Origin of the sequence: Cupriavidus sp. 2TAF22, from assembly GCF_052115045.1 — a bacterium.
In the GTDB taxonomy this organism is placed as follows: Bacteria; Pseudomonadota; Gammaproteobacteria; order Burkholderiales; family Burkholderiaceae; genus Cupriavidus.
The window spans coordinates 57,672-114,969 of the sequence record NZ_JBFRFX010000003.1 but is presented as its reverse complement, the minus strand read 5'-3'; the positions used below and the strand labels follow the sequence as shown (position 1 = coordinate 114,969).

The 57,298-nt window shown below is 68.5% G+C and carries 46 protein-coding genes (1 of these 46 running past the window's edge); 22 read left to right on the top strand and 24 right to left on the bottom strand.

Annotated elements, in window-relative coordinates:
- From AB4Z48_RS05225 to AB4Z48_RS05190, 8 genes are all read left to right on the top strand, one after another.
- A protein-coding gene (locus AB4Z48_RS05225; RefSeq protein ID WP_441612821.1) for an MFS transporter crosses the window boundary here: on the top strand, positions 1-873 show its 3' portion. 303 nt of this gene lie to the left of the window's left edge; 873 of the gene's 1,176 nt are visible here — the last part of the coding sequence; the start codon falls outside the window, past its left edge; it ends in the stop codon at positions 871-873.
- A gap of 312 nt (positions 874-1,185) precedes the next feature.
- Positions 1,186-2,421, top strand: a complete 1,236-nt coding sequence (locus tag AB4Z48_RS05220) for an efflux RND transporter periplasmic adaptor subunit (RefSeq protein WP_441612820.1) — start codon at positions 1,186-1,188, stop codon at positions 2,419-2,421.
- A 19-nt stretch (positions 2,422-2,440) separates the two neighbouring features.
- Positions 2,441-5,647 carry an efflux RND transporter permease subunit gene (locus AB4Z48_RS05215; protein WP_441612819.1) on the top strand — a complete coding sequence of 1,069 codons (3,207 nt, stop codon included), beginning with the start codon at positions 2,441-2,443 and terminating at the stop codon, positions 5,645-5,647.
- Positions 5,648-5,922: 275 nt separating this feature from the next.
- Entirely contained in the window at positions 5,923-8,199 is a 2,277-nt protein-coding gene (locus AB4Z48_RS05210) for a TonB-dependent hemoglobin/transferrin/lactoferrin family receptor (RefSeq protein ID WP_441612818.1), read from the top strand.
- Between the two features lie 21 nt (positions 8,200-8,220).
- Positions 8,221-12,300: a cobaltochelatase subunit CobN gene (gene cobN / locus AB4Z48_RS05205; protein WP_441612817.1), complete on the top strand. Its 4,080-nt coding sequence runs from the start codon at positions 8,221-8,223 to the stop codon at positions 12,298-12,300.
- 5 nt (positions 12,301-12,305) lie between these two features.
- Positions 12,306-12,815 (top strand): MotA/TolQ/ExbB proton channel family protein, encoded by a 510-nt coding sequence (locus AB4Z48_RS05200; protein ID WP_441612816.1) that lies wholly within the window; start codon positions 12,306-12,308, stop codon positions 12,813-12,815.
- A complete protein-coding gene (locus AB4Z48_RS05195; RefSeq protein ID WP_441612814.1) occupies positions 12,812-13,132 on the top strand; it encodes a DUF2149 domain-containing protein in 321 nt (106 codons plus the stop codon). Before AB4Z48_RS05200 ends, AB4Z48_RS05195 begins: the two co-directional genes overlap by 4 nt.
- Before the next feature lie 114 nt (positions 13,133-13,246).
- Positions 13,247-14,137 carry a ChaN family lipoprotein gene (locus AB4Z48_RS05190; protein ID WP_441612813.1) on the top strand — a complete coding sequence of 297 codons (891 nt, stop codon included), beginning with the start codon at positions 13,247-13,249 and terminating at the stop codon, positions 14,135-14,137.
- A gap of 130 nt (positions 14,138-14,267) precedes the next feature.
- Here AB4Z48_RS05190 and AB4Z48_RS05185 read toward each other — a convergent pair whose 3' ends face one another.
- The 9 genes from AB4Z48_RS05185 to AB4Z48_RS05145 form a co-directional block, all read right to left on the bottom strand.
- The gene (locus tag AB4Z48_RS05185) at positions 14,268-15,755 is read right to left on the bottom strand and encodes an FAD-dependent oxidoreductase (protein ID WP_441612812.1); all 1,488 of its coding nucleotides are present in this window, start codon (positions 15,753-15,755) and stop codon (positions 14,268-14,270) included.
- A gap of 80 nt (positions 15,756-15,835) precedes the next feature.
- Positions 15,836-16,756, bottom strand: coding sequence for a patatin-like phospholipase family protein (locus AB4Z48_RS05180; protein WP_441612811.1), 921 nt, complete (start codon positions 16,754-16,756; stop codon positions 15,836-15,838).
- Positions 16,757-16,818: 62 nt separating this feature from the next.
- On the bottom strand, positions 16,819-17,235 hold the full coding sequence (locus tag AB4Z48_RS05175) for a PaaI family thioesterase (RefSeq protein ID WP_441613046.1): 417 nt from the start codon (positions 17,233-17,235) through the stop codon (positions 16,819-16,821).
- Positions 17,236-17,286: 51 nt separating this feature from the next.
- Positions 17,287-18,345 (bottom strand): AbrB family transcriptional regulator, encoded by a 1,059-nt coding sequence (locus AB4Z48_RS05170; protein WP_441612810.1) that lies wholly within the window; start codon positions 18,343-18,345, stop codon positions 17,287-17,289.
- A 169-nt stretch (positions 18,346-18,514) separates the two neighbouring features.
- Positions 18,515-20,032, bottom strand: a complete 1,518-nt coding sequence (locus AB4Z48_RS05165) for a tripartite tricarboxylate transporter permease (protein WP_441612809.1) — start codon at positions 20,030-20,032, stop codon at positions 18,515-18,517.
- 13 nt (positions 20,033-20,045) lie between these two features.
- Positions 20,046-20,519 carry a tripartite tricarboxylate transporter TctB family protein gene (locus tag AB4Z48_RS05160; RefSeq protein ID WP_441612808.1) on the bottom strand — a complete coding sequence of 158 codons (474 nt, stop codon included), beginning with the start codon at positions 20,517-20,519 and terminating at the stop codon, positions 20,046-20,048.
- Between the two features lie 255 nt (positions 20,520-20,774).
- A complete protein-coding gene (locus AB4Z48_RS05155) occupies positions 20,775-21,743 on the bottom strand; it encodes a Bug family tripartite tricarboxylate transporter substrate binding protein (RefSeq protein ID WP_441612807.1) in 969 nt (322 codons plus the stop codon).
- A gap of 385 nt (positions 21,744-22,128) precedes the next feature.
- Entirely contained in the window at positions 22,129-23,601 is a 1,473-nt protein-coding gene (locus AB4Z48_RS05150; RefSeq protein WP_441612806.1) for a sensor histidine kinase, read from the bottom strand.
- Positions 23,601-24,275 (bottom strand): response regulator, encoded by a 675-nt coding sequence (locus tag AB4Z48_RS05145; protein ID WP_441612805.1) that lies wholly within the window; start codon positions 24,273-24,275, stop codon positions 23,601-23,603. Before AB4Z48_RS05145 ends, AB4Z48_RS05150 begins: the two co-directional genes overlap by 1 nt.
- Before the next feature lie 278 nt (positions 24,276-24,553).
- On the opposite strand from AB4Z48_RS05145, the gene AB4Z48_RS05140 reads away from it, so the two are divergent.
- A complete protein-coding gene (locus AB4Z48_RS05140; protein WP_441613045.1) occupies positions 24,554-25,678 on the top strand; it encodes an ABC transporter substrate-binding protein in 1,125 nt (374 codons plus the stop codon).
- A 12-nt stretch (positions 25,679-25,690) separates the two neighbouring features.
- Here the strand turns inward: AB4Z48_RS05140 and AB4Z48_RS05135 are convergent, their stop codons facing one another.
- On the bottom strand, positions 25,691-26,455 hold the full coding sequence (locus AB4Z48_RS05135; RefSeq protein ID WP_441612804.1) for a TetR family transcriptional regulator: 765 nt from the start codon (positions 26,453-26,455) through the stop codon (positions 25,691-25,693).
- A gap of 467 nt (positions 26,456-26,922) precedes the next feature.
- Here AB4Z48_RS05135 and AB4Z48_RS05130 point away from each other — a divergent pair, with 467 nt between their 5' ends.
- From AB4Z48_RS05130 to AB4Z48_RS05115, 4 genes are all read left to right on the top strand, one after another.
- Entirely contained in the window at positions 26,923-28,167 is a 1,245-nt protein-coding gene (locus AB4Z48_RS05130; RefSeq protein WP_441612803.1) for an efflux RND transporter periplasmic adaptor subunit, read from the top strand.
- A 30-nt stretch (positions 28,168-28,197) separates the two neighbouring features.
- Complete coding sequence (locus tag AB4Z48_RS05125) at positions 28,198-31,362, top strand: efflux RND transporter permease subunit (RefSeq protein WP_441612802.1); 3,165 nt, start codon at positions 28,198-28,200, stop codon at positions 31,360-31,362.
- A gap of 1 nt (position 31,363) precedes the next feature.
- On the top strand, positions 31,364-32,845 hold the full coding sequence (locus AB4Z48_RS05120; RefSeq protein WP_441612801.1) for an efflux transporter outer membrane subunit: 1,482 nt from the start codon (positions 31,364-31,366) through the stop codon (positions 32,843-32,845).
- Between the two features lie 184 nt (positions 32,846-33,029).
- Positions 33,030-33,494 (top strand): GNAT family N-acetyltransferase, encoded by a 465-nt coding sequence (locus AB4Z48_RS05115; protein ID WP_441612800.1) that lies wholly within the window; start codon positions 33,030-33,032, stop codon positions 33,492-33,494.
- Between the two features lie 50 nt (positions 33,495-33,544).
- Here AB4Z48_RS05115 and AB4Z48_RS05110 read toward each other — a convergent pair whose 3' ends face one another.
- On the bottom strand, positions 33,545-34,483 hold the full coding sequence (locus tag AB4Z48_RS05110; RefSeq protein WP_441612799.1) for a TetR/AcrR family transcriptional regulator: 939 nt from the start codon (positions 34,481-34,483) through the stop codon (positions 33,545-33,547).
- Between the two features lie 336 nt (positions 34,484-34,819).
- Between AB4Z48_RS05110 and AB4Z48_RS05105 the strand changes: the two genes are divergently transcribed.
- The 3 genes from AB4Z48_RS05105 (at position 34,820) to AB4Z48_RS05095 (ending at position 37,965) form a co-directional block, all read left to right on the top strand.
- Positions 34,820-35,752: a LysR family transcriptional regulator gene (locus AB4Z48_RS05105; protein ID WP_441612798.1), complete on the top strand. Its 933-nt coding sequence runs from the start codon at positions 34,820-34,822 to the stop codon at positions 35,750-35,752.
- 136 nt (positions 35,753-35,888) lie between these two features.
- Positions 35,889-36,866, top strand: coding sequence for a Bug family tripartite tricarboxylate transporter substrate binding protein (locus tag AB4Z48_RS05100; RefSeq protein ID WP_441612797.1), 978 nt, complete (start codon positions 35,889-35,891; stop codon positions 36,864-36,866).
- A gap of 127 nt (positions 36,867-36,993) precedes the next feature.
- Positions 36,994-37,965, top strand: a complete 972-nt coding sequence (locus tag AB4Z48_RS05095) for a M14 family metallopeptidase (protein WP_441612796.1) — start codon at positions 36,994-36,996, stop codon at positions 37,963-37,965.
- Positions 37,966-38,064: 99 nt separating this feature from the next.
- On the opposite strand, the gene AB4Z48_RS05090 is transcribed toward AB4Z48_RS05095, so the two are convergent.
- From AB4Z48_RS05090 to AB4Z48_RS05065, 6 genes are all read right to left on the bottom strand, one after another.
- Entirely contained in the window at positions 38,065-38,571 is a 507-nt protein-coding gene (locus tag AB4Z48_RS05090; protein ID WP_441612795.1) for an Sbal_3080 family lipoprotein, read from the bottom strand.
- A 187-nt stretch (positions 38,572-38,758) separates the two neighbouring features.
- Complete coding sequence (locus tag AB4Z48_RS05085; protein ID WP_441612794.1) at positions 38,759-39,079, bottom strand: hypothetical protein; 321 nt, start codon at positions 39,077-39,079, stop codon at positions 38,759-38,761.
- Between the two features lie 296 nt (positions 39,080-39,375).
- The gene (locus AB4Z48_RS05080) at positions 39,376-39,576 is read right to left on the bottom strand and encodes a hypothetical protein (protein ID WP_441612793.1); all 201 of its coding nucleotides are present in this window, start codon (positions 39,574-39,576) and stop codon (positions 39,376-39,378) included.
- A gap of 63 nt (positions 39,577-39,639) precedes the next feature.
- Positions 39,640-40,236, bottom strand: coding sequence for an OB-fold protein (locus AB4Z48_RS05075; RefSeq protein WP_441612792.1), 597 nt, complete (start codon positions 40,234-40,236; stop codon positions 39,640-39,642).
- Positions 40,237-40,475: 239 nt separating this feature from the next.
- Positions 40,476-40,901: a hypothetical protein gene (locus tag AB4Z48_RS05070; protein WP_441612791.1), complete on the bottom strand. Its 426-nt coding sequence runs from the start codon at positions 40,899-40,901 to the stop codon at positions 40,476-40,478.
- A gap of 115 nt (positions 40,902-41,016) precedes the next feature.
- Positions 41,017-42,231: an acyltransferase family protein gene (locus tag AB4Z48_RS05065; protein ID WP_441612790.1), complete on the bottom strand. Its 1,215-nt coding sequence runs from the start codon at positions 42,229-42,231 to the stop codon at positions 41,017-41,019.
- Between the two features lie 294 nt (positions 42,232-42,525).
- Between AB4Z48_RS05065 and AB4Z48_RS05060 the strand changes: the two genes are divergently transcribed.
- Positions 42,526-43,203, top strand: a complete 678-nt coding sequence (locus AB4Z48_RS05060) for a methyltransferase family protein (protein ID WP_441612789.1) — start codon at positions 42,526-42,528, stop codon at positions 43,201-43,203.
- A gap of 54 nt (positions 43,204-43,257) precedes the next feature.
- Here the strand turns inward: AB4Z48_RS05060 and AB4Z48_RS05055 are convergent, their stop codons facing one another.
- The 3 genes from AB4Z48_RS05055 to AB4Z48_RS05045 form a co-directional block, all read right to left on the bottom strand.
- Positions 43,258-43,710: a PA2169 family four-helix-bundle protein gene (locus AB4Z48_RS05055; RefSeq protein ID WP_441612787.1), complete on the bottom strand. Its 453-nt coding sequence runs from the start codon at positions 43,708-43,710 to the stop codon at positions 43,258-43,260.
- Positions 43,711-43,836: 126 nt separating this feature from the next.
- On the bottom strand, positions 43,837-45,288 hold the full coding sequence (mnmE, locus tag AB4Z48_RS05050) for a tRNA uridine-5-carboxymethylaminomethyl(34) synthesis GTPase MnmE (protein WP_441612786.1): 1,452 nt from the start codon (positions 45,286-45,288) through the stop codon (positions 43,837-43,839).
- Complete coding sequence (locus tag AB4Z48_RS05045) at positions 45,285-46,133, bottom strand: CHAD domain-containing protein (protein ID WP_441612785.1); 849 nt, start codon at positions 46,131-46,133, stop codon at positions 45,285-45,287. The genes mnmE and AB4Z48_RS05045 overlap by 4 nt, the downstream gene beginning before the upstream one ends.
- A 241-nt stretch (positions 46,134-46,374) precedes the next feature.
- Between AB4Z48_RS05045 and AB4Z48_RS05040 the strand changes: the two genes are divergently transcribed.
- Together AB4Z48_RS05040 and AB4Z48_RS05035 are read left to right on the top strand one after the other, a co-directional pair.
- Complete coding sequence (locus AB4Z48_RS05040; RefSeq protein ID WP_441612784.1) at positions 46,375-46,812, top strand: PaaI family thioesterase; 438 nt, start codon at positions 46,375-46,377, stop codon at positions 46,810-46,812.
- Positions 46,813-46,841: 29 nt separating this feature from the next.
- Positions 46,842-47,228, top strand: a complete 387-nt coding sequence (locus tag AB4Z48_RS05035; RefSeq protein ID WP_441612783.1) for a VOC family protein — start codon at positions 46,842-46,844, stop codon at positions 47,226-47,228.
- A gap of 201 nt (positions 47,229-47,429) precedes the next feature.
- Here AB4Z48_RS05035 and yidC read toward each other — a convergent pair whose 3' ends face one another.
- The 4 genes from yidC to rpmH form a co-directional block, all read right to left on the bottom strand.
- Positions 47,430-49,097 carry a membrane protein insertase YidC gene (gene yidC, locus AB4Z48_RS05030; protein WP_441612782.1) on the bottom strand — a complete coding sequence of 556 codons (1,668 nt, stop codon included), beginning with the start codon at positions 49,095-49,097 and terminating at the stop codon, positions 47,430-47,432.
- Positions 49,098-49,119: 22 nt separating this feature from the next.
- A complete protein-coding gene (yidD, locus tag AB4Z48_RS05025; RefSeq protein WP_441612781.1) occupies positions 49,120-49,413 on the bottom strand; it encodes a membrane protein insertion efficiency factor YidD in 294 nt (97 codons plus the stop codon).
- A 13-nt stretch (positions 49,414-49,426) separates the two neighbouring features.
- Positions 49,427-49,864 carry a ribonuclease P protein component gene (gene rnpA, locus AB4Z48_RS05020; protein ID WP_441613044.1) on the bottom strand — a complete coding sequence of 146 codons (438 nt, stop codon included), beginning with the start codon at positions 49,862-49,864 and terminating at the stop codon, positions 49,427-49,429.
- Positions 49,865-49,979: 115 nt separating this feature from the next.
- The gene (gene rpmH, locus AB4Z48_RS05015; RefSeq protein ID WP_017229861.1) at positions 49,980-50,114 is read right to left on the bottom strand and encodes a 50S ribosomal protein L34; all 135 of its coding nucleotides are present in this window, start codon (positions 50,112-50,114) and stop codon (positions 49,980-49,982) included.
- A 1,029-nt stretch (positions 50,115-51,143) separates the two neighbouring features.
- Between rpmH and dnaA the strand changes: the two genes are divergently transcribed.
- The 3 genes from dnaA to gyrB all read left to right on the top strand — a co-directional run bounded on the left by dnaA (position 51,144) and on the right by gyrB (position 57,296).
- Positions 51,144-52,919 carry a chromosomal replication initiator protein DnaA gene (dnaA, locus tag AB4Z48_RS05010; protein WP_441612779.1) on the top strand — a complete coding sequence of 592 codons (1,776 nt, stop codon included), beginning with the start codon at positions 51,144-51,146 and terminating at the stop codon, positions 52,917-52,919.
- Positions 52,920-53,424: 505 nt separating this feature from the next.
- Entirely contained in the window at positions 53,425-54,540 is a 1,116-nt protein-coding gene (gene dnaN / locus AB4Z48_RS05005) for a DNA polymerase III subunit beta (RefSeq protein ID WP_441612778.1), read from the top strand.
- A gap of 224 nt (positions 54,541-54,764) precedes the next feature.
- Entirely contained in the window at positions 54,765-57,296 is a 2,532-nt protein-coding gene (gene gyrB, locus AB4Z48_RS05000; RefSeq protein WP_441612777.1) for a DNA topoisomerase (ATP-hydrolyzing) subunit B, read from the top strand.
- Positions 57,297-57,298 lie beyond the last annotated feature (2 nt).

Below are 57,298 nucleotides of genomic sequence, written 5' to 3'. Positions count from 1 at the left end.
GCCATCGGCGCGGCCATCTATACGCCGCAGACCGCCGCCACGCTGCCGCTGCTGGTCAACGCGCAGACGCGCGGGCGCGCCATCAGCTTCGTCTTTCTCGGCTGGAGCGTGGCCAGCGTGGTCGGCGTGCCGCTGGGCACGTGGATCTCCAGCACGCTGGGCTGGCGCTTCAGCATGGCGCTGGTGGGCGTGATGGCGCTGGCCGCGGCGCTGGCCGTGTGGCGGGCGCTGCCGCCGCGGCTGTACGTGGAGCCGGTCGGCCGCGCCGCCTGGGGCGCGGTGCTGCGCCATACGCCGATGGTGCTGGTGGTGGCCACCACCATGATCCAGTCCGCCGGCATGTTCACGCTGTTTACCTACATCGCCCCGCTGTTGCGCGATGTGCACGGCATCAGCGGCGCCACGCTGAGCCTGATGTTCCTGGCCTACGGCGCCTGCGGCGTGACCGGCAATGTGCTGGCTGCCGCGCGCATGGACCGGGCTACGCCAGCGCGCATCGTCCAGGTCGCCATGCTGACCTCGCTGGCGGCGATGCTGCTGTGGCCGCTGGCCACCGTCGGGCCGGTGGCGCTGGTGCTGATCTTCATGCTGTGGGGCGTGGGCGGCTTCGCCACCAACAGCGCGCAGCAGGCGCGGCTGGTGGCGCTGGCGCCGGAGCGCGCCTCGGCCTCGATCTCGCTCAACTCTTCCTCGATCTACCTCGGCCAGGCCCTCGGCGCCATGGGTGGCGCGGCGATCTACGCCACCGCCGGCGCCGGCGCCCTGCACTGGGGCGCCGCCGTGCTGATGCTGCTGGCGCTGGGCGTGTCCCGGCGCGCGCGCGTGCTGGGCTGCCGCTGGAGCCAGCGCGAGGCACCCGCGCCACAGGCCTGAGCGCGCGTACCCGGGTCTGCGCTCAGGCCGGCATGCGCTCCGCCGCCAGCGCCGCGATGTGTCGATAGAAAGCATCAGCGCCCGCCCGCGGGATGGCCGACACGGCTGGCTTTCTGCTAATGTTTGGCTCTTGATACAAGCAGGTACCCCCCGTGCTGTAATAGTTTGTAATGGGGTGGATGGCGCCGCCACTAGCCGCCGGCGGTCCCGATCCTGTACTAGTAGCGGTTTTGTCGCGAGTCGGCACTGGTTCCCAGAAACCGGGCCGTCGGGGAGCGGCGCCTGATGCGCGCACTGTAAGAGAGTCCTCACATGAAAACGAACGGCATCGACCAGGCCAAGGGCTTCGTCGACGGTAAGTGGAGTCCAGGCATGGGCACGGGAAAGGGACGCGTCTCCCCATGGGTGCTGGCCGTGGTCCTGGCCGCGCTGGCAGCGGGCGGATGGTACGGCTGGCGCGCGTGGCTGGCGCCCAAGCCCGCCGCAAAGGCGCCTGTCACGGTGGTGGTGAGCACGGCCGTGGTCCAGCAGGGGGACGTTCCGCTGAAAGTAAGCGCTAACGGGACGGTCAGTGCGCTGTCCACGGTCGAGGTCCGCCCGCAGGTCTCGAGCACGGTGCGCGCCGTGCACATCAAGGAAGGCCAGACCGTCAAGCCGGGTGACCTGCTGTTCACACTGGACACCCGCATGGACGAGGCCAACCTTGCCCGCGCGCAGGCCCAGCTGATGCGCGACCAGGCCGACCTGTCCGACGCCCGCCGCACCCTGGCGCGCAGCAACGAGTTGCTCCAGCGCAACTTCATCTCCAAGAGCGCGGTCGATACCGCCCAGGCCAAGGTCGACGGCTTCGAAGCCACCATCCGCGCCGACCAGGCCGCGATCGAGGCCGGCCGCGTGGCGGTCAGCTACGGCGCCATCCGCGCCACCATCGCCGGGCGCACCGGCGTGATCAATATGTTCCCCGGCTCGCTGGTGATGCCCAACAGCGCGCTGCCGATGGTCACCATCGCCCAGATCCAGCCCATCGCCGTCACCTTCACGCTGCCCGAGCGCCAGCTCGCGGCGCTGCGCGAGGCGATGCACGCCGGCCCGGTCACCGTCACCGCGCTGCCCAACGACGGCAGCAAGAGCCCGGTCACCGGCAAGATCAGCTTCGTGGATAACACGGTCGACCCGCAGTACGGCAGCATCCGCATCAAGGCCCAGTTCGGCAACGAGGAGCAGCGCCTGTGGCCGGGCACCTATGCCAACGTCGATGTCGTGGTGCAGACCCTCAAGGGTGCGTTGTCGGTGCCGCCGCAGGCCGTGGTGACCGGCCCCGAGGGCCGCTTCGTCTACGTCGTGCAGCCCGACAACCGCGTCAAGCCGGTGCCGGTGAAGGTGCAGGTCTCGACCGCCGGCGCCGCCGTCATCGAAGGCGTGCCCCCGGGCACGCGCGTGGTGGTGGAGGGCGCGCAGAACCTGCGCGCGGGCAGCCTGGTGCGCGAAGGCGCGCCGGCGGCCAAGGCCGTCGCGGCCAGCGCCGCAGCCGCCGACGCCAAGCATTGAATTCCAGAGCCCCAACGCCATGACCCTGTCCGAGCTCTGTATCCGCCGTCCGGTGATGACGGTGCTGCTGTGCCTTGCGGTGATCGTCACCGGCATCGCGCTTTACCCCACCATCCCGATCGCGGCGCTGCCCTCGTTCAACTCGCCGGTGATCCAGGTCACGGCGACGCTGCCCGGGGCCAGCCCCGAGACCATGGCGGCCTCGGTGGCGACGCAGCTGGAAAAGCAGTTCGCCACCATTCCGGGCGTGTCGGTGATCAGCTCGTCGAACACGCTGGGCAACTCGAGCATCACCATCGAGTTCAACAACGACCGCGACATCGATGCCGCGGCCGTGGACGTGCAGGCGGCGCTGTTCCGCGCGCAGCGTTCGCTGCCGATCGAGATGACGGTGCCGCCGTCGTACCGCAAGGTCAACCCGGCCGATGCGCCGGTGCTGCTGCTGGCGATCAACTCGCCGGCCATGAGCCTGGCCGAGCTCAACGCGTTCGGCGACAACCTGATCTCGCCCACGCTGGCTACCCTTCCGGGCGTGGCGCAGGTCCAGATCTTCGGCCAGAAGCGCTTCGCGGTGCGCGTGCGCGCCCATCCGGATGCGCTTGCCGCGCGCGGCCTGACGCTCGACGAGCTGGCCACCGCGCTGAACCGCGCCAACGCCAACACCCCGGTCGGCACGCTCGACGGCGCGCGCCAGACGCTCACCATCCAGGCCAACCGCCAGCTCGCCAGCGCCGACGCCTTCCGCAACATCATCGTGGCCAGCCAGCCCAGCGGCGCGCTGGTGCGGCTGTCCGACGTGGCCGAGGTGGAGGACAGCGTCGAGACCATCAAGACCGGCAGCTGGCTCAACAACGAGCGCTCCATCGTGCTGGCCGTGCTGCGCCAGCCCGACGCCAACACGGTGGCGGTGGTCGACGCCATCAAGAACGCCCTGCCCCGCCTGATCCAGCAGATGCCGGCCTCGGTGAGCGTCAACGTGGTCAATGACCGCTCGCAGTCGATCCGCGAGTCGATCCACGATGTGCAGTTCACACTGGCCCTGACCGTGGCGCTGGTGGTGCTGGTGATCTTCCTGTTCCTGCGCCGCGCCGCGGCCACGCTGATCCCCACCGTCTCGCTGCCGATCTCGCTGATCGGCACGGTGGCGCTGATGAAGGCCTTCGGCTACAGCCTGGACAACGTCTCGCTGCTGGCCATCACGCTCGCCGTGGGCCTGGTGGTGGACGATGCCATCGTGATGCTGGAAAACATCGTGCGCCATATCGAGGAAGGCGTGCCGCCGCTCAAGGCCGCGCTGGTCGGCTCGCGCGAGATGGGCTTCACCATCCTCTCGATCTCGATCTCGCTGATCGCGGTGTTTATCCCGATCTTCTTCATGCCGGGCGTGATCGGCCTGCTGTTCCACGAGTTCGCCGCGGTGGTGTCGCTGTCGATCCTGGTGTCGGCGCTGGTATCGCTGACCCTGATCCCGATGCTGTGCGCGCGCTTCCTCTCGGCCGAGAACGTGCCCATCGACGAGTCCCAGCACGCGTATGGCGACCACGCCGGCGGCGCGCACGCACCGGCCGTGGCGCAGAAGCAGACCATCGGGATGCGCTCCACGCAGTGGTTCGAGGACCTGTTCGAGTTCACGCTGCACCGCTATGCGCGCGGGCTCGACTGGTGCCTGGCCCACCGCAAGTCGGTGCTGGCGGTGGCCGGGCTGACCTTCGTGCTGACCGCGGTGCTGTTCGCCACCATTCCCAAGGGCTTTTTCCCGGAAGAAGACATCGGCCAGATCCAGGTCAACGCCGAAGGCCCGCAGGACATCTCCTTCGACGCCATGGCCGACCGCCTGCGCGACGCCGCGGAGCGCATGCGCAAGAATCCCGCGGTGCGCAGCATCGTGGTGTCGATCGGCGGCGGCAACTCGCCCGCCATCAACACCGGCCGCATGTTCGTCGAGCTCAAGCCGCTGGGCGAGCGTCCGCGCATGGCCAAGGTGGTGGAATCGCTGCGCCGCGACGTGGCCGGCATCCCGGGCCTGGCGGTCTACTTCTCGCCGGTGCAGAACCTGCGCCTGGGCGGGCGCCAGAGCAAGAGCCGCTACCAGTACACGCTGCAGAGCGTGAAGGCCGGCCAGCTGCAGGAGTTTTCCGACAAGCTGATGGTCAAGATGCGCGCCGACCCGGTGTTCCGCGACGTCACCAGCGACTCGCAGCAATCCGGCCTGGAGGCGCAGCTCTCCATCGACCGGGACAAGGCCAACGCGCTCGGCGTGCAGATCCAGGACGTGCGCCAGGCACTGTATTCCGCCTTCGGCGAGCGGCAGGTCTCCACCATCTACACGCCGATCGACAACTACTACGTGATCCTGCAGGCGGCCGACATCGACCGCGCCGACGAGACCGCGTTCTCCAAGCTCTACGTGCGCAGCAAGACCGGGCAGATGGTGCCGATCTCGGCCTTCTCCACCACCGAGCGCCGGGTCGGGCCGATTGCCGTGAACCACCAGGGCCAGCTGCCTTCGGTGACGGTGTCGTTCAATCTCGCGCCGGGCGCGGCGCTGGGCGACGCGTCGTCGAAGATCGATGCCTACCGGCAGGAGATCGCCATGCCGACCTCGATCTTCACCAGCTGGGGCGGCGACGCGGCGGTGTTCCAGTCTTCGCAGGCGACCCAGGTGCTGTTGCTGGTGGCGGCCATCGCCGTCATCTACACGCTGCTGGGCGTGCTGTACGAAAGCTACATCCACCCGCTGACCATCCTGGCCGGCCTGCCCTCGGCGGCGGTGGGCGCGCTGCTCACGCTGTTCATCTTCAATATCGAGCTGTCGCTGATCGCCACCATCGGCGTGCTGATGCTGATCGGCATCGTGAAGAAGAACGCCATCATGATGATCGACTTCGCGCTGGCGGCGCAGCGCGAGCAGGGCATGGCCCCGGCGCGCGCGATCCGGCAGGCCTGCCTGCTGCGCTTCCGCCCGATCCTGATGACCACCTTCGCCGCCGTGATGGGCGCGCTGCCACTGGCGCTCGGCCTGGGCGCCGGCGCCGAGCTGCGCCAGCCGCTCGGCCTGGCGGTGGTGGGCGGCCTGCTGTTCTCGCAGGTGATCACGCTGTTCATCACGCCGGTGATCTATCTCGCACTGGACCGCTTCTCGGGCACCGGACCGCTGCAGATCGATGCCGAAGACAATCGCATGCCGGTGCTGGTGGGAGGCGAGGCGGCCGTCGAGCGGCACTGAGCGCACTCGCCGCAGTTGCGTCCACGCCAGGGGGCGGTGCCGGTCAGCCGGCACCGCCCTTTTGCCTTGCGGCCGGCCCCGCAGGCCACATCGGTGTGGCATGGGCGGCACAAGGCCTCTGCATGTCTGCTTTACAAATCGTTACCAATTGATAATAATTCGCATTCTCAATAGAGCGTAGCCGGCTGTGCCGAGCTGCGCCTGACCACGCCAGCCAGCCACCCGCACCATCGCTCCAGCCAGCCAGCGTTTCGTTTTCATATGGGGGAAAATCCATGAAACGCCGCTGTCTGGCGCGCCTGCGCGCCTCCGTCCGAGTCACGCCCATCGCCGTCTGCGCCACGCTGGCCTGCCCTGCCTTCGCCGCCGGACCGGCCGAGGAGCCGGTCCGCCCGCTGAGCGAGGTGGTGGTCACCGCCACCCGCACCGAGGAGCGCGCCGATGCGGTCGCCTCGACCATCACCGCCATCGAGGCGCGCCAGATCGAGCGCACCCAGCCGGTCGACGAAGCCGGCCTGTTCGCCGACGAACCCGATGTCGACGTGCCGCGCGACCGGCGCCGCTTCGGCACCGGCAGCATCAATATCCGCGGCATCGAGGACAACCGCGTGCTGCTGATGGTGGACGGCGTGCGCCTGCCCGACTACTACAACGGCGGCGGTCCCTCCAACCTGTCCAGCGCCACCCGCGACGCGCCGGAGTTCTCCTTCCTCAAGCGCGTCGAAGTGCTGCGCGGGCCGGCTTCCAGCCTGTACGGCTCGGACGCCATCGGCGGCGTGGTGTCCTATGTCACCAAGGATCCCGAGGACCTGATGCGCGGCAATGCCGCGGGCGGCGAAGCGGGCCTGTCGTGGAACGGCATCGACAGCGGTTTCGGCCAGACCGCGGGCGTGGCCGGCGGCAACGAAACCATCAAGGGCCTGTTCATGTACGCGCACCGCAAGGCGCACGCGGTGCAAAGCATGGGCGGCGACGATTCCACCTCCACCGGCCGCTCCGTGGCCAACCCGCAGAACAGCGAGACCAATGCCTGGCTGGGCAAGCTGGTGTTCGATCCCGCCGCCGGCCATCGCTTCAGGCTGACCTACGAGCACCGCGAGGGCGATACCTTCACCGATATCCGCCGCCTGTCGCCGTCACTGCCGCGCGTGACCTCCGCCAGCGGCACCGAGGACGTCTCGCGCAACCGCGTCAGCCTGGACTACGAATGGAAGCCGGCCAGCCGCGTGCTCGACCGACTCGGCGCCACCGTGTTCTACCAGGAGAGCGAGAACCGCACCGTGACCGACCAGGTGCGCAGCCGCACCAGCGCCGGCTGCTCCGGCTCGACGGCCGGCACCAGCCTGTGCGACGTGCACCTGCTGTTCGGCTTCCGCCAGCAGCAGACCGGCTTCAACCTGCAGGCGGACAAATCGTTCGCCACCGGCCCGGTCGGCCACCTGTTTACCGGCGGCGTGGATTTCATCCGCGTGCGCTCGAGCGAGAACCGCGACGGCACCGCGTACAACCGCACCACGGGTACGGTATCGAAGTCGCTGGCCGGCGACAACTTCCCGATCCACGATTTCCCCAGCGGCGAGACGCGCCAGACCGGCGTGTTCGTGCAGGACGCGCTGCAGTTCGCCGGCGGCCGCTTCACGCTCACGCCGGGCCTGCGCTTCGACCACTACTCGCTTGGCCCGGACGACGACAAGCTCTACAACAGCGTGGCCTCCAAGCCCGCCATCAGCAAGAGCGACTCCGCGCTCTCGCCCAAGCTGTCCGCGCTGTGGCAGGCCACCGACCGGATCAACCTGTGGGCGCAATACGTGTTCGGCTTCCGCGCGCCCAACTACCAGGAAGTCAACGGCAGCTTCCGCAATACCATCCAGGGCTACGGCGCCGCGCCCAACGGCGACCTCAACTCCGAGAAGAGCCGCTCCTTCGAGATCGGCGCGCGCTACTCCGACGAACGCGTGCAGAGCAGCGTGGCGCTGTTCGACAACCGCTACAAGGACTTCATCGAGCAGGTGCAGCTGAACTGCCCTTCCGACCCGGCCTGCCTGGCGGGGCTGCGCGCCACCTACCAGTATCGCAACCAGAGCAGCGTGCGCATCTATGGCGCCGAGTGGCGCGGTAGCTATCGCTTGCTGCCGCAATGGCGCGTCGATGGCGCGGTGGCCTATGCGCACGGCACCAACGAGCAGACCGACCGCCCGCTCAACAGCGTCTCGCCGCTGCGCGCCAGCGCCGCGCTGACGTGGGAGCGCGGCAGCAACAGCCAGGGCCAGGGCGCCAGCCTGCGCTGGCGCGGCGCGCGTCCCGTCACGCGCACCGACGACAGCAGCTTCACCTACTTCAAGCCGGGCGGCTATGGCGTGACCGACGTGCAGGCATGGTGGCGCTTCAACCGCTACGCCAGCATCGTGCTGTCGGTAAACAACCTGTTCGACAAGAAGTACTGGCTGTGGGGCGACGTGCGCCAGTCCGGCGTGGCCGCCAGCGAACCGGGCCTGGATTTCTACACGCAGCCGGGCCGCACCTTTGCCGCCAGCGTGAAGCTGTCGTTCTGACCGAAAGGCGTAGAACAAACCATGTCCCCACAAAGAAACGACTGCCTGCGTCTGCTGCGCGCGCTCGGCCTGCTATGGCTGGCTTTGCTGGCCTTGCTGGCGTTCGGTGCCCAGCACGCCGGTGCGGCGCCGCCGCGCATCGCCGTGCTCACCACCTCGCCGGTGCCGGCCGGCAAGTTCGAGCCGCTGCAGGCGATGGCGCGCGCGCATGGCATGACGCTCGGCGCGCGCTATCTCGAACGCATGAGCGCGCAGGATGTGGCGCCGTTCATCGACGGCGCCGCACTGCTGATCCTGGATGCGCCACGCGATCACATCGTGACCGACATGCTCGCCAGGCTCGGGCCGCTGTGGACGAACGCGCGCGTGCCGCGACTGCTGATCGCCACCGACCGCTTCGAAGCGCACGGCGTCGACGCCGCGCTCGGCAAGCGCGTGCACGCGTACTACGTCAACGGCGGCCGCGCCAACTTCGACGCCATGATGCGCACGCTGGCCGCGCAGCAATTCCGGCTGCGCGCCGCCATGGGCGAAGACAGCACCATCCCCGCGCCGGTGATCTTCCCCAAGGCCGCCTACTATCACCCGCGCCTGGCGAGCGTGGTCACCGAATCGCCGGATGCCGCGCTCGCCGTCTCCGGCCATGCGGGCGAGCCGGTGATCGGCGTGGCGATCCACCAGGCCTATGTGTCGGGACTCGACAGCGCTTTCGTCGATGACCTGGTCGCGCGCATCGAGGCGCGCGGCGCCCGCGCCCTGGTGTTCTACAGCCCCGTGATGGATGCCGACGGCGTGCTGCGCATGGCCGCGCCCGGCGGCAAGCGCATCACCGACGTGCTGGTCAACGGGCAGATCATGCTCAACGCCGCGGGCCGCAAGGCCGAGTTCGAAACGCTCGGCATTCCGGTGTTGCAGGTCATGCCCTATCGCCGTGGCGACGCGCAGGACTGGGCGCGCGACCCGCAAGGCATCAGCCTCACCGACACGCCCTTCTACCTCGTGCAGCCGGAACTGGCCGGCGTCAGCGATCCCATGCTGGCGGCCGCCACTTCGCAGAAGGACGGCAGCATCGTCAGCCTGCCGGCGCAGCTCGATGCCGTCGCCGACAAGGCGCTCGCGCTCGCGCGCCTGCAGCGCACGCCGAATGCCGACAAGCGCGTGGCGGTGCTGTTCTACAACTATCCGGCGGGCGAGAAAAACCTGTCGGCATCGTTCCTCAACCTGCCGCGCAGCCTTTCGTCCACGCTTGCTTCGCTGCATGCCGCGGGCTACCGCACCGAAGCCGCGAACGAAGCCCTGCTGCAGCGCGAGCTCGGCGCGCTGCTCGCGCCCTTCTATCGCGAAGGCCAGCTCGGCCGCCTGCTCGACGCAGGCCGCGCGGCATGGATGCCGATGGCGCAATACCGCCGCTGGTACGACGCGCAGCCGGCCGGATTCCGCGCCGAGGTCAAGGCGCGCTGGGGCGAACCCGAATCATCGGCCATGGCGACCCGCCGCAACGGCGAGGCGGGTTTTGCCATCCCGCGCCTGCAGCTCGGCAATGTGGCGCTGATGCCGGTACCGCCGCGCGGCGAGCGCGACGAAGCCGCCGAGAAAGCGCTCTACCACTCCACCAGGACGCCGCTCAACCATTTCTACATGGCCGCCTACCTGTGGGCCCGCGAAGGGCGCGACGCGCTGGTCCACTACGGCACCCACGGCACGCAGGAATGGACGCCCGGCAAGGAGCGCGGCCTGTCCGTGACCGACCAGCCCTACCTGGTGCTGGGCAGCGTGCCGGTGATCTATCCCTACATCGTCGACGACGTGGGCGAAGCGCTGCAGGCCAAGCGCCGCGGCCGCGCCACCATCGTCAGCCACCAGACCCCGCCGTTCAAGCCGGCGGGCCTGCATACGGATCTCTCCACGCTGCATGACCAGCTGCACAACTACCTGCAGCAGGACGAAGGCGCGGTGAAGGACACGCTGCGCGACGACATCCTCGCGCGCAGCGATCGCCTGCACCTGCTCGACGACATGGGCTGGCCGCGGGCACGCGCCAGCGCGCAGTTCACGGGATTCCTGGATGCGCTGCACACGCATCTGCACGAACTCGCCGGCGCGCTGCAGCCTTACGGACTGCACACCTTCGGCGAATCGCAGCAGCCCGAGCTGCGTCTCTACACGGTGATGGCCATGCTCGGCCCGGCATGGCTCAAGCGTGTGTTTCCGCAGGAGCCGGAGGAACTGTTCGCGCTCGACTACAGGCAGCTCGCGCAGACCGCGCCCTACGCCATGCTGCGCCGTTACGTAAGCGACGGCGCGCCGCTGGCCAGCCTGGCCGATGTGCGCCAGCGCGAAGACATGCAACGCGCCCGCACGCTCTACGCCAGCCTCGACGCAGCGCCCGAGGGCGAAGCGGTGCTCACCGCGCTGGCCGGCCGCTATGTGCTTGCCGGCACCGGCGGCGATCCCGTGCGCAATCCCGATGCGTTGCCGACCGGGCGCAACCTGTACGGCTTCGATCCGTCCAAGGTGCCGAGCCGCGAGGCATGGCAGGCGGGGCAGGCTGCCGCTGAAGCGATGATCGCGGACTGGCGCGCGCGCCACGGCAGATGGCCCGCCAAGCTCGCCTTCTCGCTGTGGAGCGTGGAAACCATGCGGCACCAGGGCATGCTCGAGGCACAGGCGCTGGCTGCCATGGGCATCCGCCCGCAGTGGGACGGCGGCGGCCGCGTGATCGGCGTGGAAGCGATCCCGGCGGCGGAACTCAAGCGTCCGCGCGTGGATGTGGTGCTGTCCGCCACCGGCCTCTACCGGGATCACTTTCCCAACCTGATGAAGTGGCTGGCCGAAGCCGTCAGGCTGGCCGCGGCGCAGCCCGAGCCCGACAACGCGGTGGCCGCCGGCACGCGCCTGGCGCGCGAGCGCCTGGCGCAACTCAAGGCGCAGGACATGAGCGCGGAGCGCATCGAGGCGCTGGCGCTCACGCGCATCTTCGCCAGCGAATCCGGCAACTACGGCACGGGCCTCAACGACGCCACCCTCGCCAGCGACAGCTTCGGCAGCGGCAAGGCGGCGGATGCGAAGCTTGCCGGCCTCTATCTCGCGCGCATGCAATACGCCTACGGCCCCGATGAAAAGACCTGGGGCGAAAAGCTGCCGCAGCTCAATCTCTATGCGGAGAATCTCAAGGGCGTGGAGGGCGCGCTGCTGGCGCGCAGCTCCAACCTGTATGGCATGCTCACCACCGACGATCCGTTCCAGTATCTCGGCGGCATCGGGCTGGCGGTGCGGCACCTCACCGGCAAGGCGCCGGAGCTGCTGATCTCCAACCTGCGCGACGCGAACCATGCGCGCACCGAAACGGCCGCGTCCTTTCTCGCCACCGAACTGCGCACGCGTTACTTCCATCCCGGCTGGATCGAGGGCATGAAGGCCGAAGGCTACAGCGGCGCGCTCAATATGCTCGACACCGTCAACAACTTCTGGGGCTGGACCGCGGTGGCGCCGGAGATCGTGCGCGACGACCAGTGGACCGAGTTCGCCGAGGTCTACGTCAAGGACAAGCACAAGCTCGGCCTCGACGAATGGTTCGAGCGCAACGCGCCGCGGGCCCAGGCGCAGGTCATCGAGCGCATGATGGAGGCCGCGCGCAAAGGCTACTGGAAGGCCGATCCCGAACTGCTCAAGACGCTGGCCGAGCGCTGGCAGACGCTGGCGCAGCGGCACGATATCCGCAGCGACAACCGCAGCTTCAACCGTTACGTGCAGCAGCAGGCTGACGCGGCCGGCGCGCCGGGCTACGGCATGCAGGCGCCCGCGGCGCCGCCGTCCGGCGCACCGAAGCCCGCAACGCCACAAGCCGCGACGCCGCCGAAACCGCGGCAGCAGGCCGAGCCGCAGCCACGGCCACGGCCGCCCGCGCCGCCTGCGCAGACGCAAGCGGTGCAAGGCATGCAGCTGGTCGAGCGCAAGCCGCCCGCCGCGGCCATCGTGCCGGTGCTGTCCTGGCTCGCCGCGGGCATCGCGCTGGGCGGGGCGCTGCTTGGCGGCGCCATCAGCGCGCGCCGCCGCGGCGGCGTCGCGCTTCTCCCCGAAAAACACACCAAGACCCACTGAACATCATGACCCCTACCCTGCTTGAAACCCTGATGTATGACGTCGGCCAGTTGTTCCTGTACCCGACGCTCGCCTTGATCGGCCTGCTCTTTCTCTACGCCTTCTGGGCGCTCGGCGAGTTCGCCATGCAGGCCTGGCAGCGCCGGCGCAACGCCATCGAGAGCGGGCGCGGCTACGCACTGGTGACATTCGCGCTGCGCCATCGCGTGCAGGACCCCGACGCGCTCGACGTCGCCGCGCACCGCCTGCTGGAATGGCCGCGCATCGCCACGCGCGTGGCGCCCATGCTGGGACTGGTGGCGACCATGATCCCGATGGGCCCCGCGCTCAAGGGCTTGTCCGGCGGCAATCTCGCCAATGTGGGCGAGAACCTCACCATTGCCTTCTCCGCCGTGATCCTGGCGCTGATCGCGGCCAGCATCACGTTCTACGTGGTCAACGTGCGCCGGCGCTGGCTGGCCGAGGAACTGGTCTGGCTCGGCAAGCACCAGCCGCAATGGGAGGTGGACGCATGAAATTCCTCGAAGAGAGCGAAGCCGACGATCCCATCCTGTCGGTGGTGAATCTCATCGACGTGTTCCTGGTGGTGATCGCCGCACTGCTGGTGGCGATCGCGCAGAACCCGATGAACCCGTTCACGCATGCCGACGTCACCGTCATCACCAATCCGGGCAAGCCCAATATGGAAATCGTGTCCAGGCAGGGCGAGAAGGTCGTGCGCTACCAGGCCAGCGGCCAGGTCGGCAGCGGCGACGGCACCAAGGCCGGCGTGGCGTATCGCCTGAAGGATGGCTCGATGGTGTATGTGCCGGAAGGCGCAACTGGACAATAATAGTCACGACGCGCCGCCCGTGCCGATGGCGCGCGTGGCACGCTTCGTGCAGCGCGAATGCCCGTACAAGCGCCGCGAGCAACAACCGTAGCATTGAAACAGGACCACCCCGCCATGCCCACACTTACCCGCCTTGCTCCTCGCCGCGCCGCCGGAATGGTGATCGCGGCCGCCGCGTCCGCCATCCTGGCGGGACTGGCCGGTTGCGCCGGCACGCCGCCCGCCGCCGTCGCGGGGGATGTCGCGCACCAGTTCACCGGTAAGACTTACGTGCTGCTGGGCGAGGTGCACGACAATGCCGACGGCCAGAAACGGCGCCTGCTGGCGCTGTCGAGCGCGCTCGAGGCAGGCTGGCGGCCCGCCATCGCCATGGAACAGTTCGACCGCGAACGCCAGGCCGATATCGACCGCGCGCGCCGCGAGCGTCCCGGCGATGCGGCCTACGTGGTCGCGCAGGCCGGCGGCACGGGCTGGCAATGGGAGCTGTACACGCCGGTGGTGGCGCTCGCGCTGCGCTACGACCTGCCGCTGGTGGCGGCCAACCTCTCGCGCGCCGATGCGGGCAAGATCGTGCGCGGCGGGCTCGACGGCCTGTTCGATACGGCCGAGCGCAAGCGCCTCGGTCTCGCCGCGCCGCTGCCCGCCGACGTGGCCAGCGAACAGACCGCCGTGCTCGAGCGCGGCCACTGCGGCAATTTCCCCAAGGCCATGCTGCCCGGCATGCTCGACGCCCAGGCCGCGCGCGACGCCGTGATGGCCGCCGCCATGCGTGCCTACGCCGACCGCGGCGCCGTGCTGATCGCCGGCAACGGCCACGTGCGCCGCGACGTCGGCGCGCCGCGCTGGCTCGCCACCGAGCAGGGCAAGATCTACAGCGTGGGCTATCTCGAACAAGCCGGCGCCGGCGAAGTGGGCGCCTATGACCGCGTGGTGCTGGTGCCCGCGCACAAGCGGCCGGACCCGTGCAAGGATGCGAAACCCGGCGCGGAGGCCGCGCCGGCCTGAGTGGCCAGACCGGCTTGCGCTGCGCCAACTGCGCGGCGCATGCCCTGCCCGCGCACTCGGCCAGCGCCAGCCGGACTCAAGCCGGCTATCGGCCGGCTATCAACCGGCCATCAACCGTATCAGCCGCCTATCAGCCGAACAGCTCCTCCGCCACCGTCGGATGCAGTTGCACCGTGGTGTGCAGGTGCGACAGCTTCACGCCAAGGCGCAGCGCTACCGCGAAGGCCTGGATGATTTCCGGCGCGGCGTTGTCCATCATGTGCGCGCCCAGCACGCGGCCGCTGCGCGCGTTGACCACCAGCTTCACCATCGATGCCTGCTCGCTGCCGCCGAAGCGGCTTTCCAGCGAGACGAAGCGGCGCACCACGCTCTGCACGCGCTCGGCCTTGCCGGCGTCTTCGATGGCCTGCCGCTCGCTCAGGCCGACGCTGCCGATGGCGGGTTCGCAGAAGACGGCCGTGGGCACCATGTCGAAATCCGCGCGGTCGCCGCGCCGCCCGAACAGGCGGTCGGCCAGCCAGCGTCCCTGGGCGCTGGCCACGGGGGTAAGGTGCAGGCCGTCGATGACGTCGCCGACGGCGTGGATCGAGCGTACCTTGCTGCGGAAGGAGCGGTCGACCTGGATGCCGCCCTTCTCGGCCCGTTCCACGCCGAGCGCTTCGAGGCCGAGACCGTCCCAGACCGGTTCGCGGCCGATGGCGGCGAGCGCGGCCTGCGCGCGCACGGTGTGGATGCGCTCCTTGCCGCCATTTCCGCCATTTCCGCCATTGCCGCCGTTGCCCGCTTGCCGGTAGCACACGTCGATGGCGCCGTTGGCCTGGTTGAGCAGCGTGACCTCGGCATTGAAATGCAGGCGCACGCCCTTGGCGGCGAGTGCTTCGGCCAGCGCCGCGGCGATCTCGTGGTCGAAGCGCTGCAGCAGGCGGTCTTCGCGCACCAGCAGTTCGACCTTGACGCCGTAGCGCGACAGGATCGAGGCCTGCTCCACCGCGATATAGCCGCCGCCGATCACCACGATCGAGGCAGGCAGGCTCTGCCAGGTGAAGATGTCGTCGGAGCTGCTGGCCAGCTCGCCGCCGGGCACCGGCAGCGTGCGCGGGCGCGCGCCGGTGGCGATCAGGATGCGGCGTGCGCGGATGGTCTCGGCGCCGACCAGTACCTGGTCGGGGGCGGTGACGGTGGCCTCGCCGTGCAGCAGTTCCACGCCGGCGTTCTGCAGGTTGTGCGTATAGGCCACGTGCAGGCGCGCCATCTCGGCGTTGACGCGCACGATGGCGTCGCTCCAGTCCTCGCGCCCGCCGGTGTGCGAGAGGCAGCCGGAGAGGATGGCGGCCAGGGTGCCGCCGTAGGAGAGCATCTTCTTGGGCACGCAGCCGCGGTTGACGCAGGTGCCGCCGATGGCGTCGCGCTCGACGAGCACCACGCGCGCGCCGTGCGATGCGGCGCGCCGTGCCGCGGCCACGCCGCCGGAGCCGGCGCCGATCACCACGAAATCCGCTTCGCGCTGCGCGCCGGACTTGCGCTTGCCGCGGCGCGGCACGCGCTCGACGGCCTGCTCGGTTGTCGCCCTGCGTGCGCTCTGGCGCTCGCTTGCCGGTCTTGCCTGGCGTTTTGTCATCAATGCCTCCTGTGGCGGCCTTGGCCGCATTGCACATCGTGATGACAGAGCCGGGCGCCGGACCGGCGCGTTGTTGCCCGCTACGCGCCGGCGCCCAGCTCCGTCTTCATGACAGACGGCCAGTCGCGCAGGAAGGTTTCCGCGTCGCGCTGGCCGAGTTCGTAGGCACCGATCATCGCGCCGGGCTGGGTGTAGTCCCAGCTCGAGATCGGTACCCGTTGCGAAGGTTGCAGATAGAGCCGCCGCTGCCCGCCCTGCTGCAGCACGAAGCGCTGCGGGCGCGGATAGAGCCTTGTCACCAGTACCAGGACGTTGCCCGGCGTCGGGTCGAGCGCGTCGACCGGCACGTTGTCCACCATGCCGCCGTCCAGCACCGGGCGCCCGTTGCGCCGCAGCACCGGCGTGAACGGCGGCGTGGACGCCGATTGCAGCAGCAGGTCGGCCAGTTGCTCGGGCGAGGCGCAATCCTGCGCGCGCACGAATTCCGGATGGAAGCCGAGCTTGCGCCCAAGCCGCGGATGCAGCGTCTTGAACCAGTGCTTCTCGATGTTGTACGCCAGCAGCCCGGCCATCACCGCCGTGCGCGGCCCGCTCCAGCGCGGGATATGCGCCACGCCGATGCGGATCTCGGGCGCGTCCTGCAACTGCGCCAGGCGGCCGTCGGCGAAGATATTCAGCAGCGCGGTGCGGTAGATGCCGTAGTGCGGAAACACGCGCTGCCTGGTCAGCAGGTTGCTCCAGTAGACATTGCGGCGGTTGCTGGCCAGCACGTCCTGGTAGTACGCCATCACCTGGCGCGCATCGTGCGTGTAGATCATGCACGCGGTGGCGGCGCCGGCCGAGATCCCGGCGATCACGCGGGGGCGCAGGCCCAGCTCAGGCGCCACCTTGTCCCACCAGCCGGCCTGCCACCAGCAGCGGTTGCCGCCGCCGGCGAACACGACCTGGTCGAAGGGGGAGGCGCAAGGCGAAGCGCCGGGCCGGAGGGTTGCAGGGCTCATGCGGTGAGGGTCATGCGCCGGATGGCGCGCAATGTCGGTGGGCAAGCCGGGCGAAGCGCCGCTCACAGCAGCGCGTAGGTTGTGGTGGCCTGCACGGCCAGCTTGCCGTCCGTGCCGGTCAGTTCGATCTCGCCGAACACCACGGTCTTGCCCAGGCGCAGCACGCGGGCGTGCACCAGCACGTCGCCCTCGATCACGGGGCGCATGAAGTTGGTGGTCAGCGTGACGGTGGTCATGGGGCGGAAGCTGCCCAGCGCGCTGGCGATGGCCACGATCATGGCGGTATCGGCAGCGGACATCAGCACCTGGCCGCACACCACGCCACCTGCGTGGCGAAACGATTCGTCGAACGGAAGCCGCAGTGTTACGCCTTGCGCATCAACGGCTTCGGCGCGCAGGCCGAGCTGGCGCACCCAGGGTGCCAGCACGCGCTGCAGCATGCCGTCGATATCGGCGGGCGTGAGAGTGGATTCCGGCATTGGCTCTGGCATGGCAGTCCCGTCTGTCCTGGGTGGCGGCCGGCCAGGCTGCTACTCGGTCTCCTCCGGCGCGGCGCGATGTTTGAGCCAATGATACAGGGGGCCGGTGCACAGCACCACGAAGGCCATCCGGATCACATGGAAGGCGGTGACCAGCGGCACGCCCAGCTCGAGCACCTTGGCGGTGATGCACATCTCGGCGATGCCGCCCGGCGTGGTGGCGAGGATGACGGTGGCCGGATGCACGCCCGACAGCGCCGACAGGAGCCAGCCGAACAGCGCGGACAGCACCAGCGCCACCAGCGTGTAGAGTGCCACGCCGGTCAGGAAGCGCGGCGCGGTGTGCAGGAAATCACGCGAGAAGCGTGCGCCCAGCGAAACACCGATCAGCAGCTGGCCCGCGCGGCTCATCCAGGTGGGAATGGCCGACAGCTCGATGCCCGATGCCGTCAGCACCGCCGCGGCCAGCAGCGTGCCGATCACGAAGGGGTTGGGCAGGTTCGCGCGCCGCGCGAGCAGCGCCACGCTGACGGTGATGGCGATCAGCACCAGCAGCCCGGCGTAGTTCACCGTGCGCGGGCCCGGGATATAGGGATCGAGCCCGTGGATGCCGCCGTACTGGAACAGCGCCGGCACCGCCACCACCACCATCAGCACGCGCAGCGAATGCGCGGCGGCGACCTGGTCGATGCGCGCGCCGTTGCGCTCGGCCAGGTTGGCCATCTCGGATGCGCCGCCGATGGCGGTGGAGAAGTACGCCGTCTTGAACGCCACGCCGGTGCTCCCGCGCAGCAGGAACGCGCCGCCGCAGCCCAGCGCCAGGGCGAACAGCGAACCGGCCACGATATAGGGGAGGAACTCCAGCAGTCGCGCCACCACGTCGGCGGTGAAGTAGAGCCCGAGCGAGGTGCCGATGGCCCACTGCCCGGCGTTGCGGGCCTGCGTCGGCGCGCGCAGGTCGGCCCCGCGCATGCGCGCGATGGCCACGGCCAGCAGCGGCCCGATCATCCAGGGCAGCGGCGTGTGCAGCAGCGTGCAGAGCAGCGCGGCCGTCAGGCCGAGCAGCAGCGTCAGCACGACCGGACGCCAGCGGTGATAGAGAGTGGACATGTGGCGGCGGCCTGGCGAATGCGCCAGGACCGTCTGGAATGACGGCGGTGCTTGCTCCCGCGCCCCCCAGGGGCGGAGGGGAGAATGCATGCGCGAGATCATGTTGGTCAGCAACAAAAAAAAGCCCGGCACCGCGAAGTGCCGGGCCTTGCCCGCATTTTGCCCCGGATCAGCCGGCGGCGTCGGCTACCTCGCCGCGCCGCGCCGAGCGCCGCGCGAGCCAGCCCAGCACGCGCGGGATCACCACCACCGCCACGGTCATGGCGAGGATGGTGGCCGAGATCGGCTGCGTCACGAAGATCGACCAGTCGCCCTGGCTGATGGACAGCGCGTTGCGCAGCTGCTTCTCCGCGATGGGACCGAGGATCATGCCCACGATCACCGGCGCGGTGGGGAAGTCGAAGCGGCGCATGGCCATGCCCAGCACGCCGATCACGAACAGCAGCAGCAGGTCGAACCACGACTGGCGGATGCCGTAGGCGCCCAGGCCCGCGAAGATCAGGATGCCGCCGTACAGCAGCGGCGTGGGGATGCGCAGCATGCGCACCCACAGGCCGATGGCCGGCAGGTTCAGCACCAGCAGCATCACGTTGCCGATGTACAGCGAAGCCAGCAGGCCCCACACCAGGTCGCCCGAGGTCTGGAACAGCATCGGGCCCGGCTGCAGGTTGTAGTTCTGGAACGCCGCCAGCAGGATCGCGGTGGTGTTCGAGGTGGGGATGCCCAGCGTCAGCAGCGGCGCCAGCGTGGCGGTGACCGCGGCGTTGTTGGCGGCTTCGGGGCCGGCCACGCCTTCGATCGCGCCGACCGTGCCGAACTCGCCCTTGTGCTTGGACAGCTTTTTCTCGGTGGCGTAGGACAGGAAGGTCGGGATTTCCGCGCCGCCGGCCGGGATCAGGCCGAACGGGAAGCCGATGATGGTGCCGCGGATCCAGGCCGGCACCGAGCGCTTCCAGTCCGACTTGGTCATCATGATGCTGCTGAGCTTGTTGAAGCTGCCGCCGGGCTGCGGGAAGAAGGCGTTGAACAGCGCCTCGCCCACCGCGAACAGGCCCACCGCCACCACCACGATATCGACGCCGTCGTACAGTTCCTGCACGTTCATCGAGTAGCGCGTCTGGCCCGACAGCGAGTCCATGCCGATCAGGCCGATGCCAAGGCCCAGGAACAGGCTGGTCATGCCGCGCAGCAGCGACGAGCCCAGCACCGCCGACACGGTGGTGAAGGCCAGCAGCATGATCATGAAGTACTCGCCGGGGCCGAACTGCAGCGCCACGTCCGCCGCCACCGGCGCGAACATCGACAGCAGCACGGTGGCGATGGTGCCCGCCGCGAACGAGCCGATCGCCGCGGTGGCCAGCGCCGGGCCGGCGCGGCCGCTCTTGGCCATCAGGTTGCCTTCCATGGCGGTGACCATGGTGGACGATTCGCCCGGCGTGTTCATCAGGATGGAGGTGGTGGAGCCGCCGTACATGGCGCCGTAGTAGATGCCGGCGAACATGATCAGGGCGGCGGTCGGTTCCACCTTGGTGGTCAGCGGCAGCAGCATCGCCACCGTCAGCGCCGGGCCGATGCCGGGCAGCACGCCGATGGCGGTGCCGAGGAAGCAGCCCACCAGCGCCCACATCAGGTTGATCGGGGTGATGGCGACGGCAAAGCCGTGCATCAGCAGATTGAGAGTGTCCATGGATCAGCTCCGGTCAGAACCCGGCGACGGGCAGCAGCGGCAGGTTGATGCCGAGCAGGAATTCGAACAGCGCCCACATCGGCACCGTGATGCACAGGCCGATGAAGCCGTCGCGCAGGAAACGCTTGCTGCCGTAGCCGCGCGCCACGCAGATCATCAGCAGCGTCGAGGCCAGCACGAAGCCCAGCGTGCCGATCAGGGCCATATTGGCCACCAGGCCGGCCGCGACCCACAGGAAGCCGCGGAAGTTGTGCGGGGCCGAGGGCAGCTCGGCATCTTCCTCGGGCATGTTGCGAAAGCCGCCGCGGATGCCTTGCCAGGTCAGCGCGGCGCCGCACACGGCCAGGCCGATGGCGACCAGCGTGGGCATGAAGCGCGGCGACAGCCCGGCATAGCCTTCGTCGCCGGAGATGCCCGGCAGGCCCACGAAGTAGAACAGGGAGAGCAGCAATACGGCAATGCCGATCGCCAGGTGCGAGGGTTTCATCAAGGACTCCTTCGGGCGGCCGTGCGTGGCGCGCCGCGGTTTGTCGCCCCGCACGCGGCGGGGGCCCGGCGACTTATGGTTTGGTTATTGGGTATCGCAGGTGGACACCAGGCCCCCGACCGCCGCGCACGCACCGGGCATTCCGGTGCGCCGCAGGCAGGGCCGACAGGTGAAGCGATGAAGCAATGAAGCGGTGATGCGGTGATGCGGTGAATCCATGATGCTGCTGGCCGGCGCCGCGCGCCGGCGCATCGCTTACTTGGCCACGCCCAGTTCGCGCAGCGTGCTGCCCAGGCGGGTCGACTCGCTGTCCACGAACTTGCCGAACTCGTCGCCGGTCAGCAGGAACGGCGTCCAGTCGTTCTTGGTCAGCGTTTCCTTCCACACCGGCGTCTCGGTCGCCTTGACCACCGCGTCCACCAGCGCCTTGCGCTGTTCGGCGGAGATGCCGGGCGCGCCGTACACGCCGCGCCAGTTGTAGATTTCCACGTTCACGCCCTGCTCCTTGAGCGTCGGGATGTCCGCGGTGCGCTCCTTCGAGGTCACGGCCAGCGCGCGCATCTTGCCGCTCTTGATGAAGGGCAGGAACTCGGACACGCCGGCGATGCCGACGGTCACGTGGCCGCCCAGGATCGAGGCCGACGCTTCACCGCCGCCCTGGAAGGGCACGTAGTTGATCTTCTTCGGATCCACGCCGACGTCCTTGGCGATCAGGCCGGCCAGGATGTGGTCGATCGAACCTTTGGAGCCGCCGCCCCAGCTCACGCTGCCCGGGTTGGCCTTGAGCTGCGTGGTCAGGTCCTTGACCGACTTCAGCGGCGAATTCGCCGGCACCGTGATCACCATGGTGTCCGCGAACAGGCGCGCCACCGGCGTCGCGTTCTTCAGCGTGACCGGCGGCTTGTTGGTCTCGATCGCGCCCACCATGACCGCGCCGGTGACGACCAGCGCGTTGGGGTTGCCCTTGTCGGTGTTGACGAACTGCGTCAGGCCGATGGTGCCGCCCGCGCCGCCCTTGTTATCGTACGAAGCCGTCTTGGCCACGCCGGCGGACACCAGCGCGGCGCCCAGCGAACGGCCGGTCTGGTCATAGCCGCCGCCCGGGTTGGCGCCGATCATGAACTTGACGTTGTCGAGGGCGAATGCGGGCGCGGCAGCCACGGTGGCGGTGATTGCGGCCGAGGCCATGACGACATGGGCGAAGCGATGAATCGAACGGCGCATTGCGGTCTCCTGCTTGTTTTAGGGTTGCCGGTGATCGGAGCACGGAGTTTGTGGCGCCTGGCGCGCGCCGACCCGGGGAGCATCCGGCTGGCATTCCAACGGGCTTGCGGGGGGCGGGGGGGCATTCCGGCGCGCCGGGCAGGACCCGGTGGCGAAGTGTTGTCTCCCGTCCGCTGCTCAGCGTGCATGCCGGACTTGTTCTTTGATTTTTGCCAGGCGGTATTTTGCCCGGATGGCCGCTATGCAGGCCATGGGGGGCATTCTAGGTGGGGGAAACTGTCAAAAGGCTGTCAAATTGACAGGTATTAGGCTGGGGTTTACGTGGGGGTGGATGTATGGAACATTTGCATTCCGGCCTTGGCAATGCCCTGGCGCGGCGACGCGCTCAGCCCGCTGCCGGCAACCCCAGCACCGCCCTCACCCCCTTGCCCTGCACCGCCTCGCCCAGTTCCACCGTGCCTCCGAAGCGCGCCGCCATCTCGCGCGAAATGGCCAGTCCCAGCCCGGAGCCGGGCTCGGTATTGCCGACCCGCCGGTAGAACCGCGCGAACACCTTCTCGCGCTCCTCGGGGGGAATCCCCGGCCCGTCGTCTTCCACCACGAGGCAGGCCGTGTTTCCGGCGCGGGCAGCAAAGAGCGTGATGCGGCTGCCCCTCGGCGAATACTGGATGGCGTTGTGGACCAGGTTGGCGAAGGCCTCGCGCAGCAGCGCCGCATCCGCGCGCACCGGCAGCACCAGCCCGGCAGGCCGCTCCCAGCCGAAGTCCTGCTGCTTGCCGCGCGCCAGCGGCAGGTAGTCCAGCGCGACCTGCTCGGCCACCGCCACGGCGTCGGTCAGGGGCGCCGGTTCGGCGGCGTCGCCGGGGTTGTCGGTGCCGGCTTGCTGGCGCACGCGCGCCAGCGCCAGCAGCTGGTTGGTGAGGCGCGCGGCTTGCTCGAGCTGGGTGACGATGCCCCCCACGGCTTCGCGGGCGGCCTGGGGCGCGTGCGCGGGATCCGCGCCGGCGCTCAGCTGGCGCTGGGCGAATTCGGCCTGCGTCTTGAGGATGGCCAGCGGGGTGCGCAACTGGTGCGCGGCGTCGGCGATGAACTGGGCCTGGGCCTGGGTCATCGCGTTGGAGCGCGAGACGTGCAGGTTGACGGCGTCGACCAGCGGGCGCACTTCGAGCGGCACGTGGTCGAAGGCCAGCGGCGTGAGGTCTTCCGCCGGGCGCGCCTGCACGTCGTCGCGCACGCGGGCGAGCGGGCGCAGCACGTAGGTGATGCCGGCAACCAGGATGGCCGCGCTGACCAGGATCAGCAGCACGTCGCGCGCCAGCGCGCCGCGCCATACGGTGGCGATCAGCTCCAGGCGCGGCTCGGCGCTTTCGGCTACCTGCACGATCACGCGCATGTGCGCATTGGGCCGGTACACGGGATGCGCCAGCACGGCGATGCGGACCGGGTCGCCGCGGTAGTCGGCGTCGTAGAAGCGCGACTGGTTGCTGGGCAGCGCACCGGCTGGCAGGGGCAGGTCGTCGTAGCCGGTGACGGTCTCGATGCGGCCGTCGCGCTCGAGCGAGACGCGGTAGAACACGTGGGTCTGCGTGGCCGTCTCGAACATCTCCATGGCGGCGTCGGGCAGCGCGATCTGCACGCTCTCGCCGGCCATGCCGATGGCGTTGTCGATGGCACGCACCGAGCCGTACAGCGAGCGGTCGTAGGCGGCATTGGCGGCGTCGCGCAAGGTGCCGTAGGTCAGCCAGGTATCGAGCGCCATCATCGCCGCCAGCGCGGGCACCAGCAGCAGCAGCAGCTGGCGGCGCAGGCTGCCTTGCAGCCAGTGCCGCAGCCAGTGCCGGGGCAGGCGGCGCAGCATCAGGCCTGCCCTTCCGGTTCCAGCAGGTAGCCGAAGCCGCGCAGCGTGACGATGGTCACGCCGTGGCCCGACAGTTTCTTGCGCAGGCGGTAGACCAGCACTTCGATGGCGTCGGGGCTGACGTCGGCATCGAGCGAGAACACCTTGTCGAGCAGTTGCGCCTTGGTCAGCGGCTGGCCGCTCCTGGCCAGCAGCGCGCCCAGCAGCGTCGATTCGCGCGGCGTCAGCGCCAGCGGCGCACCACCCAGGGTGAAGCTGCGGGTCTCGCCGTCGAACACCAGCGAGCCGCATTGCAGGCGCGGATGGGCGCGCCCGCGGCTGCGGCGGATCAGCGCCAGGATGCGCGCCTCCAGCTCGGCGATGGCGAAGGGCTTGGGCAGGTAGTCGTCGGCGCCCAGGTTGAGGCCGCGCACGCGCTCGTCGAGCGTGTCCTGCGCGGTGAGGATCAGCACCGGGGTGCGGTCGTCGCGCCCGCGCATGGACTTGAGCACGGCCAGGCCGTCCTTGCCGGGCAGGCGCAGGTCCAGCACCACGGCGTCGTACTCCTCGGCCATCAGCCGCGCCTCGGCCTGCAGGCCGTCGGCCACGTGCTCGATCACGAAGCCGCCCTGCTCCAGCGCGCGCGCCACCCAGCGCGCCAGTTCGATTTCGTCTTCCACCAGCAGCAAGCGCACGCCGGTCCTCCCATGCTCGATAAACGTCCGTTGTTCACAATGCGGCACCGCCGCCGCCGCGGGGGACTGGCCGCGGGCGCCTATAATAACCCCGCCCCGGGCCGGGCGCGGCGAGCGCGCCAGGGCCCTCCCAGCCACCGATGTCAGCACCGATGGTTCCAGCCTTGCGCAAGTTGCTCCCCGTCTCCGCTCCGCCCGCAGCCTCTTTACCGCCCCTGTCGCCGTCTGCCGCGCCGCGCACCGCCGGCCTGCCGCCGAGCCCGCAACGCCGCCGCGTGCTGGCCGGCGCCGCCGCGCTTGGCGCCGGGCTGGGCACGGGATGGAGCGGGGCACTGCGCGCGCAATCCGTGCCGGCGTTGCCGGCGGGCTATCCGCAGAGCTACGCGGAGATCATCGCGCGCGCGCTGCAGGAAGGCGTGGTCAGTGTGCATGCCTCCACCGACACCGAGGTCGCGCAGCCCCTGGTGAGCGCCTTCGAGGCGCGCTATCCGGGCATCAAGGTGCGCTACCGCGATCTCAACACGCTGGAGCTCAACGACCGCTTCCTGGCCGACAGCGCGCGCCTTGCCGCCGGCCAGCCGCCTGGCGCCGACACCGCCGACGTGCTGTGGAGCACGGCGATGGACCTGCAGATCAAGCTGGTCAACGACGGCCATGCGCTGCGCTACGCCTCGCCCGAGCGCGCCGGGCTGCCGTCGTGGGCGGCGTGGCGCGACGAGGCCTGGGGAACCACCTTCGAGCCGGCCGTGATCGTCTACAACCGCCGCCATTTCGCCGGCATGCAGGCGCCGCGCAGCCGCACCGGCCTGGCGCGGCTGCTGCAGGACAACACGCCGCGCTGGCGCCAGCGCGTGGTGACCTATGACGTGGAGAAATCCGGGGTGGGCTACCTGCTGGCGCAGCAGGACGCGCGCATGGGCGACGAGTTCTGGTACCTGGCGCAGGCGCTGGGCCGCTGCGGCGTGCAACTGTCGGCGTCGACGGCCAGCATGATCGAGCGCATCGCCTCTGGCGAGTTCGTCATGGGCTACAACCTGCTGGGCTCGTATGCGCTGTCACTGATGGAGCGGGGCGCGGAGATCGATGTGATCGCGCCGCGCGACTACACCCTGGTGATGTCGCGCGTGGCCTTTATCGCGCGCCGCGCGGCCCATCCCAATGCGGCGCGGCTGTGGCTGGACTTCCTGCTGTCGCGCGCGGGCCAGACCGTGCTGGGGCAGAGCGCCTCGCAGCTCTATACGATCCGCTCCGATACCGACAGCGTGCACACCGCGGCGGCGCTGGCCGAGCGCCTGGGCTACGCGCTCAAGCCGATCAGCGTGGGTCCCGGCCTGCTGGCGGCGCAGGACACGCTGCGCAAGCGCGCCTTCTTCGCGCGCTGGCGCGACGCCACGCGCGGCTGAGCGGGCGGCGCCTCAGCCAGGCTGCGTGGCGCGCGCGGCCTTCTGTGCCGCCTTCTGCGCGGCCTGCCCGGCTTCCTTGGCCTGGGCCTCCTGGCACATCGAATCGATTTCCTCGTTCAGCGCGGCCACCGGGCGCGCCACGTAGCCCTGGCGCAAGGCGGGCGACAGCCTGAGCGTGTCGATGAAGGCGTCCGCCACGCGCGCGGCGTTGGTCTCGAGATCGAAGTCCTCCGGCGCGAACAGCCAGTGCGACAGCATGCCGCCAATGGAGGCATGGAAGACGTTGACGGCCAGGTCGAGGTCGAGGTCCGCCGGCAGCTGGCCGCGCTCCACCGCCAGGCGCAGGTGCTCGCGCATCTTGACCGTGCCTTCGTGGTGCGACTGGCGCTGGCGCTGGAAGATGGCGCCGTTCTCTTCGACCATCTCGCACTTGTGGAAGACGATCTCGAACACGCGCCGCCACTGGGGGTTCTCCACGGTCTGGCGCAGCGCGAAGGCGCAGATGTCGCGGATGCTGCCCAGCGGGTCTTCCTGGCTGGCGATGCGCTCGGGCTCGCACAGCGCCTCGAGTGGCAAGTGCACGCGATCCGACATGGCGGCAAACACATCGCTCTTGTTCTTGAAGTGCCAGTAGATGGCGCCGCGCGTCACGCCGGCGGCCTCCGCAATGTCGGCGAGTGACGGGCGGGCCACGCCGCGGGCGTGGAACACGGCCTCGGCCGCGTCGAGAATGCGGTGGCGCGTCTCAAGCGCCTCTTCCTTGGTGCGTCTGACCATGATGTTCTCAGCTGCCGGCCACGCGGGCCGGTCTGGTTGTCTCTCCCGGGGTGCCGGCGGTGGGGCCGCCGCGCACGAGGGTGCGCTCCACGAGCGCGCCAGGCCATCGCCGGGCCGCCGATATATGGGGCAAGTATCGACGCATTGCAACAGGCACTTACATACATGCGCGGATGTATATATAATACGCGTTCGCCTGACTTTCGGCCAGCCAAACGGTCCGGAGTGGCGCCGCGATCTCCTTCGTCTCCGGCGGCTGTTCGCCGGCTTGTTCGCGGTGCCCGGTCGGCATGTCGTTACCGGCTTTTCGCCATTCGTCGCTTTGGCCCTGCCAGGGCAGCCCGAAGTGGCTAACGTCCATCTTTTTTGCCTGCCGCCGGCGTTGCCGGCTGGCAGGCCGCGCCGTATCCGGACACGACACCGGGAGCGCATGCGGCCGATTTCAAATTGCCATCATGGGGTTATCGATGAGTAAGTCCCAACGTATCACCTGCGTTGCCGCTGCCGTACTGTCGGCGCTTGCGCTCACCGCCTGCGGCGACAAGAAGCCGCAAGCCGGCGCCATGCCGCCGCCCGAGGTGGGTGTGGTCACCGTGACGCCGACCACGGTGTCGGTCATCAATGAACTGCCGGGCCGCCTCGAAGGCGTGCGCACCGCCGAAGTGCGGGCGCGCGTCGCCGGCATCGTGCTGTCGCGCAACTATCGCGAGGGCGGCGAGGTCAAGGCCGGCCAGCTGCTGTTCAAGATCGACCCGGCGCCATACCAGGCGCAGGCCGAGTCTGCCAAGGCCAGCCTTGCGCGCGCCGAGGCCAATGCCGTGGCGGCGCGCCAGAAGGCCGAGCGCTACAAGCCGCTGGTGGCCGTGAACGCCGTCAGCAAGCAGGAATACGACGAAGCCGTGGCCGCCGCCGGCCAGGCCAGCGCCGACATCGCCGCGGCCAAGGCCGCGGTCACCACCGCCCAGATCAACCTCGGCTACACCGCCGTGACCGCGCCCATCAGCGGCCGCGTGGGCCGCGCGCTGGTGACCGAAGGCGCGCTGGTCGGCAGCGGCGAAGCCACCAAGCTGACCATGGTCGAGCAGGTCGACCCGATCTGGGTCACCTTCACCCAGCCAGCCAGCGAAGTGATGAAGCTGCAGCGCGCCATCGAGAGCGGCAAGGTCAAGGGCGTCGACGGCGGCGCGCGCGTGCACCTGTTCATCGAGGACGGCCGCGAGTACGCCGAGACCGGCAAGCTGCTGTTCTCCGACATGACGGTGGACCCGACCACGGGCGCCATCACGCTGCGCGCGCAGTTCCCCAACGCCAAGCGGGAGCTGCTGTCGGGCACCTTCGTGCGCGTGAAGATCGAGCAGGGCGTCGACGAGAACGCGCTGACCGTGCCGCAGCGCGCGCTGATCCGCACGGCGCAGGGCGCGTCGGTGCTGGTGGTGGGCGGCGACGGCAAGGTCGCCTCGCTGCCGGTCAAGGCGCCCCAGGCCATCGGCGACAACTGGATCGTCACCGAAGGGCTCAAGGGCGGCGAGAAGGTGATCGTCGAGGGCTTGCAGAAGGTCAAGGTCGGCGCGCCCGCCAGGGCGGTGCCGTTCGCCGCGCCGGTCACCGCCGCCTCCGAGCCTGCCGCGCAGCAGGCCGCCGGCGGCGCCTCGGCACCGGCCGCGGTCGCCACGGAAAAGGCCGACAAGAAGGCCGACGCCAAGCAAGGCTAATCACAGCGCAATACCAAGGGAGCCAGTTTTATGGCCAAGTTTTTCATTGACCGGCCGGTCTTCGCGTGGGTTCTCGCGCTGATCATCGTGCTGGCCGGGGTGTTGTCGATCCAGCAGTTGCCGATCGCCCAGTACCCCAACATCGCACCGCCGACGATCTCGGTCACGGCGACGTACCCGGGCGCCTCGGCCAAGACGCTGGAGGATTCGGTCACCTCGGTGATCGAGCAGGAACTCAACGGCGCGCCTGGCCTGCTGTACTACCAGTCCACCAGCGAAGCCACCGGCCTGGCGTCGATCACCATCGCCTTCGAGCCGGGCTCCAACATCGACCTGAACTCGGTCGAGGTGCAGAACCGCCTCAAGCGCGTGGAAGCGCGCCTGCCGGCGGAAGTGCGCCAGCAGGGCGTGCGCGTGGACAAGGCCGGGAACAACTACATGATGTTCCTGACGGTCTCGTCCAAGTCTGGACAGGCTGACGCCATCCAGCTCGGCAACTATGTCTCGGCCAGCGTGATCGACTCGATCCGCCGCGTGCCGGGCGTGGGCCAGGCCGACCTGTTCGGCACCGAGTACGCCATGCGCATCTGGGTGGACCCGTCCAAGCTGACGGGTTTCAACCTGACGCCGCAGGATGTCACCGCCGCCATCGCCGAGCAGAACGTGCAGGTCGCCGTGGGCGAACTGGGCGGCACGCCGTCGCCCAAGGGCACCGAGCTCAACGCCACCGTCACCACCGAAAGCCGCCTCACCACGCCGGAGCAGTTCGCCAACATCCTGCTGCGCGTGAACCCGGACGGCTCCTCGGTGCGCATCAAGGACGTCGGCCGCGTCGAGCTCGGCGGCGCCGACTACTCCACGCTGGCACGCACCAACGGCAAGCCGTCGGCGGCCATCGCCATCAAGCTCGCGCCGACCGGCAACGCGCTGGCCACGGCCACCGCCGTGCGCGCGAAGATGGAAGAGCTCTCGAAGTTCTTCCCGGGCGACTACGAGTACAGCGTGCCCTACGACACGTCGGCCTTCGTGAAGATCTCGATCGAGGAAGTGATCAAGACCCTGCTCGAAGCCGTGGTGCTCGTGTTCCTGGTGATGTACCTGTTCCTGCAGAACTTCCGCGCCACGCTGATCCCCACGCTGGTGGTGCCGGTGGCCCTGATGGGTACCTTCGGCATGCTGCTGGCGTTCGGCTTCTCCATCAACGTGCTGACGATGTTCGGCATGGTGCTGGCGATCGGTATCCTGGTGGACGATGCGATCGTGGTGGTGGAAAACGTCGAGCGGATCATGAGCGAGGAAGGTCTCTCGCCCCGCCAGGCCACGCGCAAGGCGATGGGCCAGATCACCGGCGCCATCGTCGGCATCACGCTGGTGCTGACCGCGGTGTTCATCCCGATGGCGTTCTTCGCCGGCTCGGTGGGTAACATCTACCGCCAGTTCTCGCTCTCGCTGATCTCGTCGATGGCGTTCTCGGCGCTGCTCGCGCTGACGCTGACGCCGGCACTGTGCGCCACATTGCTCAAGCCGGTCGAGGCCGGGCACCACCACGAGAAGCGCGGCTTCTTCGGCTGGTTCAACCGCACGTTCGCGCGCGCGGCCACCGGCTACCAGAGCATGGTGGGCCGCATCCTGGGCCGCGCCGGCCGCTACCTGATCATCTACGCCGTCATCCTGGTCGGCGTGGTGGTGCTGTACAAGCGCCTGCCCTCCTCCTTCCTCCCCGAGGAAGACCAGGGCTACATGATCACCGTGGTGCAGCTGCCCAACGGCGCCACCCAGGAGCGTACCCTGGGCGTGCTCAAGCAGATCGAGGACTACTACCTGGAGAAGGAAAAGAAGGTGGTGGACCAGATGATCACGGTGGCCGGCTTCTCGTTCTTCGGTCGTGGCCAGAACGGCGGCATCGCGTTCGTGAAGCTCAAGGACTGGAAGGAGCGCACCGGCGCCAACGAGACCGCGCAGGCACTGGTGGGCCGCGCGTTCGGCGCGCTGTCCTTCATCAAGGACGCCATCATCTTCCCGCTCAACCCGCCGGCGATTTCCGAGCTGGGCAACTCCTCGGGCTTCGACTTCCGCCTGCAGGACCGCTCCGGCCAGGGCCACGCCAAGCTGATGGAAGCGCGCAACATGATGCTGGGCATGGCGGCCAAGAGCCCCGAGCTGGCCGGCGTGCGTCCTGAAGGCCAGGAAGACGCGGCGCAGTTGCAGATCGACATCGACCGCGAGAAGGCACGCGCGCTCGGCGTCTCGGTGGCCAGCATCAACCAGACCCTGGGCATCGCGTTCGGCTCGTCCTACGTGAACGACTTCATCTACGAAGGCCGCGTGCGCAAGGTGATCGCGCAGGCCGAAGGCGGCGACCGCAAGCTGCCCGACGACCTGACCAAGCTGCGCGTGAAGAACGCCAGCGGCGAGATGGTCGCGTTCGCCGCGTTCGCCACGTCGAAGTGGATCATGGGCTCGCCGCGCCTGGAGCGCTACAACGGGCTGCCGGCGGTGAAGATCGCCGGCCAGGCCGCGCCCGGCCGCAGTACCGGCGAGGCCATGAAGATCATGGAAGCGAACTTCGCCAAGCTGCCGCCGGGCTTCGGCTTCGAGTGGTCTGGCCAGTCCTATGAAGAACGCCTGGCCGGCTCGCAGGAGCCGATGCTGTACACGCTGTCGCTGATCATCGTGTTCCTGTGCCTGGCCGCGCTCTACGAGAGCTGGTCGATCCCGGTGTCGGTGCTGCTGGTGGTGCCGCTGGGCGTGCTCGGCGCGCTGCTCGGCGTGACGCTGCGCGGCATGCCCAACGACGTGTACTTCAAGGTCGGCCTGATCGCCACGATCGGCTTGTCCGCGAAGAACGCCATCCTGATCGTGGAATTCGCCAAGGACCTGCAGGCGCAGGGCCGCAGCGTGATCGACGCCACGCTCGAGGCGGTGCACCTGCGCTTCCGCCCGATCCTGATGACCTCGATGGCCTTTATCCTGGGCGTGCTGCCGCTGGCGATCGCCAGTGGCGCGGGGTCCGGTGGCCAGCGCGCCATCGGCACCGGCGTGATCGGCGGCATGGTCACCGCCACGGTGCTGGCGATCTTCCTGGTCCCGGTGTTCTTCGTGGTGATCCGCAGCCGCTTCAAGGGCCGCAAGCCCGAGGCCGACCACGAGCAAGAGCAAGAGCAGAAGTGGCTCGAACCCAAACAGGAACTTTGACATGACAAAGACACTGACCACGCTGTTGCTGGTGGCGGGCGTCCTCTCGGGCTGCACGCTGGCGCCGACCTATGAGCGTCCCGCCCCGCCGGTGGCCACGCAGTATCCGGGCGCGCCGGAAGGCTACGCCGCGGCCGAGGTGAAGAGCGGCGAGACCCGCCCGGCCAGCGCGATCGGCTGGCGCGAGTTCTTCCACGACCCGCGCCTGCAGGTGCTGATCGCCACCTCGCTCGAGAACAACCGCGACCTGCGCACCGCCGCGCTGCGCATCGAGGAAGCGCGTGCGCAGTACCAGGTGCAGCGCGCGGACCTGCTGCCCACGGTCAACGCCACCGGCGGCTACACGCGCCAGCGCCTCTCGGGCGCGCAGTTCGGCGGCCAGGCCGCCACCGCGGTCTCGGAGTTCTACCAGGTTGGCGCCGGCATCACGTCGTACGAGCTGGATTTCTTCGGCCGCGTGCGCAGCCTGTCGAACGCCGCGCTGTCGCAGTACTTCTCCACCGAGGAAGCGCGCCGCTCGGCGCAGATCTCGCTGGTCTCGGAAGTGGCCAAGGCCTACCTGTCCGAGCGCTCCTTCGCCGAGCAGTACGAGCTGGCGCAGAACACGCTGAAGACGCGCGAGTACACGCTGAGCCTGTCGCGCCAGCGCTTCAACGCCGGCGCCACGTCGGCGCTGGACCTGCGCGACAACGAGTCGCTGGTGGCGCAGGCGCGCGTCTCCGCCGCGCAGCTCGCGCGCCAGCGCGCGCAGGCCCAGAACGCGCTCGAAGTGCTGGTGGGCAAGCCGCTGGGCAGCATCGGGAACCTGCCGCAGGCCATGCACCTGTCGGATGAGCGCATCATCAGCGACATCCCGGCCGGGCTGCCGTCGGACCTGCTCGAGCAGCGCCCCGACATCCGCCAGGCCGAGCAGCAGTTGCTGTCGGCCAATGCCAATATCGGCGCGGCGCGCGCGGCCTTCTTCCCGCGCATCACGCTCACCGCCAACGCCGGCTCGATCAGCCCGTCGTTCTCGGGCCTGTTCGATGCCGGCACCGGCGTGTGGTCGTTCGCGCCGCAGCTGGTGCTGCCGATCTTCGACTACGGCCGCAACCTGTCCAACCTGGATCTGGCCAACGTGCGCAAGAACATCCAGATCGCCAACTACGAGAAGACCATCCAGACGGCCTTCGCGGAAGTGGCGGACGCGCTGGTGGCGCGCGGCACGCTGGAAGATCAGGTGCAGAGCCAGGAGCAGGTGCGCAATGCCGAACTGGCGCGCTTCGAGCTGTCCACCGTGCGTTTTCGCAGCGGCATATCGAGCCAGCTCGACCAGCTCGACGCGCAGCGCGAGCTGTTCAACGCCGACCAGGCGCTGATCCAGGCGCGGCAGCTGCGCCTGAACAACGCCATCGACCTGTACCGCGCGCTCGGCGGCGGCCTGATCGAGACCGGTGCGGTGGCCTCGGCCGACAGCGTCAAGCCGGTGGTGAACACGCAGTAAGACAGCCGTCTTTTGTCCTGCCTTGCCGGCATGCCGGGGAAGGCCTGAAGCGAAGCGCTCCGGCGCTTCGCTTTTTTTGTGCCTGCGCGCACCGGCCCGGCGTGCGGAACGACGTTTGCGAATCGTCCTGCCTGCGTTAGGATGGCGATTCACAGATCTCCAGCCAGCCGCAAGGAAGCCAGCCATGGAAGTGCGCGAACTTGGTCCCGACGATATCGATCTCGTTTGCAGGCACCGGGAGGAGATGTTCCGCGAGGCCGGCCGCAGCGACGACGTGCTGCGCACCATGACCGGGCGCTTTCGCCCGTGGCTGGCGCCGCGCCTGGGCGACGGCAGCTACTTCGGCTTCGTGCTGATGGATCACGGGCAGGCGGTGGCGGGCATCGGCCTGATGGCCATCGACTGGCCGCCCCACCCTGCCCACCCCACCCAGGACAAGCGCGGCTACGTGCTCAATGTGTACGTGGAGAAGTCACACCGCAAGCAGGGCCTGGGACGCAGGTTGATGCAGCTGGCGGAGGACGAATTCGCGCGGCGCGATGTCCAGTACGCCATCCTGCACGCCACCGAGATGGGCCGCTCGCTCTACGTTGCGCTGGGCTGGCATGCCACCACCGAGATGGCGAAAGGCGTCAGGCAGGCCGCGTAGTCCAGGCGCACGCCGGCGGTTGGCTGGCACGCGCCTGTGCGGGAGCCGCGCTAGGTCCTGGAGCGGGTACGCATCCAGTCGTCGAGCGGATTGCTCGGGAAGACGATGGGGGGATGCTCGCGCGCCTCGCGCACCGCCATGCTGGCGACGGCGGCGCGCGTGGCGCCCTCGTTGCGTGCCGCGCGGCGCGTCTTGCGCGCGGCCGCCGCTTGCGTCTCGGCGCGTTGCGCCTGTTCGGCCATCAGTGCATTCAGCGTGTCCTGCTCGGCGCGCGCTTCGGCATGCTGGGTCTCGCCGATCAGGAACACGTCCTGCAGTGCGCACAGTTGCTGGCTGGCGGGCACCGGCGTCTTGAGCGCGGCGATCACCATCGCGCTCAGCTGGGCCAGCACGTGCGCGTCGCTCATGTCCCTGCCCTGCGTGAAGGCCGGCAGCAGCTTGCCCAGCTCGTCGCCGGCCAGCACGCCGGCCAGCGCCTTGAGCGCGAAGTTCAGGCGCCAGCCCAGTTCCTGCGGCGGAATTTCCGGCAGCGCGCGGGCGAACGCGTCGGAGAAGCGGCCGAACACCGGCGCGTAGTGGCCGAGCAGGTAGGACTGGATGAACGGCGAGGTGTCGGAATACACGCGCCCCAGCAGCCGCATGAAGGATGGCCCGCCGGTCTCGGGCTCGCGCGCCATCTGCAGCGCGGGCACGAACAGCGCGCCCATGACGTGCTCGCAGCGGATCTGCTTGCCCGGCCAGCGCGCCTCGCAGGCATCCAGCACGGCAAGGCGCCGTGCGTTGAGCGGATCCAGCCGGCGCCCCAGCACCGCCTGCATCATGATTTCCTTGCTGCGGAAGTGGTAGTTGACGGCAGCCAGGTTGACGATCGCGCGCGATGTCACTTGCCGCAGCGACGTGGCTTCATAGCCGACCTCGATGAACAGGCGCTCGGTGGCATCGAGAATGCGGGCCTTGGTGTCTCCTGCGGTCCTTTTTCCTGTCTCCATGGGGGGCGTCTCTCTTATCGTCATGCGTATGACCCCTGCGAAATTCAAGGCTGTGCCCGCCCGGCGCCCTGCCGGCAAACGGATGCTTGAAACGGTTGTACGGAGCCTATCGAGTGCCGCGCGCGTTTCACAAGCGCGAAATTGGAGCGTTGGTTCTAATTCCGCGCCGCGCCGCGCCGCGCCGCGCTGAGGCTGGTCGCGCATGCCGCGGCCGCGCACCGCGCCCATGCCGCTACAATGTCCGCGGCGCCGCTGCCCCGCATGGCCCGCGCGGCGCCGCCCCCTGCAACTCTGCCGCGGTTCGCCGCGCCCCACCGCGCCTCGCGCGCAACGCCCATGCATATCCGCTGGCTCGAGGATTTCGTGTGCCTGGCCCAGGCCGGCAGCCTCGCGCGCGCGGCCGAGCTGCGCAATGTCACGCCGCCCGCGTTCGGGCGCCGCATGCAGGCGCTCGAGGTATGGGCCGGCGCGCCGCTGATCGACCGCAGCGTCTTCCCGGTGCGGCTGACCGACGAAGGACGGCAGTTCCTCGAAGCTGCGCAGAGCGCGCTGCGCACGCTGGACGAGGCGCGCCTGTCGCTGCGGGCGGCGCATCGCGCCGATGCCAGCACGGTGGTGATCGCCACCGGCAAGACGCTGGCGCGTTCGATGGTGCCGGCCTGGCTCGCCGGCCTGCGCCAGGCGCTGCGCAACGATCCGGTGGCGGCGGGTTTCCGCACGCGCCTGTCCACCTTCTCCACGCATGACGCGCTGGCCATGTTCACCGAAGGCGACGCCGATTTCCTGCTCTGCTACAACTCGCCCGCGCAACCCGTGACGCTGGACGACACACGCTACCTGTGCCACCTGGCGGGTGAGGAGCGGCTGGTCTGCGTGAGCGCCGCGGCGGACGGCGGCGGGCCGCAATTCAGGCTGCTCGCGCGCGGCCAGCGCGCGCCGGTGCCGATGATCGCGTACGCCGAGACGCTCACGCTGGGGCGCATGGTCAACGGCGAGATCGCGCGGCGCCGGCTGGCCGGGCGGCTCGAGGTGATCGCCGTGAGCGACTTCGCCGAATCGGTGCACGAGATGGTGCGCCAGCGCATGGGGCTGGCCTGGCTGCCGGCGCGGCTGATCGCCGACGATCTCCACGCCGGGCGCCTGGTGCGTGTCGGGCTCGAGCCCGGCGGCGAGGCCGACCTGGCGATGCAGATCCTGCTCTACCGCACGCGCGCCGCCATGCGGCCGCTGGCGGAGTCGTTCTGGCGCGCTGCCGTGGCTGCCGCCTAGCGCTTGCCCGCGCCTTGCCGAAACGGCAAGCCGCGTTGCCAAAGCCGCACGTTGCTGCGCCCGCACGCTCTCTAAGATCGCCGCATATCCACAGATGTCCGCGATTGCGCGAATCCACAAAAGGGAAGAGAGAGCCATGAACAAACTGCTGCGTGCGGCCGCCACCGCATCCTTCTGCCTGCTCGCCGGGGCTGCCGGCGCCACCGGCACCGCAAGCTGGCCCGCCAAGCCGATTTCGCTGGTGGTGGGCTACACCGCCGGCGGCAGCGTCGACCTGGTGGCGCGCACCATCGCGCCGGAACTGGGCAAGCGCCTGGGCCAGAGCGTGGTGATCGAAAACCTGGGCGGCGCCGGCGGCACCATCGGCGCGTCCAAGGTGGTCAAGGCCGACGCCGACGGCTACACGCTGCTGCTGGGCTCGGGCAGCGAGGTCTCGATCGCGCGCCTGACCAACCCCGCCGTGCGCTACGACGGCGAGCGCGACCTGGCGCCCATCACCTTCGTCGGCACGCAGCCGATGGTGCTGGTGGGCAAGTCCGCGCTGCCGGCGAAGAACGCCGACGAACTGATGGCGCTGGCCCGCGCGCAGCCGGGCAAGCTGGCCTACGCCTCGTCCGGCGTGGGCACGCCGCTGAACCTGGCGGGCGAGCTGATCAAGCAGCAAGGCAAGGTCAACATCACGCACGTGCCCTACAAGGGCGCATCGGCCATGTCCACCGACCTGCTCGGCGGGCAGATCGATCTCGCCGTGATGGTGCTGTCGTCCGCCCTGCCGCATATCCAGGCCGGGCGCGTCAAGGCGTACGGCGTGACCGAGTCGCGCCGCGCCCAGGTGGCGCCCAATGTGCCCGCGCTGGCCGAAAGCAGCGCGCTCAAGGGCGTGGACATGGGCGTGTGGTTCGGCCTGATGGCGCCGGCGGGCACGCCGCGCGCGGTGAGCGAGCGCCTGAACACCGAGATGCAGGCCGTGCTGGCCATGCCCGACGTGAAGAAGAAGCTGGCCGAGGCCGGCGTGGAAGTGGCGCCCCGCGGCCCGGCGCAGTTCGGCGCCTTCATCAAGCGCGAGACCGTGAAGTACAAGACCATCGTGCAGACCGCGGGAATTCACGAATAACGCCACCACCAACGGCGCACGCAGGAAGCGCAGCAGGCGTACCATTTGCCTGCTGCCGGCGGTGGCCGCACGGGCCGCCGCGCTTCCCGATCCCCCCGCTATCACAGGCAAGCTGCCAACCACACACATGACCACCCCAGCCCCCACCTTCGACGCCTATCCGGTCGAAGTCGAGTTCCCCGATATCCGCCCCTACGCCGCCGGCAACGCGGGCGTGCCCTATGTGCACACCTTCGACAGCGGCGTGCCCGGCCCGCACGTGATGGTCAACGCGCTCACGCACGGCAACGAGGTGTGCGGCGCCATCACCGTCAAGGCGCTGCTGGATGCGGGCCTGCGCCCGCGCCGCGGCCGCCTGACGCTGGCCTTCGCCAATGTCGACGCGTACCACACCTTCGATGCGGCCAGGCCCGATGCCTCGCGCTACGTGGACCAGGACTTCAACCGCGTGTGGACCGCCGCCGTGCTCGACGACACCGGCCGCGACTCGTCCGAGCTGCGCCGCGCGCGCGCCATGCGCCCGGTGATCGACACCGTGGACCTGCTGCTGGACCTGCACTCGATGCACGAGAAGAGCCTGCCGCTGATCGTCTCCGGCCCGCTCGACAAGGGCGTCGGACTGTCGCGCGCGGTCGGCGCGCCGGCCAATGTGATTGTCGACGAAGGCCACCCCGAAGGCCGCCGCATGCGCGACTACGAAGGCTTCGGCGACGCCGCCAGCGCGAAGAACGCCCTGCTGGTCGAATGCGGCCAGCACTGGGAAGCCGCCGCCGTGGGCGTGGCGAAGGACAGCACCGCCCGCTTCCTGCTCGACGCCGGCATCATCGACGCCGCCGATGTGCCCGCCGGCTGGCTGCAGCCGCTGCAGCCGCAGCGGGTGGTACGCGTGACCGAGCCGGTGGTGGCCTCCAGCATGGACTTCCGGTTCGCCGGCCCTTATACCGGGCTGGAAACCTTCCCCGACGCCGGCACCGTGATCGGCTGGCGCGACGGCGAACCGGTGGTGACGCCGTACGCCGACTGCGTGCTGGTGATGCCCTCGCTGCGCCAGCTTCGCCCCGGCGTGACCGTGGTGCGGCTGGGCCAGCTGGTCGGCTGAGCATGGCCGGGCAGGCAGCGCCCGCCGCGCACAGCCTGCGCCAGCAGGCGCGGGAGCTGCCGCGGGAGTTGCACGAGCCGCGTCAGGCGGTGGAGGTGTTCAGGCTGGCTTGGCGGGGGATGCCGGCGTGCCGGCGGTGGCCGGCTTCGGCCGCATGCCCGGCAGCAACTGGTCGACCAGTTCCTCGATCTTCATCTCGGGTGGCACGAAGTTGCTCAGGTTGATGCCGCCGGCGCTGCGCAAGGCATCGTATTTCGCCTGGCCGGCGCGCTCGCCGTTGATATAGACGACGATATCCACCGTACTGATGAAATCGCGCCAGTAAGACTGCCGCTGCGCGTTGTAGGTGGCGGTATAGGGACACGCTGCCACCGACGAGCCGGGCCCGAGCACCTTGAACTCGAAGCCGCGCGCCTGCACCGAATCGCGCATGGCGTCCAGGTAGGCGTTGCCGCTGGCCTGGTTGCTGATCACGCAGAACAGCGTGCCGTCGGCGGGCTGCACGGAGGCGATACGGTCGCCGCGGTCGACCGGCACGACCGCCTGGTAGGTGGCGCAGCCGGTGGCCAGCAGGCCTAGGCTGGCGGCTAGCAATGCTTTTTTCATGATGTTCCTGGGCGCATGGCGTGGGCACGCGTGCAGTCGGTGCGCGCGCCCGCCAACTTTAGGCGATCGGTGCGCGGGCAATCGAAGGAACAGAGCAGGAAAACGGGTCCGCCGGCGCGCGGCGAAAGAAAGCGCCAGCCGGGACCGGCGCCGTCGCGCGGCGCCCGGACCGGCTCAGCGCACCGGCTCAGAGCACGAAGGCCTGGCGGCAGCGCAGCGCCATCACCTGCGCTTCGAAGGCGCGCGCGGCACGCCGGGCAAACTGCTCGCGGCGGTGCTGTCGGGAGCCGGGATCGGCGCTGGCGGCAGCGGAGCAACCGGCGGCACGGCCGGCGCGGCCCTCGCGAGGCTGTCCGGCCGGGCCGCTGTGTGCATCGTTGTGCCGCTCGGCCGGTCCCGGCGAACCACCTTCTGCAACCTGCCATTCGCGGCGCGTGATGGCCAGGATGCTGGCGAGTGCCTGGGCTTGCGGCGTGGTGATACTGCCCGGGAGAAGGTATTCCATCATGATGTTCGGCCCGGCCTGCGTTACTGCCGGACTTCGGCGGAGCGCGGTGGCGGTTGTCGCCTCGTTGTCATTTGTTCGTATCGTGATGGAAAGATAGACGGCGCCGCCGCTGTCCATCATCGACGCCGCGCCGATCCTCCTGTGGGATGTGTCCTACAAGTATTGAGGGCGGCGCTTTCGGCCGGGCGCGGACGGAAAAAGTACCGCATGCGCCGCGCTGGCGCGCCGTAAAGTGCGTCGGATGCCGCCTGCCCGGGCGCCGAGCCGGGCGCCTGGCTGGTCACTTGGCTGGCCGCTTAGCTGGCCGCCAGCGGGGTCGACAGGCTGCCGACCGCCACCAGGCAGATCGCGGCGAGGAAGACCCCCACCAGCAGGATCTGCAGGCGCCCCACCGGGCGCCCCTTGAGGAAGGCATTGCTGATGAACGGCGGCGAGACCACGCCGACCGCGGTCACGATCAGGATGGTCAGGGCGAGGACGGAAAGCAGGGTTTGCATGCTGGGAGACGAGAATTGGCGCCGGAACCGGGCGGCGCGATCGGGGACAAACGCGGTGGGCGACTAGTTCGCGCCGCCGCGCACCAGGCAGTCATCCAGAACCGGCGAGCCTTCCACCTGGCCCGCGCCGGTGCATTCCACCGCCACCTTCTGGCCGCGCCGGACCATGGTGGCGCGCGCTTCCACTCCGCACACGCGCCCGGCCGGCCCGCAGATCTGCTGCGGCAGCAGCTTGGCGCGCACCACCAGGGTCGGGCTGTTGGAGCGGATATCGAGGAATACGGTATCGCCGCTCTCGCGCCGCACGCCGCTGGCCACGCCTTCCACGATGAAATACTGGCCGCGGTAGCGGCCGTCCGCCGCGCCGGCGTTCTCCTGGTAGTCATCCACCATCTTGTCGGCCTGGTACTGCGGCAGGATATCGGTGGAGCGTTGCGGGTCGATGCTGATCGGGTCCAGCGTGCCGTTGCGCGGCACGCCGCGCGCGATGCTGGCCGCCTCGGCGGCGGCGGCCGAGGCATCGGCTGCCGCCACTGCCGGCGCGGCTTGCTCCGCGGCGGGCTCCAGCATCTGCTGCTCGTGGTTGCCGGTCAGCCAGAGCATGCCGAGCACGGCCAAGGCGACGACGGCGATAAGGATCTTCTGGGTACGGTTCAACATCCGGGGGTTCCTGCGATAAAGGTGGGGGTGGCGCGAAGTCGTGCGGTGGGCGGGGAGGCGTCGGCGGCACTGCAAGGCGGGTTTCCCACAGCCTTGCCCACAACCTTACCCACAGCTTTGCCCACAGAGTTGTTCAATCTTCTCCACAGACTTGTCCACAGGCGCGGCGCTTGCCGGGACGGGGCCGGCGGTGCGCCACCGCGCGCGTCCGGGGTGACGGGGGCCATGCCGCGCCGGGCTCAGTGCAGCCGCCGCAGCCCGGATTCGCCGTCGCCTTCGTCCTCGTCTTCCTCTTCGGCTTCCCAGTCCTCGTGCTCGATGCCGAAGTCGGTCGCCATGTCGAACACGGTGGAGTGGTGCTGCACCGTGAACCACTCGCGGAACTGCTCGAGCGTCAGGTTCTGGGGCCAGACGGATTCCTCGAACCACTCCCCCAGCATGAACTCGAAGAAGGCGCGCCAGCGCTCCTCCACCCACTGCACGGCTTGCGGGGCGTTGGAGATTTCGTCCGGCGCCAGGAAGGCGCTCTGGTCCTCGCGCACATTCTCGAGCGTGAGGGAGGGTACGGGGTCGGTGTCCACGGCCATGATCCAGTCGAAGAACGGCTGCTGGGGCACCAGGATGACGAGCGAGCGATTGAGGGTGTAACGCGGATGATCGGACATGGCAGTGGCTCGTTCGCTAAAACGGCCCATTGTAGCCCTTGCCGCGCTTCGCAATCGGCTTCATCTCGGCTTCATCTCGGCGCCGGGGCCGATATGGCGGGGGCGCCCGAGTGGCCTAGAGCGTGGGACGGCCCGCGGCAGGCTCGGCGCCGCCGTATGCATCGCGCGCCGCTGCCGGCGCCGGCGGGGGCGGCGCGGGCGCGGGCATGCGCACCGGGAACAGCACGTCCTTGCGCCTGAGGAAGTGCTTTTCGAGCAGGTGCCAGCTCAGCAGCGCCGCCGCGACCGAGGCGCCCACGCACACCGCGGAGAACGCCAGCTGCCACGGGATCTGGCTGCCGAACAGCAGGCGCGGCTCGCCGAAGGCTTTGGCCGCCACCACGCGCACGATGGGGTGGAACACATAGAGCGCGTAGCTGTACTTGCCCAGGAACACCAGCCAGCGCTGGCTGAACACCGGATGTGCGCGCGCGCCGCAGGCCGTGTAGACCAGGCCCGCCGCCACCAGCGCCACCACGGAAAGGCCCACGGTGTAGATCCACGGGCTTGACTCCACGCGCGCACCCATTGCCGCCAGCGCGCATACCAGCGCCACCAGCGCGAGCGGCGCCGCCTTCACCAGCCAGGGCTTGAACACCAGCCCGCGCTGCACCGCCATGGCCAGCAAGGCGCCGGCCACCAGGCCATCGAGCCGGGCCGGCGTGAACACCCAGATGGTGTCCGCGCTGACGCCCTGCGCCGCCATGCCGATGCGCAACGCGAGCGCGACCGCCAGCAGCACGAGGCACAGCCGGCGCATGGCGGCCAGTGGCAGCAACAGCACCACCAGCGGCCACGCCGCGTAGAACTGCTCCTCGATGGCAAGCGACCACAGATGCCCCGCCCCCGCGCCGAAGAAGGTGCCCGCCAGCGCCTGCTTGAGATTGGACAGGTACAGCACGAACCACGGCCAGCTCGCCCGCACCGCTTCGAGCTTGGCCTGCTCGGCGTCGCCCACGCGGTGCGAGATCAGCGGGAACAGCACCAGGAACAGCAGTGCCAGGTAGGCGTAGTACAGCGGAAAGATGCGCAGTACCCGGCGCCCGTAGAAAGAGCGCAGATAGCCGGGCGAGCCCTTGCTGCGCAGCAGGATGCCGGTGATCAGGAAACCCGACAGCGCGAAGAAGATGTCGACGCCGATCCAGCCCGTCATCGACAAGCGGTAGAAGAGCCGGTCCACCGCGAGGTCGGACACCACACCGACATGCGCGAAGTGATACAGCATGACAAGCAGCACCGCCAGGCCGCGCACGCCGTCGAGGGTGCAAACGTGGTTACCGTCTTTGTTCATCGCCGCTCCGTGCCCGCCTGCGTCCTGAATCTAGCGCGCCGCTCCGATGCGCTTCTGTGCGCCGGCATACCAAGGGTGCCGGCCGCGTCCATGTGACTGCGCGGATATGTGCGACGAAGTGCGACGATGTGCGAGGACTTACGGCCAGGCGTGCCGCAATGGTGTTCGCGTGTTCCTCCAGCCCGCCTGAACGACGGCGATTGCCCGCGGCGGCCGGCAACATCACCGCGCGTTCGGTGCTAACGTGGCGCATACGGGCGGCGCGATCTGCCGCGCGGCCCGGGAGCATCCACCATGGGATTCAAGGTCGGATTTGCATTCGTGGCCGAGGCGCTGGTGTTCGCCGCGCTGCTGTTCGGCGCGGCGGGCACGCTGGCGTGGCCTGCCGCGTGGGCGTACCTGGCGCTGTTCTTCGGCGGAGGCATCTGGGTGACATGGCGGCTGGCCCGCCATGACCCGGCGCTGCTGGCCGAGCGCATGAAGCCGCCGCTGCAGCGCGGGCAGCCGCTGTGGGACCGCATCTTCATGCTGGTGCTGATCGTGGCGTGGTGCGGCTGGCTGGTGCTGATGGGGCTGGACGCGGCGCGCTTTCGCTGGTCGGCCATGCCGTTGTGGCTGCATGGCCTGGGCGCCGTGCTGCTGGCGCTCTCGCTGGCCGCCATCGACCGCGTGTTCCGCGAGAACACCTTCCTCGCGCCGGTGGTGCGGATCCAGCACGAGCGCGGGCATCGCGTGGTCTCGAGCGGTCCCTATGCCGTGGTGCGCCATCCGCTCTACGCGGCCGTGCTGGTTTTCCTGCCGGCCAATGCCCTGCTGCTGGGTTCGTGGTGGGGCGTGGCGGGCGCGCTGCTGCTCGCCGGCGGCATCGTGTTTCGCACGGCAATGGAAGACCGCGAGCTGCTGCGCGGCCTGGACGGCTACGCGGCTTACGCGGCCCGGGTCCGGTACCGGCTGGTGCCGTTCGTGTGGTGAACCATGGCGGCCATCGTCACCGATGCCCGCCATGCAATCGTGTCCAGCCGTCCGTCAGTGCACCTGCATGCCGCGCATCGCGTGGATGCGGTCGTGGTGCCACTGCATGCCTTCGTACTGGCGCTGTACCACCGCGCGCACGTCGGCCGGCATGTCCTGGGTCAGGGCCGACTGATATTCACGCCTGGCGGCTTCCTCGTCGCGTTCGCACAGTTGCAGCACGGCATCGTCGTTGTGCGGCGCGATCACGTGCATCACTTCCATCCAGCCGCGGTGCAGCGTGCCGCCCATGCTGCCGCGGTCGCGCGGCTCTGCACCCATCGAAGTCACCAGCGCCTGCAGTTCCATCACCGAGGCGCGGCAGGTTTCCGCGGTGCCGGTCAGGATGGCGCGTATCTCGGGGTTATGCACTTCGCGGGCGCCGGTCATGCAGCTCATTTCGCCGTCCTTGCCGACCTCGATCAGGTGGTTCAGCGTGCCGACGAGTTGTCCTTGCGCATTCATCATGACGTTCTCCTTGCCTGGGTCCGGGCCGATGTGAATCCGCGCGTACACCAGCACCGGCGCGTAACGCTGCGCGCGGAGGCTGTTCCAGTATAGGAGGATGCGGGGGCCGCGCCGCCCGCGCGCGGGCTACTTGCCGATGCAGAAGCGCGTGAAGATCGTGCCCAGCAGATCGTCGCTGGTGAACTCGCCGGTGATGCTGTTGAGGTGGTCCTGCGCCAGGCGCAGTTCCTCGGCGAACAGGTCGAGCGCCTGCGCCTGCTGGTCGGCGCGTTCGGCGGCCAGGTCGAGGTGGGACTGCGCGTTGCGCAGCGCGGTGAGATGCCGTTCGCGCGCAAGGAAGGTGCCTTCGTTGCCGGACTGCCAGCCCACCAGGCGCAACAGCTGGCGGCGCAGCAGCTCGATGCCGGCGCCGGTGCGCGCGGAGATCCACACTTCGGCCGGGTTGGGGCCGTTGGCGGCCACCACGTGCGGGCGGTTGGCGCCGAAATGCTGCTCGCCCACCGCGGGGGCGAGGTCGATCTTGTTGACCACGCGCAGGATCGGCGAGCCGGGCGGCAGGTGGCCGGAGAGGCGGTCGTCGATGGCGTCGTCGATCTCGGACAGGCCGTGCTCGACATAGTCGGCGGCATCCACCAGGTGCAGCACGAGGTCGGCGCGGCGCACGGCTTCCCAGGTGCGCTCGATGCCGATGCGCTCGACTTCGTCGCTGGCGTCTTCGCGCAGCCCGGCGGTGTCGACGATATGCAGCGGAATGCCCTCGATCTGGATGGTCTCGCGCACGCGGTCGCGCGTGGTGCCGGGGATCGGCGTGACGATGGCCAGCTCCGCGCCGGCCAGCGCGTTGAGCAGCGACGACTTGCCCACATTGGGCTGCCCCGCCAGCACCACCGACAGGCCCTCGCGCAGCAGCGAGCCTTGCCGGGCCTGCGCCAGCACGCCGCACAGCGCATCGCGGATGGCGGCGAGCTGGCCGCGCGCGTTGGAGGCTTCGAGGAAATCGATCTCTTCCTCGGGGAAGTCGAGCGTGGCTTCGACCAGCATGCGCAGGTGGATCACCTGCTCCACCAGCGCATGGATGGCCTGCGAGAACACGCCTTCCATGGAGCGCGCCGCCGAGCGCGCGGCCGCTTCGGTGCTGGCTTCGATCAGGTCGGCCACGGCTTCGGCCTGGGCCAGGTCGAGCTTGTCGTTGAGAAATGCGCGGCGCGTGAACTCGCCGGGCTCGGCCAGGCGCAGGCCGATCTCGCGACCCGCGTGCAGGCAGCGCGCCAGCAGCATGTGCATCACCACCGGGCCGCCGTGGCCCTGCAGTTCCAGCACTTCCTCGCCGGTGTACGAATGCGGCGCGGGGAAGTACAGCGCGAGGCCGTGGTCGATGGCCTTGCCGTGCGCATCGAGGAACGGCAGGTAGGTGGCGTGGCGGGGCTTGAGCGCCTGGCCGCACACGGCATGCGCGATGGCGCTGACATCGGGGCCGGACACGCGCACCACGCCGATGCCGCCGCGCCCGGGCGCGGTAGCGATGGCGGCGATGGGGGTGGCGCCGGCGGCGCTGGAGCGAGGCTGGGAGGCAGTCATGGCGATATTGTCGCAGATCGGTCCGGCGCGGGTGGCGGCGGGGGCGCATCCGGCGCGCCCGGTCCCGGCATGTTCAGGCACTCGGTCATCAGGCGGCGCGCCACGGCGCCGTCGAGCAGCTTGCCGAGCCGGCTCTGCCGCTTGACCAGCTTGTGGCGCAGTCGCGTGGCATAGCGCCCGGACAGCACCGGCGCCAGCGCCTCGATGGCATAGCGCAGCCGCTTGCTGCCGATGCGATAGCGGTGCACGCGCTCGAGATCCTCGCTCCGCGCGGCGCGCGCCAGCACCTTCACCCGCATGCGCGCGCGGCGTACGCGGCGGCGCGCGAACGCGTCCAGGCGCGCCCCCGCCCTGGCGCCCCCGCCGCGCGTGCCGCCACGCGTCAGGTGGGTGAGATCGCGATGCAGCACGGGCAGCGGCCAGTGCTGGTATTCGGCCAGCTGCGCCACCATGGTCGCGCGCGCATAGTGCCGGCGCATCGAGGCGGTGTCGCACAGCGCGGCCAGCACCGGATCGTCCGGTTGCGCTTGTAGCGCCGGTTGCAGGGTCTCGCTGATAAACACGTCCCAGTCGCGCACATCGGTGGCGGCCCGTGCCAGCTGGCGCAGGCCCGCCTGCCAGCGGGCGCGGATGGCCTTGGGCAAGGCCGGCCCGAACACCCAGCAGACCGCGCGCAGGTGCCGCGTCGCCACGCGCAGCGCATGCACGTCGTCGGGATGGTCGCGCCGGGTCAACGCGGCGAGCTGGTCGGCAATGGCCACCAGCCCTGCATCGGCCAGCGAGACAAAGGCATCCACGGCGCGCATGCCGGGATGGATGGAGCCGGGAGCGTTGGCGGCGCGCATGATGTGTCCGCTTTGCATCTCTGTGGGTGAGATCCCGCGAGCGGGGACGGTATGACCCAGTGTAGGCGATTGTGYCGGTTGCGCCGCACAAACTGCGCCTGGTGACCGCCGGCGCACTCCATTGACAGGGCGGCCGCTTCGCGCTGCAATGAGCACGCATGGCGACGAGCGCCGCCAACTTCGGCTCGTCGCCACCTCTTCCACAAGCCGTACCCGAGCGCTCCCGCGCGAGGAGACAAGCATGTCCACCGAACAAGAACGGCGTTTGCTGCGGGACACCATCGAGGCCGGCTTCCGTGACGCGGCCTTTGTCACGGACGTGGGCATCCGCCTGGTCGATTGCGGGCCCGGCTGGTGCGAGAGCGAGCTGCTGGTCACGCCGCGCCACCTGCAGCACGGCGGCATCGTGCATGCCGGCGTGCAGGCCACCATTGCCGACCATACCGCCGGCGCCGCCGCCACCACCATGCTCGATACCGGGCGCCACGTGGTCACCGCCGAGTTCAAGATCAACCTGCTCAGGGCCGCTCGCAGCGAGCGCCTCACCTGCCGCGCCGACGTGCTCAAGTCGGGCCGCACCATCATCGTGGTGGAAGCCGATGTGTTCGCCAGCGTGCACGGCGAGGCAGTGCTGGTGAGCCGCTTCAACGCGACGATGAGCGTGCTCGACCTGGCCTGAGCGATGTTTTCCCAAGGAGAAGCCAGAAGATGATCGATCACACCGGAGTCGGGGTCAGCGATTTCGCCAGGAGCCGCGCTTACTACACCGCCGCGCTCGCACCCATCGGCATGGTCAAGGTGATGGAGCTGCCGGCCAGCGTGACCGGCCATTCGGACGTTGCGGGTTTCGGGCCGCCGGAGAAGCCGGAGTTCTGGATCCACGGCGGCACGCCCAACCAGCCGCCGCTGCACCTGGCCTTCCGCGTGCAGACGCGCGCGCAGGTGGACGCCTACTACCAGGCCGCGCTGGCCGCGGGCGGGCGCGACAACGGCGCACCGGGCCTGCGGCCGCACTACCACCCGAACTATTACGGCGCCTTCGTGCTCGATCCGGACGGGCACAACATCGAGGCCGTATGCCATGAGGCGGAGTAGGCGGGGTAGGCTGAATAGTCGCCGGGTGTAGATAGCCTGACGGATTTCTCCCCGACTCTCCCGCTCGTGGGGAGAGGGGGAATGCCGGCAAGCTCTAAACGCTAAACGCCGAAGCAAGCCAAACAAAAAGCCCGGCGCATGCGCCGGGCTTTTTTTGCCGCCGGCGGGTTTGCACCCGCCAGCCGGAGTCACATCTCAGGTTCAGGCCTTGGCTGCCGCCGTGGCCTTGCTCTTGCCGAGCATCCGGTTGATCTGCCATTGCTGGGCGATCGACAGGACGTTGTTGGTCACCCAGTACATCACCAGGCCAGCCGGGAAGAAGAAGAACATGAACGAGAACACCAGCGGCATGATCATCATGACCTTGGCCTGCACGGGGTCCGGCGGGGTCGGGTTCAGCTTGGTCTGCACGAACATCGACACGGCCATCAGCACCGGCAGGATGTAGAACGGATCCGGCACCGACAGGTCATGGATCCAGCCCGTCCACGGCGCGCCGCGCATTTCCACCGACGACAGCAGCACCCAGTACAGCGCGATGAACACCGGGATCTGGATCACGATGGGCAGGCAGCCGCCCAGCGGGTTGACCTTCTCGGTGCGGTACAGCGCCATCATCTCCTGGTTCATCTTCTGCGGATCGCCCTTGTGGCGCTCGCGCATCGCGGTCATGCGGGGCTGCAGGTCCTTCATCTTGCCCATGGACTTGTAGCTTGCCGCCGACAGCGGGAAGAACACCAGCTTGATCAGCACGGTCAGCGCAATGATCGACCAGCCCCAGTTGCCCAGGAAGCCGTGGATCTTCTCCAGCAGCCAGAAGATCGGCTTGGCCAGGATGGTCAGCCAGCCATAGTCCTTCACCAGCTCCAGCCCCGGGGTGATCTTCTCGAGCATGCGCTCTTCCTGCGGCCCGGCGAACAGGCGCGCATCGGTGGTCACGGTGGCACCCGGGGCGACCTGGCCCAGCGGCTGCTGCACGCCCACGCGGAACAGGTTGTTGTCGATCTTCTCGACGTAGAAGCTGTGCTCCTTGCCCGACTGCGGGATCCAGGCCGAGGCAAAGTAATGCTGCACCATCGCCACCCAGCCGCTGGTGGTGGCGGCCGGTACGCTGGCCTTGCCCTTGCCGATGTCGTCGAAGGTGATCTTGTGGTACTTGTCGGCGTCGGTGTAGATGGCCGGGCCGGTGAAGGTGCTGTAGAACTGCGACTGCTCGACCTTGCTGCCGTCACGCGTCAGTTCCAGGTACAGCGTCGGCGAGACCGGCTTGCCGCTGTCGTTGGTCACCGCGAAGCGCGTGTCCACCACATAGCTGCCCTTGTGGAAGATGTACGTCTTGGCCAGCTTGACGCCATCCTTCTCAGCCGTCAGGGTCACTTCCACCTTGTCCGTGCCAGCCAGGTCGCGCGGACCGGCCGAGGCGGCAAACACCGTGGTGTGGTTGGGCATGTCGCCGCCGATCAGGCCCGAGCGGGCCATGTAGGTGCGGGTCGCGTCGCGCTCGAACAGCACCACGGGCTTGCCGTCCTTCTCGTGCTGGTTCAGCAGCTCCAGCCGCGAGAGGATGCCGCCGGCGGTGTCGATCTCGGCACGCATCACGTCGGTGCTCACCACGATCTTCTCGCCAGCCGGCTGCACGGCGGCCGCGGGCGCGGCAGCCGGGGCGCCAGCGGTGGCGCCGGCGCCTGCATTGGCCTTGGGCACGTCGCCCTGCGCGGCCGAAGCGCCGCCGGCGCCTGCCGGCGCGGCCTGCTGGGTCGCGCTCGGGAAGAACATCGACTGATGACCGTTGGCGCGCTGCCAGTTGTCGTAGAGCAGCACGAGGGCCATCGAGAAGATGACCCAGAGTATGGTGCGTTTGATATCCATGTCTCGCTGTGGTCGGGGGAAATCAGGGGCGGGGTAGCCGGATCGTGACTGGCGGCTGGCCAGACGCGGCGGGTGCCCGGTCTTGCTGTGTTGATGTCGCCGATACCGGCGGCACCGGATCATACCCGCCATCCGTGAACGGATGGCAACGGCATAGCCGGCAGGCGGCCAGCCAGCTGCCGCGGCCTGCGCCGTGGCGCACGATCGCTTCGCGGGCGTAGTCGGAACAGGTAGGCAGGAAGCGGCACTGCGAGCCGAAAAACGGGCTCAGGGCGATCTTGTAGATGCGCAGCAGGGCTAGCAGGATTCGCTTCATGGCGGCGGGCGGGTCAGGCTGGCGTGCCGGAGGGCGCGGACTTCGGCGGCGATACGCCGGAAGGCGCGGCTGGACGCGGTGCAAGCGGACGCACCGCGACTTCGAACAGGCTGGTCAGCTCCGCCAGGCACACCCGGCGCACCGCGCTGCGGCTGGCAAATTCCGCACGCGGAAACTTGGCCTGCAGGCGCAGCAATACATCGCGGCCCGCGAGTTGGTCCTGCCGCTGGCGGAACAGTTCCCGCACCATGCGCTTCACCAGGTTGCGTTCGGCGGCGCGCGCCGCGAACTTCTTGCCCACGACCACGCCAAGGCGGGCCTGCGGCAGGTTGTTCTCGCCCACATACAGCACGAAGTGCTGGCTGCGGCGGCGCGGGCGCAAAGCAAAAACGGATGAAAACTCATCCGTCTTTGTGAGCCTCGCGGCTTTGGGGTAGGCATAGGTAGTCACGCTGGGCAAAGCTAGCGGTAAAGCTGCACCTGGCTGCGGGCTCCCGGCCATCCGAAAGGCGAGGCGTTTGGCCACGACAGCGCACGCGGCGCCATCATGGCCGGTCGCCAGGCCCTTAGACTGCCAGGCGCTTGCGGCCCTTGGCGCGACGAGCGTTGATGACGGAACGGCCGCCACGGGTCTTCATGCGCACGCGGAAACCATGGGTACGCTTGCGGCGGGTAACGGAAGGTTGGTATGTACGTTTCATGTTGCACTCTCTGGTTGATCTTGGCTCGCCCGGCCTCCGGCGTGAGCCGGGGCCCCGTGGCCGCCGCGTATGGTTCGCTTGGGCTGCCGCGGATGCGGTCTTGCCGACTGCGGTGATTGTCTTGCCGCCGGCCGTGTATCTCGCGTACCGACAATGTCGGCGTGCGCGACGCAGGTTCGGGAGGGAATCCAGCCGGACCGGATCATGATTCACCCATCCGTCCCGACCCCGTCGGCCTGCTTGGCCCGCTGCCTGTTCCGGCCAATCCAGCCATTTCCAGGACCGTTTCAGCCAGCCAAAGCCGCGTGAAACGAAACCGGTCTTGCACGGAACAGGTCAGACCCGGCGATGCGCATACGTGATCCCCTGCCGCATCGCAGAACCCGCCATTTAACTGATTTTCGCGCGATGTGTCAAGGCTGCAGATGGCCGAGAGACGTGCGCGGCACCCTTGCCTGAAAAATGCGCAACAGGCTGTTGTATTTCATTGTCCACAATCGCCGGTGGGTAAGTTTTTTTGTTCCGGGGGTGCCTCCGGGATGGTCAGAGGTAGAGCGAAGTCTCTGTTTGGATTGGCTTTTCGGGCGTTTTACCTACCCGGAAACCCGCGCCAAACAAGGGGTTGTGCACAACAATTCACTGCTTCTTCACAACTTATCCACAGACTTATCCTTTGTGGATAACTCGGGGCGGGGGGTACAATCCGGGTCCAAACACCACACGGGCTGCGTGGCGCAAGCGCAACCCGGGACTCACCCCTGGCATGCCGGATAACGGACGCGCAGCGGGCAGCGGCGGCTTCGTCTCATTTCGCCAACCTGTCCGTCAGCGGCTCCCGCTTATCGCGTCGATCACCATGGGGAGCCCGGGCGGCGGGGTCAATTGCGGACCGCGACTGATCTCGACTGCGGTCGCTTTACCTGGCTTGAGAATGACGGATTGCCGGCAGGGATGCACCACCGACCCCTGCCTGCAGTCCATTGGGCCGGACTGTCCGCGCACCCGTGGCGAAAACCGAACAACAAAACAATGCAAGATTTCTGGCAGGCGGCAGCAGCGCAACTCGAGCGCGAGCTGACGCCGCAACAGTTCAAGACCTGGATCAAGCCGCTGGCGCCAGTCGCCTTCGACGAGGAAGCGCACGCGCTGCGCATCGCCGCGCCCAACCGCTTCAAGCTCGACTGGGTAAAGAGCCAGTTCTCCGGCCGCATCACCGCGCTCGCCTGCGAGTACTGGGAAGCCAACGTCAGCGTTCACTTCGTCCTGGACCCCGCCGCCTCGGGCCGGGCCGCTGCCGGCTACCCGCAAGGCGGCCAGCCCGGCCAGCCCGGCATGCAGCCGCAGCAGCCTGGCCCCGGCTACCCGACCGGCCAGCCGCTGTCGCAGAATTTCGGCCAGCCCGGCATGCAGCCGGGCCAGGGCGCGCCCGGCTATGGCAACCAGGGCAACGCTGGCCAGGGTGGCCAGCGCGGCGCGCAGGCGCCCTACCCCGGCAACTACCCCGGCGGTCAGCAGGCCCATCCCGGCCAGGGCGCCAATATGGGTGGCATGGGCGGTATGGGCGGCATGGGCGGCATGGGCGGTGAACTGGTCGATATCGACGTGCCGCAGCTCGACCCGGCCGAAGCCAGCGCCCGCTCCTACCGCGTGCAGCAGCCCCAGCAGCCCATGCAGGGCGGCCAGGGTCACCAGGTCGGGCATCAGGGCGGGCATCCGGGCAACCATCAGGGCGGCCATCCCGCCAACGCGCAGGGCGGCCACCAGCAGAACGACACGGTGCACGAGCGCTCGCGCCTGAACCCCATCCTGACGTTCGACAACTTCGTCACCGGCAAGGCCAACCAGCTCGCGCGCGCCGCCGCCATCCAGGTGGCCAACAATCCGGGCAAGTCCTACAACCCGCTCTACCTGTACGGCGGCGTGGGCCTGGGCAAGACCCACTTGATCCACGCCATCGGCAACTTCATGTTGCTGGAGAACCCGCGCGCGCGTATCCGCTACATCCACGCCGAGCAGTACGTCTCCGACGTGGTCAAGGCGTACCAGCGCAAGGCCTTCGACGAGTTCAAGCGCTACTACCACTCGCTGGACCTGCTGCTGATCGACGATATTCAATTCTTCTCGGGCAAGAACCGCACGCAGGAAGAGTTCTTCTACGCCTTCGAAGCACTGATCGCCAACCGGGCGCAGGTGATCATCACCAGCGATACCTACCCGAAGGAAATCAGCGGCATCGACGATCGCCTGATCTCGCGCTTCGACTCCGGCCTCACGGTTGCCATCGAGCCGCCCGAGCTGGAAATGCGCGTGGCGATCCTGATGAAGAAAGCCGCGGCGGAAAACGTGAGCGTGCCCGAGGAAGTGGCCTTCTTCGTCGCCAAGCACCTGCGCTCCAACGTGCGCGAGCTCGAAGGCGCGCTGCGCAAGATCCTGGCCTTCTCGAACTTCCACGGCAAGGACATCACCATCGATGTCACCCGTGAAGCGCTGAAGGACCTGCTGACCGTGCAGAACCGCCAGATCTCCGTGGAGAACATCCAGAAGACCTGTGCCGACTTCTACAACATCAAGGTCGCGGACATGTACAGCAAGAAGCGGCCCGCCAATATTGCGCGGCCCCGCCAGATTGCCATGTACCTGGCCAAGGAACTCACGCAGAAGAGCCTGCCGGAAATTGGTGAGCTGTTCGGCGGGCGCGATCACACCACCGTGCTGCACGCGGTGCGCAAGATCGCCGACGAGCGCAGCAAGGACGCGCAGCTCAACCACGAGCTGCACGTGCTGGAACAAACGCTCAAGGGGTGACCCGCGGCACGCTGTGATGCGCGCCGAAGGGCAGATGGCTTGCTCGCTTTCCCGCAAGCGAAAGAGGGAGCAAGCCAGGCGTTCTTTGTAGAATTTTCTCCACGCTTACGACACTTTGTGCCGCAAACGTGGATTTGCAGGCCCCGTCACGCGGGGCTGGCATACTGTAGGGTACGCGCCGGGCTGGGTCCGGCGCATGAATCAATCGGCAAGCATCGCCGGGAACATTGCCTGTCATTGACGCGAAAGCGGCCTGGGCTAAGGCTTTGCGGTGAGTCGGGACGAGCGGGCGGAGGGCGCGGCCGGAACAAGGTCGTGGAAGCCTGGAAATTGTGCTTGATGCTGCGCAATTTTCCCCTCCTGTCGCGCTTCTCCCGCTTCACCGCAGCGGCTTATCCTTGGTACAATGTCAAATTAACTCCTTGATTCCTAAGTGGTTTTGGAATCAACGGAAGTTGAGGCGCAACCCGCGGTCGCTTACTACAAACGACGAAGGATAAATTCAATGCAATTGGTCAAAACCTCGCGAGACAATCTGCTGCGTCCGCTGCAAATCGTGAGCGGCATCGTGGAGCGCCGCCACACCCTCCCGATCCTGGCCAACCTGTTGATTCGCAAGTCGGGGTCCAACGTATCGTTCCTCTCGACCGACATCGAGATCCAGATCACCACGCACGCCGAATGCGGCGTGGGCAGCGACAGCGTGGCCACCACCGTGGCCGCCCGCAAGCTGCTCGACATCCTGCGCGCCATGCCCGACGGCGAAGTCGCCCTGTCGCTCAACGACAAGCGCATGACCGTGCAGTCCGGCAAGAGCCGCTTCGCGCTGCAGACCCTGGCCGCCGAGGAATTCCCCACGGTGGCCGAAGCCAGTGAGTTCGGCGCCTCGGTCAGCCTGCCGCAGAAGACCTTCAAGCACCTGCTCGCCATGGTCCACTTCGCCATGGCCCAGCAGGACATCCGCTACTACCTCAACGGCATGCTGCTGGTGGTGGACGGCAAGAAGGTCATGGCAGTCGCCACCGACGGCCACCGCCTGGCCTACTGCGGCGTGGAGCTGGACACCGCCGCCACCGGCGAGGGCGCGCGCCAGGAAGTCATCATCCCGCGCAAGACCATACTTGAGCTGCAACGCCTGCTCGAAGACAACGACGATCCCGTGCAGGTGCAGCTGGCCGCCAACCAGGTCAAGTTCACCTTCGCCAATATCGAGCTGATCTCCAAGCTGGTCGAAGGCAAGTTCCCGGATTTCCAGCGCGTGATCCCGAAGGGCTACAAGAACGCCTTCGCCATCGACCGCGTGAAGCTGCAGCAGGCGCTGCAACGCACCGCCATCCTGACCACCGACAAGTTCAAGGGCGTGCGCTGCATCCTCGACACGCACGTGCTCAAGATCAGCTCCACCAACGCCGACCAGGAAGAGGCGCAGGAAGAGCTCGAGCTCGATTACTCGGGCGACGCCCTCGACATCGGCTTTAACGTGACCTACCTGCTCGACGTCCTTGCCAACCTCAAGAGCGAGCAAGTGCAGGTCAGCCTCGGCGACTCCAATTCGAGTGCGCTGATTACCGTGCCGGAAGACGACAACTTCAAGTATGTCGTCATGCCGATGCGTATCTGATGATCCGGTAGAAGGTAAAAGGAAAACAACATACGTAACACCGGAACATCGAACGGCAGGCTACGGCTCTCGCCTGGCAGGCGAAAGACGCACCGCAGCACGCAGGGGCCGGATTCTGGCAATCCGCCCCTTTTGCCGTTTTTATGTAACCCGCCATGCGGCCCATCGCAGCGCGCCCGACCGGGCGCCGCGCGAAACGCCGCATTCGCCGTGAGTAAGAGAACATGACCGAACAGCAACAACCGCAACCGCAACAGGAAAACAGCTACGGCGCCGGCTCGATCCAGATCCTGGAAGGCCTGGAGGCGGTGCGCAAGCGGCCGGGCATGTACATCGGCGACACGTCCGACGGCACCGGCCTGCACCACCTCGTATTCGAAGTGCTGGACAACTCCATCGACGAAGCGCTGGCCGGCTGGTGCACCGAGATCCAGGTCACCATCCACAGCGACAACTCGATCTCCATCACCGACAACGGCCGCGGCATCCCGCCCCTGGTGAAGTTCGACGACAAGCACGAACCCAAGCGCAGCGCGGCCGAAATCGCCATGACCGAGCTGCACGCCGGCGGCAAGTTCAACCAGAACAGCTACAAGGTCTCCGGCGGCCTGCACGGCGTGGGCGTGTCCTGCGTCAACGCCCTCTCCAAGTGGCTGCGCCTCACCGTGCGCCGCGACGGCCAGGCCCACCTGCTCGAATTCGCGCAAGGCGCGGTGCAGAACCGCGTGGTGGAAACCGTCAACGGCCCCGACGGCCAGCCCGTGGAAGTCTCGCCGATGAAGGTCATCGGCCCGACCGACAAGCGCGGCACCGAAGTCCACTTCCTCGCCGACGAGGCCATCTTCACCCACGTCGAGTTCCACTACGAGATCCTCTCCAAGCGCATCCGCGAGCTCTCGTTCCTGAACAACGGCGTGCACATCCGCCTGACCGACCAGCGCACCGGCAAGGAAGAAGACTTCGCCTTCTCCGGCGGCGTGAAAGGCTTCGTCGAATACATCAACCGCGCCAAGACCGTCCTGCACCCGACCATCTTCTACGCCAACACCGAGAAAGACGGGATCGCCGTGGAAGTCTCCATGCAGTGGAACGACGGCTACAACGAGCAGGTGCTCTGCTTCACCAACAACATCCCCCAGCGGGATGGCGGCACCCACCTCACCGGCCTGCGCGCCGCGATGACCCGCGTCATCAACAAGTACATCGAAGAAAACGAGATCGCCAAGAAGGCCAAGGTAGAGACCACCGGCGACGACATGCGCGAAGGCCTGGCCTGCGTGCTCTCCGTCAAGGTGCCCGAGCCCAAGTTCAGCTCCCAGACCAAGGACAAGCTCGTCTCGTCTGAAGTGCGCCTGCCCGTGGAAGAACTCGTCGCCAAGGCCCTCTCCGACTTCCTGCTCGAGACCCCCGGCGACGCCAAGATCATCTGCGGCAAGATCGTCGACGCCGCCCGCGCCCGCGAAGCCGCCCGCAAGGCCCGCGAAATGACCCGCCGCAAAGGCGTGCTCGACGGCATGGGCCTGCCCGGCAAGCTCGCCGACTGCCAGGAAAAAGACCCCGCCCAGTCCGAACTCTTCCTCGTGGAGGGTGACTCCGCAGGCGGCTCCGCCAAGCAAGGCCGCGACCGCAAGTTCCAGGCAATCCTGCCCCTTAAGGGCAAGATCCTTAACGTGGAACGCGCCCGCTTCGACAAGATGCTCTCCAGCCAGGAAGTGCTCACGCTCATCACGGCGCTGGGCACCGGCATCGGCAAGGAAGACTACAACCTCGAAAAGCTGCGCTACCACCGCATCATCATCATGACCGACGCGGACGTGGACGGCTCCCACATCCGCACGCTGCTGCTCACGTTCTTCTACCGCCAGATGCCCGACATCATCGAGCGCGGCTACGTGTACATCGCCCAGCCGCCGCTCTACAAGATCAAGCACGGCAAGGAAGAGCGCTACATCAAGGACGACACCGAGCTCAACGCCTACCTGCTGCGCCTGGCCATGGAAAAAGCCGCGCTGGTCAACCCGGACGGCACCGAAGTCTCCGGCGACGCCCTCACCGAACTCGCCCGCCAGTACCAGCTGGCCGAAGGCGTGATCGGCCGCCTCTCCCGCATCGTAGACACCGACGCCCTGCGCGCCATTGCCGACGGCGTGGAACTGGACCTGGACAGCGCCGCCGCCGCCGAAGCCTCAGCCACCGCGCTCAAGGCCAAGCTCAGCGAGATGCACGCCAAGACCCTGCTCGGCGCCGCCGTGAACGACGACGGCACCGCAGATGTCTACGCCCAGTTCGACGAGAAGACGGACAAGCACCGCCTGATGATCGCCCGCCGCCATCACGGCAACGTGCGCCTGTCTCACCTGGATGCGGACTTCGTCCACGGCGCGGATTACGCAGCGCTGTCCCTGGCCGCCAAGACGTTCCAGGGGCTGATTCCCGAGGGCACCAAGGTGCGCCGTGGCGAAGGCGAGAAGATGCGGGACCAGACCGTGAATGATTTCCACGGGGCCATGCAGTGGCTGTTGTCTGAAGCCGAGCGTGGGGTTTCGCGTCAGCGGTATAAGGGGCTGGGGGAGATGAATCCTGAGCAGCTTTTTGAGACCACGCTGGACGTTACCCAACGGCGACTGCTTAAGGTGCAGATTGAGGATGCTATTGCGGCTGATCAGATCTTTACTACGCTGATGGGGGATGAGGTTGAGCCGCGGCGGAATTTTATTGAGTCTAATGCGTTGGTTGCGCGGAATATTGATGTTTGATG

What these genes read in the sequence shown, in the direction of transcription:
- rpmH (WP_017229861.1), bottom strand. Translation starts at nt 50,114, where the DNA reads ATGAAACGTACATACCAACCTTCCGTTACCCGCCGCAAGCGTACCCAT.
- AB4Z48_RS05195 (WP_441612814.1), top strand. Translation starts at nt 12,812, where the DNA reads ATGAAATTCCTCGAAGAGAGCGAAGCCGACGATCCCATCCTGTCGGTG.
- AB4Z48_RS05065 (WP_441612790.1), bottom strand. Translation starts at nt 42,231, where the DNA reads ATGAACAAAGACGGTAACCACGTTTGCACCCTCGACGGCGTGCGCGGC.
- dnaA (WP_441612779.1), top strand. Translation starts at nt 51,144, where the DNA reads ATGCAAGATTTCTGGCAGGCGGCAGCAGCGCAACTCGAGCGCGAGCTG.
- dnaN (WP_441612778.1), top strand. Translation starts at nt 53,425, where the DNA reads ATGCAATTGGTCAAAACCTCGCGAGACAATCTGCTGCGTCCGCTGCAA.
- AB4Z48_RS05080 (WP_441612793.1), bottom strand. Translation starts at nt 39,576, where the DNA reads ATGCAAACCCTGCTTTCCGTCCTCGCCCTGACCATCCTGATCGTGACC.
- AB4Z48_RS05055 (WP_441612787.1), bottom strand. Translation starts at nt 43,710, where the DNA reads ATGATGAATGCGCAAGGACAACTCGTCGGCACGCTGAACCACCTGATC.
- AB4Z48_RS05120 (WP_441612801.1), top strand. Translation starts at nt 31,364, where the DNA reads ATGACAAAGACACTGACCACGCTGTTGCTGGTGGCGGGCGTCCTCTCG.
- AB4Z48_RS05115 (WP_441612800.1), top strand. Translation starts at nt 33,030, where the DNA reads ATGGAAGTGCGCGAACTTGGTCCCGACGATATCGATCTCGTTTGCAGG.
- AB4Z48_RS05165 (WP_441612809.1), bottom strand. Translation starts at nt 20,032, where the DNA reads ATGGACACTCTCAATCTGCTGATGCACGGCTTTGCCGTCGCCATCACC.
- yidD (WP_441612781.1), bottom strand. Translation starts at nt 49,413, where the DNA reads ATGAAGCGAATCCTGCTAGCCCTGCTGCGCATCTACAAGATCGCCCTG.
- AB4Z48_RS05035 (WP_441612783.1), top strand. Translation starts at nt 46,842, where the DNA reads ATGATCGATCACACCGGAGTCGGGGTCAGCGATTTCGCCAGGAGCCGC.
- AB4Z48_RS05095 (WP_441612796.1), top strand. Translation starts at nt 36,994, where the DNA reads ATGACCACCCCAGCCCCCACCTTCGACGCCTATCCGGTCGAAGTCGAG.
- AB4Z48_RS05150 (WP_441612806.1), bottom strand. Translation starts at nt 23,601, where the DNA reads ATGCTGCGCCGCCTGCCCCGGCACTGGCTGCGGCACTGGCTGCAAGGC.
- AB4Z48_RS05200 (WP_441612816.1), top strand. Translation starts at nt 12,306, where the DNA reads ATGACCCCTACCCTGCTTGAAACCCTGATGTATGACGTCGGCCAGTTG.
- AB4Z48_RS05135 (WP_441612804.1), bottom strand. Translation starts at nt 26,455, where the DNA reads ATGGTCAGACGCACCAAGGAAGAGGCGCTTGAGACGCGCCACCGCATT.
- AB4Z48_RS05130 (WP_441612803.1), top strand. Translation starts at nt 26,923, where the DNA reads ATGAGTAAGTCCCAACGTATCACCTGCGTTGCCGCTGCCGTACTGTCG.
- AB4Z48_RS05105 (WP_441612798.1), top strand. Translation starts at nt 34,820, where the DNA reads ATGCATATCCGCTGGCTCGAGGATTTCGTGTGCCTGGCCCAGGCCGGC.
- AB4Z48_RS05185 (WP_441612812.1), bottom strand. Translation starts at nt 15,755, where the DNA reads ATGACAAAACGCCAGGCAAGACCGGCAAGCGAGCGCCAGAGCGCACGC.
- AB4Z48_RS05175 (WP_441613046.1), bottom strand. Translation starts at nt 17,235, where the DNA reads ATGCCGGAATCCACTCTCACGCCCGCCGATATCGACGGCATGCTGCAG.
- AB4Z48_RS05090 (WP_441612795.1), bottom strand. Translation starts at nt 38,571, where the DNA reads ATGAAAAAAGCATTGCTAGCCGCCAGCCTAGGCCTGCTGGCCACCGGC.
- AB4Z48_RS05100 (WP_441612797.1), top strand. Translation starts at nt 35,889, where the DNA reads ATGAACAAACTGCTGCGTGCGGCCGCCACCGCATCCTTCTGCCTGCTC.
- AB4Z48_RS05085 (WP_441612794.1), bottom strand. Translation starts at nt 39,079, where the DNA reads ATGATGGAATACCTTCTCCCGGGCAGTATCACCACGCCGCAAGCCCAG.
- AB4Z48_RS05110 (WP_441612799.1), bottom strand. Translation starts at nt 34,483, where the DNA reads ATGGAGACAGGAAAAAGGACCGCAGGAGACACCAAGGCCCGCATTCTC.
- AB4Z48_RS05170 (WP_441612810.1), bottom strand. Translation starts at nt 18,345, where the DNA reads ATGTCCACTCTCTATCACCGCTGGCGTCCGGTCGTGCTGACGCTGCTG.
- AB4Z48_RS05190 (WP_441612813.1), top strand. Translation starts at nt 13,247, where the DNA reads ATGCCCACACTTACCCGCCTTGCTCCTCGCCGCGCCGCCGGAATGGTG.
- AB4Z48_RS05070 (WP_441612791.1), bottom strand. Translation starts at nt 40,901, where the DNA reads ATGTCCGATCATCCGCGTTACACCCTCAATCGCTCGCTCGTCATCCTG.
- AB4Z48_RS05180 (WP_441612811.1), bottom strand. Translation starts at nt 16,756, where the DNA reads ATGAGCCCTGCAACCCTCCGGCCCGGCGCTTCGCCTTGCGCCTCCCCC.
- cobN (WP_441612817.1), top strand. Translation starts at nt 8,221, where the DNA reads ATGTCCCCACAAAGAAACGACTGCCTGCGTCTGCTGCGCGCGCTCGGC.
- AB4Z48_RS05045 (WP_441612785.1), bottom strand. Translation starts at nt 46,133, where the DNA reads ATGCGCGCCGCCAACGCTCCCGGCTCCATCCATCCCGGCATGCGCGCC.
- AB4Z48_RS05155 (WP_441612807.1), bottom strand. Translation starts at nt 21,743, where the DNA reads ATGCGCCGTTCGATTCATCGCTTCGCCCATGTCGTCATGGCCTCGGCC.
- AB4Z48_RS05215 (WP_441612819.1), top strand. Translation starts at nt 2,441, where the DNA reads ATGACCCTGTCCGAGCTCTGTATCCGCCGTCCGGTGATGACGGTGCTG.
- mnmE (WP_441612786.1), bottom strand. Translation starts at nt 45,288, where the DNA reads ATGACTGCCTCCCAGCCTCGCTCCAGCGCCGCCGGCGCCACCCCCATC.
- AB4Z48_RS05125 (WP_441612802.1), top strand. Translation starts at nt 28,198, where the DNA reads ATGGCCAAGTTTTTCATTGACCGGCCGGTCTTCGCGTGGGTTCTCGCG.
- AB4Z48_RS05160 (WP_441612808.1), bottom strand. Translation starts at nt 20,519, where the DNA reads ATGAAACCCTCGCACCTGGCGATCGGCATTGCCGTATTGCTGCTCTCC.
- AB4Z48_RS05075 (WP_441612792.1), bottom strand. Translation starts at nt 40,236, where the DNA reads ATGTTGAACCGTACCCAGAAGATCCTTATCGCCGTCGTCGCCTTGGCC.
- AB4Z48_RS05210 (WP_441612818.1), top strand. Translation starts at nt 5,923, where the DNA reads ATGAAACGCCGCTGTCTGGCGCGCCTGCGCGCCTCCGTCCGAGTCACG.
- AB4Z48_RS05040 (WP_441612784.1), top strand. Translation starts at nt 46,375, where the DNA reads ATGTCCACCGAACAAGAACGGCGTTTGCTGCGGGACACCATCGAGGCC.
- AB4Z48_RS05060 (WP_441612789.1), top strand. Translation starts at nt 42,526, where the DNA reads ATGGGATTCAAGGTCGGATTTGCATTCGTGGCCGAGGCGCTGGTGTTC.
- gyrB (WP_441612777.1), top strand. Translation starts at nt 54,765, where the DNA reads ATGACCGAACAGCAACAACCGCAACCGCAACAGGAAAACAGCTACGGC.
- yidC (WP_441612782.1), bottom strand. Translation starts at nt 49,097, where the DNA reads ATGGATATCAAACGCACCATACTCTGGGTCATCTTCTCGATGGCCCTC.
- AB4Z48_RS05220 (WP_441612820.1), top strand. Translation starts at nt 1,186, where the DNA reads ATGAAAACGAACGGCATCGACCAGGCCAAGGGCTTCGTCGACGGTAAG.